Here is a 57671-nt window from a genome sequence, read left to right as displayed (position 1 = left end):
CAACCACCAGCATAAATACATTGGGTTTAAAGATCTTAAATAAACCAAAACCTAGCACCACCAACGCCATGTCTAGCGGCGATAGCACTGCACTGGTAAATATCGGGTTATAAAGCGCGGCTAACAAAAAGCCCACCACGCAAGCATTAACCCCTGCAATAGCTCCTGTGACCTTTGGTCTAGCACTGATTGCATGCCAACTTTTAAGTGCTACCAGCATCAATAAGAAGCCAGGTAAGAAGATAGCCAATGTCGCAACTAGCGCACCAACAAGCGGCTGTTGCACCCAGATCTCTGCACCAAGAAACGCCGCTAAGGCAAACATAGGTCCGGGCACAGCTTGCGCTAACGCATAGCCAGTTAAAAACTGATCATTACTTACGGCATCGCCAACACTTTGCTGCAGTAGCGGCAACACCACATGACCGCCACCAAATACCATGCTACCCACTTGGTAGAACTGGCTAAATAATTCAGTAAGGTTAGTTATTCCGGCTTGCTTTGATAATGCTATTGCAACTAAAGAAGCCAGTAATAGTCCGACAAATAGGCTGAGCCAAAAAAAGTTAAGCTTTACAGGCTGCACATGTTCATTAGATATTTCATCGTCTGCCTGACGAGACAGGTAGTGGCGTCCGACAATTGCAGCGGCAACCAATAAACCAAACTGCATTAGCATGGATGGTTGCAGTAAGATAATCACACAGCTAAGTACCATCAGTATTTTGGCTTGTTTAAGCTGACAAAACTGTTTGAACATAATCCAAATTGCATCGGCTACCACAACAACGGCTAACAATTTAAGACCATGAATAATGCCTTGTGTAAACGAATAATCAAGCCACTGGCTGCTAGTTACGGCCAGTAAAAATAACAAAATAAACGAGGGAAGCGTAAAGCCAATAAAGGCTGCTAAACCGCCTAATAAGCCACCGCGATGATAACCAATAGCAAAGCCCACTTGGCTAGAACCTGGGCCAGGCATAAACTGACTCAATGCAACTAAACTGCCGTAGTGTTTATCATCAAGCCATTTAAGTTCATCAACAAAAGTCTGTCTAAAATATCCTATGTGAGCAGCGGGACCGCCAAAGGAAACAAGACCAAGAGAAAAAAATCGTAGAAAAATTTGAAACATAGTTATCCATATTTAAGCGCCCGAAACAGCACTTCTTAGTTCAGTAATTGCAGCACAGTATGACATTTAAGTTACAGTTTAATGAAATGGCTTAGCCAGTAACAAACTCTCACATTTAATACTCCCAAACAGTTGCCACTAATCGCGATTATTCAAGTAATAACGTATCGAAATCTGCTAACGCTTGGCGCTCACCTATGCTTTGCTCCAACCAATCTAATACTTCGGTAGCTGTAGTTCTATAAGTGGTTAATTTCCCCCCGTACAAACTTAATAAGTTAGGGTGGCTTGGCTGGCTTTTTTGTAAGGTATCTCTTGGTCTGTCAAACGCATTCCCCGACTGTTTTGGTAATACTCGTACGCCGCAGAAGCTATCCACAACTCGAGCTCTCAATGCCTCAATATCTCCTAGGGCACTAAAGTAATGTTGGTAAATTCCGAGTAAATAATCGACTTCCTGCGAGGTTATTTGTGGTTTACCCGACAAGCTTTCGAGTACTGTCTCTGTGGTGCCTATTAATGTTTGACCGCTCCATGGCATCACAAAAATTACCCGCTTATCGAAACAAGACTCAAGATAAAGTATGCCGTCATTTGCTGGGATATCTAACAGTAGATGGCTACCTTGTACCCACTCAATGGGCTCGGTGGCAATAGGCGGCGAAACGCTCTCAAGGACTTCATTAACCCAAGGACCTGCGGCATTGACCACCGCAAGAGCTTCGACTTTTTGTGACTCATCAGCCACTTGATAATGCACCTTGCAGTGACTTTGCAAATGTTCAATCTTAGTACACTTTGCATGCTCAATAACATGAGCGCCGAGTGCGCGGGCATTTTTTATGACAGCCTCAGTTAACAGCTTATCGTCGGTTTGTGCATCCCAATACTGATAAAGTGCTTTTAGCCCTGTTAACTTTAAGCCTTTAATTTTTGACCAATGCACAGATGGCACCGATTTGAATTGCCCTAGCGCATCAAAGTCACTCAGCATGGCGTATAAACTTAACCCAGCACGAATCGCCCATGAACTTCGGCGGCTATTTTCGTATACAGGAATATAAAACGGAATAGGGTTCACTAATGAGGGGGCTAGTTGCAACAATGCCTTTCTTTCAGCTAGCGATTTTCTCACCAAGGGCAACTGGCCAGATTCTAAATACCGTAAACCGCCGTGAATGAGTTTGCTGGAATTGGCCGACGTCTGTCCTGCTACCGTGCCTTTTTCAAGCAGTAAAACACTATAACCCGCAGCCGAAGCGCACTGAGCAATACCCGCTCCATTGATACCACCACCAATAACCACTAGATCGACTGTTGTCATTTCAGCTCCTAGATGGGCTCTTATTCTTGAATACTTAAGGCTTTAGCTTGCGACTATTCGTTTTAAGAATAGCGACTGCAGGCGGTAAAACCACCTTCACTGTACTGCTATCAATAACAAACTCAGCTAAGTATTTATTCAGCCTTAATTGTCTCTGCTAAACGCCTTTGCTTTGATAATATTTACGCTTTAAAGCCAACAACAGATCTGTTTATATCTTGTTAGGCCTCAATGGCTATGACTCACGCCCTTTGAAAAACCGCACTATAAAGATAACTACAACTCGTGCTGCTTAGTATGTACAACAGCTATTAGGTATTAATACTTATCGATAAACAACATACTTGCGTTAATAATAAAAATCGAGACTAAATAGATTCTTAGCGCATATGAAAGCTCTCAGTAACCATTAACCGAGCTGTTTACTAACAGATTTACTCAGTCATTCCGTCCTATGTCATCAACTTTGAATACTTGCATTTATTCGCTGGCTGCAACCTATATAATAAAAGCGCAAGTTTACGCATATTCAAATAATTTCAATAAGGTTGTAAATGGTCATTTTTTTGTCGGCGATGACGTAAGCGCTTGCTAGTTCACATGTTTATTTCATGATACAGAAATCAATTGTAACTTTGTTATTTTCTTTCAATAAAGTAATGAATATAACGAACATTGCATTTTATTTATCAATGGATTAAGTTGCCCTCAATTAACCTAAAAGCCACTGTTTTTAAGACTGCAACTGACCAAGAAGATTGTGATGTTATCAAGGATGTATAAGATGAAATCAATCGCTATGATTTGCTTACTTTTCTCAGGAAGTGTGTTTGCACAATGCCATAATCAAAATCATATTTTTGATATTCCTTATGCTAAGAATAGCTCCTATTTTTCGGGACAATCTGCATCTAAGCTTGAAGATTTCAGCCAGACAGCACCAACAGAAAATGGTTATCTGTTACTCGAATTTAAAGTTAATTCCAATAAACTCACAGCTGAAGCGCAAAAGTACGATAAATGGTTAGCTGAACGACGCATCGAACGAATAAAAAGCTATCTAAACAAAGCGGCTTATCCAGCCCCTGTTATCACACGTATATTAACTGCGAGTACCAATGTTAACCGCAGCGTCTCCGTTGTTTGGTGCGCAGAAGAAACTGAGCAAAGTAAAGTTTTAGTCGCAACAAAGAAAGACTAAACCAGTTTAAAAGAGCACACCCGCCCAATCACTCGTTGCAACAAGTACTTGGGCTTAAATGGGGCATCTCTACCGTTTAAATTAGCACCCCCTTAATCATGCGTTATAAATATTTGAAAAAGTTTAATAATTTCACCTGAAGTTCGCTACAGTTCCCAAAAGTTAACAATCCGAGATTTATGTAGCAAAAATGATACATAAATTTATCAGCTAATCGGCTACGCAGTAGAATACTAACCAATGCAATTATTTCTTTCCTCATTTGCCTTGGAGTTCACATGGTCAGATCTGCGCTACTTTTCGTTGCTCTTTGTCTTGCAAGCCTTTCCTTTTCAAGCTTTGCTACTGATGCTTCAATCAAACAAAACGAGCTATGGCATTACACCAACGCCCAAGGCGAACTAAAGGTAAAACTTTATTTCTTTTGGTCTAAAACCTGCCCACATTGTGCTGAAGCCCACCCGTTTATTGATAGCCTGCCGGAGAGGTATTCTTGGTTAGAAGTTGAAGACCACATGATCACCGATCCAGGCACTATGGAGGTTTGGCAGCAAATAGCTAAAGCGACGGCTACTGAAGCACGCTCAGTCCCTTACTTTGCTAGCGGTGAAAAAGCCGTTGTCGGTTATAGTAGTCAAGCGGTAACCGGTGAGTTTTTAGTGCAGCGTTTAAAGTCCTATTACGTTTCATTAGGTGGCACACTTGCTCCTGAAGCAGAAGGCAATTACACGGTTGCAGCACCAGCTGCTGGCGGTTTATTTGCAACCTGTAGTGAAAGTGATAGTAAAGAAGGCGGCGACGGTACTTGTGATTTAGGCTTAGATACCAGCAGTGAGTTAGCAAGCTCTGATGTACAACCCGTTGAACTGCCGCTTGTGGGTGTTGTACACCCTGAACAGATGTCCCTGCCGTTATTAACCGTCGTTTTAGCCGGTGTTGACGCCTTTAACCCATGTGCTTTCTTCGTTTTATTATTTCTACTTTCTATCATGGTTAACGCTAAGAGTCGCACTCGCATGCTGATTGTTGGTGGCATCTTCGTGTTTTTCTCAGGCTTTATCTACTTCATCTTTATGAGTGCTTGGTTGAACATCTTCCAATTACTTGGCGCAGGTAGCGATGGCGGCTGGATTATTCTCGGTGCGGGTATGCTGGCGCTCGTTGCGGGAGCGGTAAACATCAAGGATTACTTCTTTACCAAAGGCGAAGTCACGCTTTCAATGTCTGCTGAAAACCGCACGGGCTTGATTAAACGCATGGGCAAGTTAACCAGTGCCAGCAGCATGACTGCTATGATTGCTGGTACTGTAGTACTATCAATTTTAGCCAATGCTTATGAGCTACTGTGCACCGCCGGCTTCCCGATGATCTACACCAGTGTGTTGTCTATGCATGACTTAGAGACTTTCGAGCGCTACATGTACCTTGTTATGTATAACGTGGTTTATGTCATTCCGCTTGCCGCTATCGTGATTGCTTTCAGTGTCTCCCTAGGTAAACGTAAGCTCACCGAAAAAGAAGGCCAAACTCTTAAGCTGATGTCGGGTATTATGATGATGGGCCTAGGTGGCATGTTAGCGCTTGATCCAACCGCACTGCAAAATGTCGCCTTAGCAATAGGTCTAATCTTTAGCTCAATTATACTGACAGTTATTATTACGCTAGTTCGAAAGGCAATCGATAAAGCTAAAAAAGCGTAAGGTAACAAACTAAGGCCTTAGTCCACGCTAAGGCCTTAGAGAGCAGCTAAACGGAGTAAAAGTGAGACAAATATTGAGTGAGTAAACAACTTAATTAGGGATGATATGCGGATACTTTCTTTTGTAGCAGTTACAGCTTTATTAACCGGGTGCGTTTCAAAACAAGAGTATCCAACTGAATGGACTCAAGTTTCCCCCTCTAATTTCGACTGTCCAATGATTTCAGGTACCTATTCAAGCATTGGCGAATTAAAAGATAATAGCTATTCCCCTTCCCTAAATACCATCCTCAATATTCACGGCTTAGCAGATAGTCTGGCTATTCACGCTGATGATAAAAAGCTCACCATTACCCCTTATAAAAATGCTCTCGAAATTAGCACTATTGAGATTGCTATCCCAAAGGAAAGCATCTATTGCGAAGATGGTTACTTAGTCTTTGAAGAGGAGCAAAGCTATAACCAAGGAGGGGCCTTGGCGCAGGAATGGCACACATATTACCTCACCACAAATGCTGAAGGTTTAGTAATAAAGCAAAAACAAAGCGCTTTAGGAATGCTATTTTTTGTACCTATAGCAAGTTCTGAAACAAGCTGGATATTGTTCAGGAACACCCTAAGCTCGCTGTAAAAGTACAGGACTCTGTTATCGATACATACTGTAACACGGCTTTATTCAAGTCATGGCTAGATGAGCCGATAACTGGTTAACATACAAATTTATTGAGCTAAATATGGCGATTACTATCTCAAGTGCGAACCTACAACCTAATATGAGTCATGGTGCTGTTGGTGTGAAAGTCGCGCAAATAGCCAAAGACCAGCAGAAGATTGAAGGAGATATTGCAATGCAGTTAATTAATGCTGCGGTGCCTGAAGCGCCTGTTGGTAACACTGGTCACAATATTAATACTACGGCTTAACTTGTTTAAACTTCAAAGCGATTCTCAGAGTAGAACCCTACTCTGAGAAATATTGGTTTCGACCTGAAGACTTTGCTTTATACAACATGCTATCAGCTCGCTCTAACAAATCGCTTGATTGCATGCCCTTGTGCCATAATGCAATGCCTTGAGACGCTGTAATATATCGAGAAACGCCTGAGCTTGGGTGCACTAATTCGGCATCCGCTAACATTCGTTGTATTTTTCCAGCGACAGATCTTGCTCCGTCTATATCAGTGTTAGGCAGTATAACGACAAATTCCTCACCGCCATATCGAGCGACTAAATCTCGAGGCCTCTCTAACGCACTATTTACGATTTCAGCAACTTGAATTAAATAACCATCACCCACTTGATGACCTAAACTATCATTCAATAATTTAAAGTAATCGATATCGAGCAAGATAACCGCTAACGGTTGTTCATTACGTGCAGATGACTTTATCTCTTGTAGTAGCACCTCATCAAAATGACGACGATTACTGATATTAGTAAGCCCATCAATTAGCGCCAAACGCTTGAACTGCCTTAATAGTTTCTTTTTTTCTATATTTCGGACAACCGCTTTAAAGAACCAACCGGAGATAATTTTCTGCCCTGACATAATAATGCCCAGAAAACACATGAACTTTGTCAGTGGATAAATCAAAACCTGTGAATATTGCATTGAATGATAAAGCGCACTAAATAACAAAAACGGCAAAATACCTAAAATCATCACATTGCGGTTTGGAAATAGAGCAAGCGCAAACACCAGAACTAATACATCTGACAGAGACTCAACCCCAGGCATATTTTGCGATGACAATTGAGTCAGCCCATACAGAACAAAACTCCAAGACAAAACAAGCAGGGCTAAATAGCTGTATATCTGTTTTGCATTAACTCTAAACAACCCATTAATCTTTGCGCAAACAAGCCCTACAGCAATAACACAAAGTAATGGTACAAGTTGAATAAGAAACATCTCAACATCGTGATAGTACTCATCAAAAAAATAAGTATTAAGTAGCACTACAAATAACAGAGCAGCACTTACATAAGTAGCCCATAAAATGCCACGCTTTAAAATAGTGAAAGTTTCACTTTTTAGTTGAGCTTGATATCGGTGTGAATTCAGAGCCATTTTAACCATTTCCATTATTGTCTTTGACTCGCCCAAAAAAAAGCCAGCATATTGCTGGCTTTATACTAACGATTTATTGCTTTAGGCTGCAACATTCTCACTACTTGACTCATCAACATTGTGACGAATTAAGTAATCGAACGCTCCTAACGAGGCGGTAGCACCGCTCCCCATCGCAATAATAATTTGTTTGTAAGCCGAATTAGTTACATCACCTGCTGCAAACACTCCAGGTAATGAGGTCCCACCTTTAGCATCTACTATGATTTCACCACGTGCCGTCATATCAATGGTGTCTTTTAGCCATTCAGAGTTAGGTACTAAACCAATTTGGACAAAGATACCTGCTAGCTCTACGTGATGACTCTCGCCTGTTGCTCTATTGGTATAATTTAGGCCGTTAACACGCTGACCATCGCCAGTAACCTCAGTGGTCATCGCTTGGGTAATAATCTCAATATTGCCCATAGATTTCGCTTTACGCTGCAAAACCTCATCGGCGCGCAGTGACTTATCAAACTCCAGTACAGTCACATGCTCAACGATATTGGCTAAATCGATTGCCGCTTCAATACCTGAGTTACCACCACCAATAACCGCAACGCGCTTACCTTTAAATAGTGGTCCATCGCAATGTGGGCAATACGCCACACCGCTGCCGCGATATTCTTGTTCACCCGGCACGTTCATTTCACGCCAGCGAGCACCTGTTGCTAGTAATACCGTTTTACTACGTAATAACGCTCCGCTTTCAAGCTCTAGCTCAAACAACTCACCCGACTTTAGGCTTAGTGCGCGTTGGTTATCCATAATGTCCACGTCATATTCATGAACGTGAGCTTCAAGGTTAGCCACCAGCTTTGGTCCTTCTGTCGCTTTCACTGAGATAAAGTTTTCAATACCTACCGTTTCAGCAACTTGACCACCAAATTTGTCGGCAACAATACCGGTGCGCAAACCTTTACGTGCAGCGTAGATTGCTGCAGATGCACCCGCAGGGCCGCCACCAACGACTAATACGTCAAAGGCTTCTTTTTGATTAAGCTGTTCTGCTTTTCTACCGGCAGCATTTACATCTAACTTATTTAAGATCTCAACCGTGCTGATAGCCCCCATAGAGAACTGCTCACCATTTAAGTAAACAGAAGGCACAGCCATAATGTTGCGTTCATTCACTTCATCTTGAAATAGTGAGCCATCAATCATTACGTTGGTGATGTTTGGATTAATTGCCGCCATCATATTCAGCGCTTGCACAACTTCCGGACATGTCTGACAGCTTAACGACACATAAGTTTCAAAACGATATTCACCAGGAAGCTGGCGAATTTGTTCAATCACATCGGCATCAAGTTTAATTGGGTGGCCGCCGCTATGCAGTAGTGCTAACACTAGTGATGTAAATTCGTGACCCATTGGCAAGCCTGCAAAAGTGATTTGCGAACCTAAAACGGGGTTTGTCACCGCCATAGAAGGTGTGCGCTTACCCACTTTCTCAGTAACAGAAATAAGTGAAGACAAGCTATCAATATCAGCAGCCAAAGACTTAAGCTCTTGGGCTTTTTGGCTGTCATCAGCAGATACAACCAGCTCAACTGGGTGCTTGAGATTCTGCAAATAAGTGTTCAGTTGATTCTTTACGTTTGCATCTAACATGATGACTCCTAAATATAAAAGCTAATCTGGTATCGGTGAGCAGCAGGCAGCATTAGCCACAAGCAAGTAAATACTCACTAAAAAAATAAAAAGTGGTCTTAAAAATAAAAGTGTATTGCGACTAGCGTTTTGCTTGTTAACCACAAGCTTTGTAAAAACTTGTCCAGCTTAGATTTCAGGGGGGACACTAAGCTGAACAACTGATGACTTGGTATGTCCAAGTCATGGAGAGTCTGGTGAAGATTTTAGTCTCGCTAACCTGTTGGGCAAGCTAGCGAGCCACTAACCTTACATGCAACTCAATCGAATCTTAGATTTTACCAACTAGGTCGATTGACGGTGCTAGTGTTGCTTCACCTGGCTGCCATGCAGCTGGGCAAACTTCGCCGTCGTGAGTTGCAACATATTGAGCAGCTTGAATTTTACGAACTAGCTCTGCTGCACTGCGGCCAATACCTAGGTCGTGTACTTCAGCAACTTTGATTTCACCCTCTGGGTTGATAACAAATGTGCCGCGTAGTGCTAGACCGTCTTCTTCAATCATCACACCGAAGTTGCGTGTGATAGTACCAGTTGGGTCACCAATCATTGGGTACTGGATTTTACCAATTGTGTCAGAGCTTGCATGCCATGCTTTGTGAGTGAAGTGAGTGTCAGTAGATACTGAGTAAACTTCAACGCCCATAGCCTGTAGCTTCTCGTAATGGTCTGCCATGTCGCCAAGCTCAGTTGGACATACAAACGTAAAGTCAGCTGGGTAGAAGAATACGACTGACCACTTACCTAATAAATCTTGCTCTGTTACTGGGTGGAAGTCACCGTTGTGAAAAGCAGTTGCTGAAAATGGCTTAATTGTAGAGTTGATAATTGACTGATGCATTTAATCTTCCATTTAGTAATTAAAAAAGTTGATGATGATTTTGTATTTAAATCAACAAACTGGATGAGTGATGATGAGTCTCTTAATGCCAGTTCGTTTTCGATGTAAGGATAGTAGCTGAGAAAAACAATTAGTGGTAACGAGTAAAAGCTATCATCCTAATCTAATTTTCCGAACAGGATTAACAACTCAAGCAAACAGGGACATAGAACAATAGATGCGGGGTGAAAGCAGCGGTATTGATTTAGCGTAAACCAGAGATAGCAGCAATAAGAGTGTGGAAAAGTGGCTCACCAATAAAAGGTTTATTAATGAGCCAAGCTTGATTACTGCCAGAGATCAAAGCGAGTTAATGAACGCGCCAATTGAAAATCAAGCTGTTGTGATAAAGATTGCGCCTTGGCTTTAAGTGCACTTGTGCTAATGTCGCGCTTAGCCTTACCTGCAAACACCACCCAGTTACCACTACCGGTTAAGCAGGCACGCACTTCAACAAAGTACATATTTAAATAAGCGAGCAGTTCGCGGTTTTGGCTATGCTCTTTCCAGCAATTCAGTACTAAGTAGCCATCCGCTTTAACTAAGGCGGCGCATTGGGCAATAAACACCTCTGAGACCTGCGCAGCATCGACGCCTTCAGCACTATAGATATCAGCAAACACCACATCAACTTTCTTATGATCTGCAGCCTCTAAAAACTGCTTAGCATCTTGATGGACAACTTTAAGCTTTTTACTCAGCGGTAATTGAAAATAGCGTTTAGCCAATTCAATCACATCTGCGCGCAGCTCTACCGCCGTTAGTTTAATACCTGCGTCAAAATGGCGTAAGGCATGAATAAGTCCACCACCACCTAATCCCAATACAATCGCACTTTTAGGTTGGCTATACAGCAACACTAACAGCATCGCTTGTACGTATGTATGCTGTGGAATATGCGGCGTAGCTTTAAGCAACTTACTTTGCTCATCGTTTTCGCCAAAAGCGAGGATCCGAGTTTCTTTATCCTCAAGGACAATCAATGGACCATATTCATCTTGGGTTTGATGTAAAACTTGATAATCTGACATGCGTGCTCCGACATTTGGGGCGCTATTATGCGTTAAATAATCCGCGAGTAAAATGGCGCACATTAAACCAGCTAAGCTTAATGATTTGTAGCAGCAAACAACAACCCCCTTGCATCAACTCAAAAAAACACACAGCTACACAGATCAAAAAACAAACCCCACAACTGCCACACAACTCACGCAGAAAACACCACAAACACAACAAACAACCAACCCAGAGTTGTGAGCTTTATCACATTTCATTTTTTGCCGATACATACAATCAGCGCCATTCTAAACTGAACAAAAATAGACTAATGAAAAAGACAATCTCGGCTATCGCACTAACGGCAGTGTTAAGTACTCAACTAACTGGCTGCATGGGCCAAATGGGCTTAAGTGCTATGGTAACTAAAGCTAACCTAAGCGCTGTTGATAACCGTTATGGCCGTGCAGGCCTATTTATGCTTATGAGCCCAATCTATGGCTTTGCAGCAACTGGCGATCTATTCATCCTTAACAGCATCGAATTCTGGACTGGTACTAACCCAATCACAGGTCGTTCACCTGCTGTTGTTGATATGCCAGTTGAAGCTATCTTCAAAGTTAACCAGCATATTGATGGCGACCTAACAACAGCCCCCCTAAAGAACGTTAAGTTAACTAGCGCTTCTATGGTTGCGACTGACGATAACACTTTAGCAATGACTTTAGTTTATGAAGACGGTAGCCAACAGGTTATGTCTGGTGTTAAACAAGGCGAACACGTTGACTTCTACCTAGACAACAGCTTTATTGCGCGTGTTAGCACAGCTGAATTGGCCGCTTACCAACAAGGTTAATACCTCATTGGCTGGTAAGCTGTTAGCTAAATAAAAAAGGGGCGAGTCAATAATGACTCGCCCCTTTTTTGGGTTTATCGATTTATTTTAATGTTCGCTGAAAAAACGCTACTGCTTGTAAATACATTTGCAACGCCAATGCGGCGTCATATCTATCCCCCTCATCTCGCATAAAGGCATGCTGGGCATTCACTTCAAGCCAGTTAAACTTGCGCTCTGTTGCCTCAAGCTTATTGTAGATAGCTTTACGCCCTTCGCTCGATACATGCGGGTCTTGCTTACCAAATACCAGTACCAGCTCCGCGGCAATCTCGCCCGTACGAGTCAAGGAGTCATTGCCCTCAGAACAAGGCAAAGTATTAGAATGAATATCTGTTGGGTATAAGCAAAATGCACCTTGAATATCAGGGTTTAATGCTGCTCGATAAGCTAGATGGCCACCAATGCATACGCCCATACTACCTACGCTACTAGTACAAAAACTTAAACTGCGAGCAAAATCCACTAAGGCTTCAGTATCACTATCATGGTGCTCTAGCGGCTTGGCAAATTTATCAGCATTGCCTTTATCTTTACCGACATCATCATATTCCAGCACAGTACCAATAGGGTTTAACTCGTGAAACACCTCAGGAACTAACACCACAAAGCCATGCCCAGCAAGTATTGATGCTGCGCGAGCAATAGGTGCGGTTTGCTGAAAAATCTCCGAGTAAAAGATAATAGTCGCAAATTGGCCGTCACAGTCCGGACGATATAGATAGGTGCGCATGGTTCCTGTTGCGGTCGAAATATCATGCACTTCTTGAGTAATGATCATCGGCTTTCCTTAGATAAGTCAGGTAAATAAATACGATTCATCGCCATAGATTAAAATAGCTGGTAAGTATTTGCGATAAAAAAAGCAGTAGTACTTAAGTGTTTAACACTAAAGAGACTACTGCTTATTTATAACCATTAACGCGATAAAAAATTAATACAGCTCATTAGGGCAATGTTCACCGGCGAGCAACTGCTTTACATTACTCAGTGTGGTGTGCGCTATTGCGCCAAGGGCCTCTTCAGTTAAAAACGCTTGGTGACCAGTAAAAATCACATTATGACAAGCTGATAAACGCCTAAACACATCATCTTGAATAATTTCACTCGATTTATCTTCAAAGAACAGCTCTTTCTCGTTCTCGTAAACGTCTAAACCTAATGAGCCTAAGTGACCGGTTTTTAACGCTTCCATTGCATCAAGTGCATTAAGCAAACCACCTCGGCTGGTATTAATGACCATTACACCAGGTTTCATCTTGGCAAAGCTACCAGCGCTAAGTAAATGGTGATTATCTTTGGTCAGCGGGCAATGCAAGCTAATCACATCACAAATTGGGTATAACTGCTCCAGCGATAAATACTCAACGCCGAGATCAATAACATCCTGATTGGGGTAAGGATCATGAGCTACAACTTTACAGCCAAACCCCTGCAATATTTTAATCGTCGCAAGACCAATTTTACCCGTGCCAATCACACCTACAGTGCGACCAAACATGTTAAAGCCCACTAGCCCCTCAAGTGAAAAGTTAGCATCACGAGTACGTTGATATGCTTTATGTATTTTACGGTTTAAGGTCAGCATCAATGCCACAGTGTGCTCGGCAACTGACTCAGGAGAATATGCCGGCACATTAACCACTTTCATGCCTAAACGTTCAGCAGCAGCCAGATCAACGTTATTAAATCCCGCGCAGCGCATAGCGATGACTTTTGTGCCGCCTTTGGCTAACTCTACGAGAACCTCTTCACACAAAGAATCATTTACAAAGGCACAAATGACCTCAAACCCTTCCGCTAACTTGACTGACTGCATACATAGACGGTAATCGAAATACTCTATGCTGGCACCAAATGCAGTATTGGTTCGATCGAAATGCTGCATATCATAGTGTTTGGCGCTAAAAAAGCCTATTTTCATGGGAGCTACCTTAACTAAATGAGGGAGAAAACTTGCACAGTGTATGTGATATTAGCAGGTTTGTCGTGAGGGCAATTGATCTATGCCTCATTGATAGCGATTGTTTTGCAGAAAGAAAAAGCGAGCTCCTGACAGCTCGCTTTCCAGCTTAATTCTGAACTTGTCTTATATAAGAAGGATACATTCTCAAGATAAATTCAAATCAACGTTGTACTTGGTTGAGCATAATTGACCAAGCACAGCAGGAGTAAGCTAATATCGAGTAACATACCACTATACATAAAGAGGTACAGATAACTGACTCACAAAATCAGCCTGAAACACCGATGAAAAGGCGATTTTGTCCCCAATTAGCCAAGCTTCAATCGTAAATATCTTTGCATGTTTAAGCTTGTGAGCTATCAGCGCTTTTCAAATAGGGATTTCCTGATAAAATTTGCTCACCGCTAATAGCACAAGACTCTTTATATATGGCTAGAAAAGAACTCACAGAAAAACAATTTATGCTGCAACGTTTTTCTAAGACTGCGCTGCGTGCTTTACATATATTAGGTATAACAGGTGCAGGCGGTGGCATTTTGTTGCATGTGCCGCAAGAAAAGTGGCTAACTTATTGGATTATGGCGATGGTGACGGGATCGGCCATGATGCTGTGGGAAATCGTCCGCGACTGGCGCTGGCTAATCCAATTAAAAGGAGTGCTTACAATTGCAAAATTAGGTCTACTGACTTTGTTTATTCCATTTGCCGCATATAAACCAGAATTGCTAATTTTTGTCGTGTTACTATCTGTCGTTGTATCTCATGGCCCAGCAGGGCTTAGACACTTCTCAGTAGTACACGGACGCAGAATAGATGGCAGAAAAGAAGTTAAAGGCTAGTCAGTGCAATAGCGCGCAACTCATATCCCAATTTGCACAACTCAATAATTATCTAACACCTCAAAGCAAGGTGTTAGATCTTGCTTGTGGTAGCGGCCGCAATGGCCAATGGTTTACCGATAAGGGCTTAGATGTCAGTTATCTCGATAGAGATCTCAGTGGCCTTGATGTTATAGCCGTAAATGAATCTACCAACATTGAGCGCCTAGAGTGGGATCTCGAAAATGGCAGCGCCCCTTCTCTACCTGAAAATCACTATGATGTTGTGTTGGTTTTTAACTACCTGCATCGTCCTTTGTTTGGCCAAATAGTCAAATCCGTCAAGCCGGGTGGGCTGATTATTTACGAGACCTTCACCGAACAACAAGCTGAAATCGGTCGACCACGTAATCCTGACTTTTTGTTGAAACAGGGTGAATTAAAGGCATTATTTGCTAACTGGCTCTGTCTCCATTACTCTGAAGATCTATTCGGAGAATTACCTAACGCTAGTTATAAAGCGCAAATCATTGCGCAAAAACCGTTGGGGTAAACAGGACTAAGTAGAGGCCAAGTATGTTTCCATACCCTGAGCAATATCGCGTCGCAATGCCACCGATAATCACTGGTTTTATGGTTGTGTGGGCCCTACTGAGCAGACTCATTTTCGGTGATGCTAGCGTACTAAGCCTCTACCCACTATTAGCACTATTTCCTATCGTCATCTTGCTGCATGGCCTACTCATTTGGGATGCCAGAAGCATGGGGCGTCTCGATCAGTCGTTTTACGCCTTAATCCACTCAGCGCTAGCTTTTGTGGTTTGGACCTTTGCCATTATGCATGTCAACGGTAATAGCTTTTCGTAAAACAGCTAGCCAAGCAAGGAATTTATAGCTTCAAAGGGAGATGCGATGAAATCTGCTTGCATGGACAACGACCTAAGAGGTATCTTTGCCGCGCAATTTTAATAAGGTTTCATAATGACTGATTTCGTCTACTCTCCTCCGACTACACCTTGGCTTGAAATACTCCATCAAGATAAAGATATTATGGTCGTCAATAAGCCATCAGGCCTATTGTCTGTACCGGGCAGAGATCCGGCGCACGCCGATAGTACCTATAGCCGAGTCCTCGCAGAGTTTCCCCATGCGAAAATTGTACATCGCTTAGATATGGCGACTTCAGGCGTAATCGTGGTGGCGTTAATACGCAGTGCCGAGTCAGAACTAAAACGCCAATTTAGAGATAGAGAAACCCAGAAAACCTACTATGCTCGCGTTGCTGGTCATGTAAAAGAGTCTCATGGTACGGTTAACTTGCCACTTATATGTGATTGGCCAAACCGTCCAAAACAAAAAGTCGACCATAAGATAGGTAAAGCCTCGCAAACTCATTATGAAGTGGTTAGCTATGGCAAACGTTCAACACTCGTTAAGCTGACCCCCATTACAGGTCGTTCTCACCAGTTAAGGGTACATATGATGGCATTAGGCCACCCTATTCTTGGTGATAATTTTTATGCGGATCCATTAGCTAAGCGGTTAGCACCACGCTTACTATTGCATGCCCAGTCGCTAACGATTACTCACCCTTACACTAAAGAGCCTATGACCTTTAGTTGTGATGTGCCATTTATACTTGCCGAAGGTGAGCAATAACACCCAAAGCACTAAAATCGAGCGCTAAAACCACAGGTGTAGACTAATTTAATTCGCCTCCACCTATGGTTTAACTAAAAGTACTCACTCCAGAAAGTGCACTAATGCTTTTCAACTATAAAACCTGCCTGCATTTACTACCTTTATACCAAACAAACCTTGCATAAATTTCATCCACACTCGGCTTTCAGTACTAAAACTCTATCAGCAATCATAGTGATATAAGCTTATTAACACCTAGTTATTATGAAAAAGCATAAAGATACTCACTAAATCAGTAGAACATTCCTCAAAAAATACGTAAATTACTTATCTAACCAATAAACAAATGACACATTTATTATGGAAGCTCCATTTCAAAGAGATTCACTCGATAACCAAATTCTATCTGCCTTAATGAAAGAAGCGAGAACACCTTTCGCTGAGCTCGCTAAACGTTTCGGTGTGAGTGCGGGGACAATTCATGTTCGCGTAGAAAAAATGAAGCAAGCAGGCATTATCACTGGCGCACAAATTACCGTTAACCCAAAAGCACTAGGCTATGACGTTTGTTGTTTCATCGGTATTAATTTAAAAAGCGCAGGGGATTATCCTGCAGCAATTTCGAAACTGAATGCTTTAGAAGAGGTGGTTGAAGCTTATTATACTACGGGCAACTACAGCGTTTTTGTAAAGGTAATGTGCCAATCTATTGATGGCTTGCAGCATGTTTTGATTAATCGCATTCAATCTATCGATGAAATTCAGTCCACAGAAACACTCATTAGTTTGCAGAACCCTATTGTACGTGCGGTCAAACCTTAAAACCAAAAAGAATATAAAATAACCAATAGTTATTCATTCCAGAAAGTATCGGAAAAAACTAAACATCTGCTTTTTTTTGATACTTTTGTTATCAATACACAACTTTTGTGTTACAACTTTGTCAACCGCCATAGTGTGGGAATAAAAGAATAGCAAGAAAATAACAAAGAATGACCTTAACCCAAGTAGGTTACGGCAAATTGACAAGGAATAAAGTTGTGAAAACAAAACTATCTATTGCCATTTCGGCAGCGCTAATTTCATCAACGGCCTATGCAGGGTCAATTGAAAAGTATAATACTACCAATCAAACAAACGATGAATATCAAGGCTTTAACGTTAGCCTGAACAAAGAAATGCAAGCTAAGACACCTGTAGCTTGGATGCTAAAACTAAATACTCAATCAATTTCAGAGCAAAGCCGCACTTTCGGTTTTAATCAATCATCTGCAGTAAGCGGCATTGCTAATTCACAAGAACGTGTACAAGCTAGCCTCAACTCAATGGATGCAAACGTTAACGTTTTAGCAACAACCTCAAATCTAGTTAACTCGATTATTGTTGAAGCAGACAAATATGCACTCGCTGCAATGCTAGCCAACCCAGATGTTGCCGACATTCTTCCTATTTACGATTACGAACTACATGTTGATGACAGCGCTGAATACATTAAAGCTAAAGCTGTGATTGAAGCCGGTGTAGCATCAGGTAAAGGCCAACGTGTTGCCGTATTAGATACAGGTGTTGATTACACTCATAAAGCACTAGGTGGTAGCGGCGATAAAGCTGATTACGATGCCGCAGTGGCAATGCAAGCTGAGGCACCAAACTGGCCTCAAGGTAAAATCATTGGTGGTTATGACTTTATCAATGACGATCCGAACCCAATCGATGTTAATACTAATCACGGTACTCATGTAAGTCACTCAGTGGTTGGTGTGGCTCCAGATGTAGAACTTTTTGTCTATTCAGTATGTAACTCAGGTTGTCCTGGGCTAGCTCAGTTATTAGCACTTGAAGCTTCAATGGATCCGAATGGCGATGGCGATATCAGCGATCGTGTAGATACAGTAAACATGTCACTAGGTGGTGATTTCGGTGATATTAAAGGTGGCGCTGTTCAAGAAATGCTAGATGAGATGGCAGAGCTTGGCGTTAACTTAGCTATTTCTGCGGGTAATGACGGCCCTACCCCGTTTGTTGTTGGCGGCCCAAGCACATCAAACAACGCGTTATCAGTTGGTGCTATGACTCACCCAACGACAAAAGCTGGTAAGCTTGATTCATCATTTGCTGGTGAAACTGTTGAAGCATTTGGCGCTGGTTTTAACACAACCAACGAGTTTATGTTTGACGATACTAAAGCGCCTCTCATTTACCCAACTGACAACCAAAATGGTTGTGACCCATTTGCAGATGGAACAGACTTTAAAGGTCAGGCCGTAATCATTGACCGTGGTGCTTGTAACTTCACATCTAAGGTTCTTCACGCCCAAGAAAAAGGCGCGGTGTTTGTCATTGTTGCAAACAACAAGCCTGATGACGGTGCGTTCAACATGGGTGGTTCAGATCCTGCTGTAACCATTCCATCGGTAATGATTTCAAAAGAAGACGGTGACGTAATTAAAGCCGGTCTAGTCGACGGTCCAGTTGCTTATAACGTAACTTCAGAAGAAGTAACAACAGCAGGCGCAATTGCTACCTTTACTTCTCGCGGCCCATCAATTGCGGGTACCTTGAAGCCAGAAATTACTGCTCCAGGTACAGCTATCTTAACGGCTTACCCAGGTGGTGGTGATGCACTATCTCCAATCAGTGGTACTTCATTCTCAAGCCCAATCACTGCGGGTGCAATGAGTATTGTTCGCGAAGCACTTCCAGAGCGTAATGCTATGGAAATCAAAGCAACAATGATGAACTCTGCAAACCTTGACGTTACTTTAGATCCAAAAGGTCTAAACCCAGACGCTGAACTAGCACCAATTAGCTACATTGGTTCAGGTCTAGTTGATGTTGAAAAAGCTGTGAGCCTTCCAGCTATCGCTTGGAATAAAGACACACAGCAAGCAGCATTGGCATTTGGTCTAGTCGCAACAGACCAAACTGTTTCAATGACTAAAACAGTAACAGTTAAGAACTTCTCTGCTGAAGAAAAGACTTACACACTAGCTGCTAAGCAACGTTTCGAAAACGATGAAACATCTGCAGCGGTAAGCTTTGAAATGCCTGAAACTGTGACAATTGCGGCAGGCCAAACAGCTGACTTCGATGTGACTGTAACGATTGACCCAACTAAGCTTCCAGAGTGGACACTAACGTCCTCTTATGAGCTAGATGGCACTGCAACTGAAGCATCAGAAGCATTAACGCTTTCTGAATACGACGGTGCAATTAAGTTTATGGAAGGCGAAGAAGTTGCTCTACATATGGTTTACCATATTCTTCCTAAAGCAACCGCTGCCGCATCAGTAATGACTGAAGTAACTGAAGATGGAATAGTTCGCACCTTAACAAACTCTGGTGCAGTTGCTATTTCAGATCCATTTACTGCTCCACTTACTGCATCAAGCCCTGTAGATAACTCACTACGTCACGACTTACTTAATGCTTCAAGTGAGCTATTAGGCAGCAGTTCTTGTGGTGAAGGTATTGCTATCTACAACACATTCCAAATGCGTGACCCTATCGTTCATACGTTCGTAGCAAGCTACAATGTTGATTTCGATACTAACAACGATGGCGTGTGGGACTACACAGCAACAACGGTTAACCTAAATTGGTTCAATGATGGCTATCCACGTGCACTATATGGTTTTGTTAAAACATATGGCACTGCTAGCGGTACACTTCAGCCAGCTTTCCACGTAACGGGTAATGACTTTGTTACTGTTAAAGCATGTTTTGAAGATATGAACCTAACTGCAGCGGATCTAGGCAGTGATGTGACTGTTCGTTACCGCGTAGAAGAAAGTGATTGGGCTCCAACATCAACAGGTACTGGTGATGAAGTTGTAGCAACACTGATGCTAGATGGTTCAGGTACAAGTGCAATCCTTGTTGATGAAGATGGCGTAGAAGTGACTGAGCTTGAGCCAGGCGAGAGTGCGACTCTGCAAGCTGAAGTTGGCGCTAACGCAAATGGTTACATCTTCCTATCTGACAACGGTTCAATGTCTATTACGGCAAACACTACCGATGAAGGTAACTCTGCACCGACTGTTGAAGATACTATGCTATCTGTAGATAAAGGCGCTGAAGCAGGCACTGAGCTTGGTATGCTAATGGCTACTGACCCAGATATGCTAACAAGCCCATTCTCTGAGTTTGTGGTAATCAGCAGCAACAACAACATGTTGGTAATCGAAAAAGACGGTACTGTTAAGCTAAGCGAAGATGCAGTTATTGATCAGCAAAGCGAGTCAATGGTTGCAGAAGTGGTAGCAATTGACACTATGGGTAACCGTTCTGAAGCTGCAACAGTTACTGTTGAGATTAACAACACTGTACCAACGGTTTCTCCATCAGGCATGACAAGTACTGAAGGCTTTGTAGTTACAGCAAAAGCTAACGGTAAAGACGCTGACGGTGATGAGCTAACTTACACTTGGACTCAAACATCAGGCCCAAGCGTTAGCTTCACTAATGGCGGTTCATCTATCGTATTTACAGCACCTGCAGGCACAAACGATTATGTGTTCTCAGTTGTTGCATCTGATGGCCGTGCAGAAAGTGAAGCGGGTAGCGCAACTATCGCTGTAACTGCTAAGGAAGAGAAATCTTCAGGTGGTGGTTCATTAGGATGGTTAGCACTAGTTCTTCTACCATTTGCAGGCTTACGTCGTCGCAATAAGTAAGTATAAATAAGCGTTAATTCGCAATAGAAAAAGGGAGCCTATGGCTCCCTTTTTTATTTGTTCGATTAAATCTGTAATATTATTTGGTACTTCTAAAGACTAAAGCTCAAAAAGGTTGGTCATTACCTTGTAAAGCTCGGTCCCTTGATAGACAGAAGCAGAGGCAAAATGAAGGATAGGCACACAGTCTTGAGCCAATGTCAGCTTGGTAAACTCTTCATCAGTTCCGTATCTATCTAGTCTTAGAATATTTGCTAACGGTTTGCCGGCATCAAGCATATGACCCAGCTTTGCTTGATACTCAACTAAGCCAGCCTTGGGTGCGTGATACTTTTTATAATCTTTTAGATAACAGCCATGTCTTGCCATCTTGGCAGGCTCGACCTTGTCAGCAATCACTCCTCTATGGCTTAGGTAGGCTAAGATCCCCATCGCATCACTCGCAGCATCATCCATATCAATTAATTCTTGACTGCCAAGCTCCAGGGTAAATGCAGCAACAGGTACCTTCAAGCTGCGCCCTTGAGTTTCGAGATAATCGGAAAGTTGCCACCATGGGCAAAAAGCTGCTTCATCCATCGCACCGCCAAAATCATTAGGGATCACCAATGAAAAAGGGATAGAGAAAAACGATGCAGAGGCCATATCATATTCTGGACAATACATATGTTTGCAAGATTTTGGGCCGGTATGCAGATCAATCACAATATCCGCTTTATGGGCTAATGATTGTAAAGTGACAGCTAAGCGCTTGCCTGTTGTCACTCCCCACTCATTAGCTAATGTCGTCTGACAAGACTCAATTAAATACAAACGATAGGCTTGTACTAATGCAGCGTCATCAAGATGGAGATGTAGTTGATACCAAGCCGCTATATTCACCTTATGATCAAGGTACTCACGGTTCCAATTAACTCCGGTTATCGGATCAAAACGGCCTAAAGTAAACTCACCACTCTTTTGGTTAATCCCCAACGGATTAGCTAAAGGCAGCAAAGTTACCTCACCTTTTACATCCATAGTTTCCAATCGTTTCATCAATTGAAAAATAACCGCATTACCTTGTACTTCAGCACCGTGAACATTCGCTTGAATAAACACCTTTGGCGCATTGTTGCATGTGGCTTCGATACGATAAACCGGAACAGTAAGTTCCTGCCCGGTTGCCAATTCACCCACCTTAAGGTGTGACTGGGTAAAGCTCATAAAATATCAACTTCCTCATCTGCTAGGCTCATGTAAACCTAGATTATGCATTACATATCAAGCTTCAAATAAGTTCTCATGAAGTGCTCGGATCACATTGCCCGCTTCCGATTCATCGACCAAAATACACAAGTTATGTGGGCTTGCTCCTTGGCAAATCATGCGCACATTGTAGGCTTCTAACACTTCAAAAACCCGGCGGCATACGCCAGCTGTAGAGGCAATATTGTTACCAATCACCGCAACTAGTGCTAAATTCTCTTCCACTCGTACTCGGCAATGTTGTGATAGCTCTTGTAACAGAGCCTCGCTCAGCAAGCCTTGGCCACTTGAGTCTGAGCCTGTTTTATCTAGAGTAAGTGCAACATTCACCTCTGATGTAGTGATCAAATCAACACTGATCTTATGCTTAGCTAAAGTGGCGAAAGTCTCAGCTAAGAAACCTTGGGCATGTAACATCTGTAAGCTATGAAGGTTTAGCAAAGTTTGGTCGCGTCGTAGTGCTACAGCGCGATATACAGGTTCGCTAGATACCTTGTGACGGATCCAAGTGCCACCTTGTTCTGGCGCCCAACTTGAGCCAACAAACACCTGAATCTTTTGTCTAACCGCCGGCAATATAGTTGCAGGGTGTAAAACCTTAGCGCCAAAAGTCGCCATCTCAGCCGCTTCATTGAAACTGATTTCAGCAATCGGCGTAGCGTTAGGTGCAAGTCTTGGGTCAGTGGTATAAATGCCTGCCACATCGGTCCAGATCTCAACTGCATTAGCCTGCAAGGCTTCTGCCAATAAAGCTGCAGAGTAATCACTACCTCCACGACCTAAAGTCGTGGTATTACCTTCGCTGTCGGCGCCAACAAAACCCTGCGTGACAATCACTTGTTCCGTAAGTAATGGCTGTAAATGTGCAGCTGTAAGCTCTGCTATCAGCTCAATTTGCGGTTCTGCACGCCCATGATGACTGTCTGTACGCAGTACTTGGCGAACATCAAATGCTGCAGAGCAGGCTCCTTTGTCTCTAAGGACCGCAGCAAAAAAGACTGATGAACACATCTCGCCTTGAGACAATAACTCATCCATCACCGCTTTGCTTCGCGTCAACTTAAGACGCTCGCTTAACGTAGCGATATGGCTAAGTACTTTATCAATTTGCGCAGCAACATCACTAGGATTGCCTAATCTATCGAGGATCTGATATTGAATTGAGGCAATACTTTTAATTAAAGCTTTCGACTGTTCCGAGCTGGTTTCTTCTTGGGTTAACGCTACTAACTTATTAGTGACACCGCTTGAAGCGCTTACCACCACCACTCGTGTTTGTGGGTTACTGATAATAATATCGGCACAGCGCTGCATAGCTTCATAATCGGCAACCGATGTACCACCAAATTTGGCAACTCGCAGTAAAGGAATATCTGCCAGTGCTTCTGTTGAACTGGCTGTAGAATTTGGAATTACAGACATAACGAGCCCCCCTCATTTGCTAACAAAAGGTAAGGCTGACACGGGTAAAAATGAGTGTTTTTTTGAACAACTAACATGAATAAGCTCCGAACTAACTTCGTTCGAAGAGCCTGGTGCTATGATATGCACCCCAAAAGATGGGAAACAGCGATCGTCACCAGAAGCTCTCCACCATAATAAATATCGGTGACAATCGCCAGGATTCAGCCTGCACGACCAACATTCAAGCACAACCAAATTTGCTATGAATATCTCGGCGCTAATCTCCCTCATAAGTTATCAACGGGTTTGGCCCCTAAAACTTACTACCTAGTTAGCGCTCCTCTTCTGCACTCATTTTTTATACTAGCTATGTTTGCTTTGTATACAAAAACAAGAATCTGAAAAATATCAAAATTTAACCAATCAAGTCAACGGAAATCTAATTTGATTTAGTTTTAAGCAATATCTGGCAGATCTAACACCCAATCCACCCTTGAAGAAAACGCACCGAGTGAGGTTTCCTCTCTCGACATTAGACATGGCACTAGCTGCAAAGTATCTGCTTCTATATAAAAGATAGCGTTCTGATTAAACAAACAACCTAGTCTGACTGCCGATGCTTTATCAGTCGAAACAGCCCAACTTTTTTCCATATGAGAACGATCTTGAGAAGCACCGATCATCGCGCGATAAGGTAGGCCTAATCTGTTTATTTCATGTTGCAACTTGCGATCTAACAGCCCATTTTGGCAAGGAGACAGCAACTCTCCTTTCGGGTTATAAGCGGTGATAATAGCGAAGGATAATTGCGTAGATAACATTTGAGTAAAGAGAAACTCTGTTTGTTGATAGTAATGCCAGAGGCTGTCGACTGAGTTATTCATTGCTAACAAATTCTCCGTTTTAGGTGCGATTATTATAGCAAACTCGTTAGCGCTTCCCAGTCCAGTGATATAGATCACAGAAAGAGATTTTACCAAAACTAATAAAATCAAATAGATAGTTTTGCAATAGTGATCTAAATCATATCGTCGAGGAATTTTGTTAACATTTCATTTGTTAACAAATGCCTAAAACGAGTACAATAAGGCTTGTTGATTAGCTCACTCTGATACATGTAACGAACACATTTTGTTACACATACCAGAAACAGACAGAAGAGTAATCCACACAGCTGTATCAAATGTGAACTATTGTTGATTTAACATTTAAACTTGATAAAAAACGGTAGCTAAGGAAACTTTTTCTACTATTGTTAATCAAAGTTTAAACAGTTCACGTTTTTCCATATGTGAGATACCCATACTTTGCTAGCGCATGCAGTGTGTTGCTGTTTCGAACCAAATTTGAAAGCACCTACGTGTATCAGTGAATTATCAGCATAACTAGATGGAGTATAACCTTTTTATACTCATGGTTAGAATTGACAGAAATTAGGTAATTAATATGCAAAACCCGCACATTCTGATTGTTGAAGATGAAGCAGTAACAAGAAACACACTTAGAAGTATTTTTGAAGCAGAAGGATATGTGGTAACTGAAGCCAATGACGGCGCTGAAATGCATAAGGCTATGCAAGACAACAAAGTTAACTTGGTAGTTATGGATATTAACTTACCAGGTAAAAACGGCCTTTTATTAGCTCGTGAACTTCGTGAAATTAATAACATCGGTCTAATCTTCCTAACTGGCCGTGATAACGAAGTTGATAAGATCTTGGGTCTTGAAATTGGTGCTGATGATTATATCACTAAGCCATTCAATCCACGTGAATTGACAATCCGTGCTCGTAACCTATTAACTCGCGTTAATAGCACTGGTACAGATTCAGAAGAGAAAAGTGCAGTTGAGTTCTACCGTTTCAACGGTTGGAGCCTTGAAATCAACAGTCGCTCTCTAGTAAGCCCACAAGGTGAGTCGTACAAGCTACCACGCAGCGAATTCCGCGCGATGCTTCACTTTGTAGAGAACCCAGGTAAGATCCTAAGCCGCGCAGACCTTCTAATGAAGATGACTGGCCGCGAGCTTAAGCCACATGACCGTACAGTTGACGTAACAATCCGTCGTATTCGTAAGCACTTCGAAAGCTTACCAGATACGCCAGAAATCATCGCAACTATTCACGGTGAAGGTTACCGTTTCTGTGGTAGCTTGGAAGATTAATTCCAAGTCCCACAACTTATACTATTTCTCAGTATAAACTGAAAAGCCAGTCGATTGACTGGCTTTTTTTATGGCTGATATTTATATTTCGGCAGCGATGCTGTTGTTATATTTGCAGCTACAATTGTTATTATCAGAGCTTGCTTAAACCTCAATAAGATTAATATTTGTTTAAGATAAACCTTAAATTAATATATACCTAAAAAGTAATAGTCCAATTTATTTAGCTTATTCAAAAGTACTATAAGTATTGGCTTAGCCATAATAGCTTAGCAGACCAATCCATAAGGCTCTTATAAAAAGCCTCTTTAAGCGAAATAACAAACTTAGCTTAGACGGTTAAGTAAAATTAATGATACCGTCTAGCCAAGTGTGCATTAAACTAATTTCGACAGCCAAGTAAACTAATAAACTGTCGACTAAGCCCTTTATATTAATAAAAAAACATTCAAATTAGTGCTTTAGATTTCGGTCTAAAAAGTCAGCTAACGAGCGATATAAGTGCACTCGCACCTTTTCACCACGCATCGAGTGCTTAGAGCCTGGATAATCGATCATCTGGAACAACTTGCCTTCATCCTGCAACGCCTTGTAAACCCGAGTACTGTTTTCAAATAATACGTTATCGTCAGCCATGCCATGGTACATCAGCAATCCTGACTCATAGCCACCAACATACGGCAGCACACTACTCGCCTCATAGCCTTTAGCATTGGTGTTAGGATTCCCCATATAACGCTCTGTGTAGTGAGTGTCATACAAAGACCAGTCAGATACCGGTGCACCAGAAATTGCCGCTTTAAAGTAGTCTGGCGCTTTAAATAGGCTCATTAATGCCATGTAGCCGCCATAGCTATGACCATAGATAGCAATGTTGTCACTATCAACGTAAGGCAGAGTACGCAGGTGATCCACGCCCACCTTTTGATCATTCACTTCTACTTCACCAAGCTGCTTGTAAATCACATATTCAAACTTGGTACCGCGATGAGCTGAGCCGCGGTTATCGAGCTGATAAACAATATAGCCTTGCTGCAATAAGTGTTGAGTAAAGTAGTCTTGATGACTCCAGCTATTGACTACCAGCTGTGCATGAGGGCCACCATATACGCGCACCACAACCGGATACTGCTTGTTAGCATCGAAGTTAGTGGGTTTGAACAGACGATACTGCAGCATTTGACCGTCTTCAGCTTTTAGCTCGCCAAACTCTGGTACTTGCCACAAACCAAAGTAATCATAAAGAGGATGTCCCTTCTTCACCTCATTTTGCTCTACCCAAGCGAGACGCTTGCCGCTTTGATCATGCAAGCTCACCTGTGGTGGCTGTGACAAACTACTGAAGTAATCAAGGTATACTGGTTTGTTGTCGGCAAATACCGTTGAATGCATGCCGCTACGCTGGCTAATGCTTTCAACCTTGCCACCAGCGAAAGCGACGCGGTAAAGCTGCTTCTCAGTAACTTTGGTTTTACGGCCAGTAAAGTAAACTTCACCGGCTTTTTCATCAATATACTCAACCGCATCAACCGCCCAATCACCGGAGGTTAGCTGACGGATCACTTTGCCGTCTAAGCCAATCAAATACAGATGGTTAAAACCATCACGTTCAGACGCCCAGATAAATGCCTTTTGCTGCTTCAAAAAGTGCAAGTCGTCATTAAGGTTGACCCAAGCCTCGCTGCGCTCTTTAACTAAGTCTTTATCATTTTTTATATCATCAATTGCTACAACGCGCAGATCGAGCGCTTGCTGATCGCGGCTCTGCCATTGATACGACAAATGTTTGCTATCAGGCAGCCACTTAACCCGTGGCAAGTAGATATCAGTGTCTTTACCTAAATCCACCCAAGCGACTTGTTTATCTTTAAGCGTCACTACGCCAAGCTCAACTTTGACGTTATTCTCGCCAGCATAGGGATAACGCTGCTCGGTCAGCTTAATTCCGTCGGCATAAATTTCATTGCGGGTAACCAATTCCACGCCCGACTCATCGATGCGAGTATAGGCAATCGCCGACTCATCCGGCGCCCACCAGTAGCCAGTCATTCTACCCATCTCTTCTTGGGCAACAAACTCAGCCATAGCGTTTTTAATCGCGCCGCCACCATCAGTGGTTAATGCAGTAATGTCCTGAGTTTTTAAGTCCAACACATACAAGTTTTGCTCACGCACAAATGACACGAAGTGCCCTTTAGGTGACAATCTCGCATCAGTAGCAAAGCCTTCACCCGTTGCCAGTAACTTGACCTTATTATCTGCCACCGAGTAGTAATACAACTGACCCGCAGCAGGGATTAGAATCGCCTCGCCATCTTTAGACCAAAAGTATTCCATGATCCCTTGACCATAAATACGCTGACGCTCACGGCGAGCTTTTTCTTCGTCAGACAGTTCACCGGCTTCAAGTTTATCCGCATCAATTAGCAGGCTTTGCTTACCACTTGCGACATCCATCTGCCACAAGTCATACAAATGTTGATTGTCTTTACGTCCAGCAAGATAGGTAACACGCTTGCCATCCGGTGATAGCTTGAGCCCTCTAGGGCTGCTACCAGCAAGCGCTGGGGAAGCGTACATACGCTCAATAGTGAGTGGCTCAGTGCCACCGGGGAGTGATGATGCTTGAGCTGCTGTAGAGCTAAGCACTAAAGGCAAAGAGGCTAACAGTAAACTCATCCAATTTTTTTTCATTATTATTCCCTGGATTAAACCCGAAGTCGTCTTTAGTTAAATTAGAATCAGTTAACTGACTGTTCGGCTGAAAATTCGCCTACATTGTGCCTTAATCAGTAGCAAAACAAAAATTGCTCAAATGACATCACTCTTAGCAGTTGAAAAGCCAATCTTTACAGCTGAAAAAACTAGCGTTCTCAGGTATCATCGCGTCAATAATAAAGAATACACTTTTGTCCTGACCTCAAACTCAATTTACTCACGTAAAATTGTATAGGAAACAAGATGCAAACTCTGGCTGAAAACCTGACATCACAAGCAATTTCCCCTACTCTTGAAAAACTTATTCTGACCTTAGCTAATACTTCTAAAGAGATTAGCCACGCTGTTCGTCACGGCGCACTAGCCGGCGTATTAGGCGCAACTGAACAAGAAAACGTTCAAGGTGAGACTCAGAAGAAACTCGATATCATCACCAATGATATGCTTAAAGATGCCCTAAAGGCTGACGGTACAGTACGTGGTATCGCCTCTGAAGAAGAAGACTATGTAGTTGAAGCCGATGCAAACGGCGAGTTCCTAGTGTGTTTTGACCCACTAGATGGCTCTTCAAACATCGATATCAACTCACTTGTGGGTACTATCTTTTCAGTATTGCCAGCGCCTGCAGGCGAGCTAACTGAAAACAGTTTCTTACAAGCAGGTCGCAACCAAGTTGCCGCAGGTTATGTGCTATACGGCCCATCAACCATGCTTGCACTTACTACAGGTCAAGGCGTACAGCTATTTACCCTAAACCCAGAAACTAACGAGTTTTTGCTAACTGATGGTGCGATGGCTATCAGCAAAGACACTGGCGAGTTTGCGATTAACATGTCAAACCAACGCTTCTGGGAAGCACCAATGCAGACTTACATCAGTGATTTATTGCTAGGTAAGATTGGCCCACGTGAAAAGTCATTCAACATGCGCTGGATTGCAGCCATGGTGGGCGACGTACACCGCGTACTTTGCCGCGGCGGTATCTTCACTTACCCAACAGATAACAAGAACCCAGAAAAGCCATACAAGCTACGTTTAATGTACGAAGCTAACCCAATGGCATTCTTGGTTGAGCAAGCAGGCGGTAAAGCGTCTACGGGTTATGAAACCATTATGGATATTCAGCCAACTGAGATTCACCAACGTGTAGCGGTTATTCTTGGCTCTGCCAATGAAGTGGATGCGTGTCTTGAGTATCATCAGGTGGATTATTCTGAAGAACCAGCTTTGTAAGTAACAAGATAGGTTCTAGGGGTTGAGATAGGCCCTAGATTCTAGATTCTAGGTCCTAGGTCCTAGGTCCTAGGAAAATCTAAAGAAAAGCACAATCCTATGTTAGTTAGGGTTGTGCTTTTTTTTGCACCTAGCTTTTTGGCGCAGGGAGCTTGCTGTTATCAGGCTGTGCCTGACCTTTAAGTTAGACTGCGTCTAACAACTTAATCAAGCTGCGCTTGATAAACGTCGTGGGATTCCATCCCACACCCGGGCAAGGAGTACTGCTCGTCCTTATCCTCCTTGCATCCACCATGACGCCCCCGACGAAGTTGTTGATCCTCACTCATTTTCGAAAATATCTATCGCCTCATATTCGCCGTCCATGGCTCACCTAAGGCTATCCCGGCATCCATGCCTCAATCACGATATTTATCTTCAATGACCTCGGCAACTCCGATGGGGAATAGGTGTTCTCTGTAAGCTAAACTGTAGACGTTAGATTCAGTATTTGAATGTTTACTCTGACCTCACACACCTAAGTCATTTGTCGCTGCAAACCAATCACTTATGGTAACATGCACAAGTTTATCGCATATTACTTGGTTTGTTACATGGCTGATTTAACCACACTAGAAAAGAAGAAATTAGAACGCTACTTCGGCATGGAAGGAGGCTACTTTAGTAATTTTTCGAATAACTCTCTAGAGCTATTCGTTGCCGAACACTTAAACATCGAGATCTATGACGAAAAGTACAGGCTTGGCTCAGGCTCAAAAGCAAATAGAGTAAGAGCCTTATGGCAATTAGAAAGCAACGATATCATTGCGAAATTTCTCATTGCAGCTATGGAGCAGGATGATTTTGAGAAAGAAAATTCTTATTCATACACGGGCAATACCAATGAGAGCTTGAAACGAGAGTGCTTAGACATTATTACTAGACTCCGAGGAGCTATACCGCAACCGCAACCGCAACCGCAACCGCAACCGCAACCGCAACCGCAACCGCAACCGCAAAAGTTAAGCACTGAACAAACCTCAGCACAAGCATTTAATTGGTCAACTCCTCCGATGAAAAAGAAAGTATTTATTGTTCATGGTCATGATGAACTAACTAAAGAAAAAGTAGCTAGATTTATTTCCCAAGTGGGCTTAGAGCCAATTATCTTGCATGAGCAAGTCAGTGGGAGCCAAACGATAATCGAAAAGATTGAACGTTACGCTGACCAAGTTTGCTTTGCTATCGTGCTTTATACACCATGTGATAGAGGTGCAAAAGCAAGCGAAAGAAAACCAAGGTTCCGAGCAAGACAAAATGTCGTTTTTGAGCATGGATATTTCATCGCAAAGTTAGGAAGAAGCAGAGTTACAGCTATAGTGAAAGGTAATATAGAGCTACCAAATGACTTTAGTGGTGTGGTTTACGTTCCAATCGATGAGAGTGAAGCATGGAAGCTATCACTAGCACGAGAAATGAAAGGAGCTGGATGCGAAATAGACCTTGCAGCCTTAGTTTAACAAACCTTAAGCCAGTGGAGTTAACTACTGGCTTATAACGCCCGCTTAAGTGGTGAGCAACGCAATACAGTGTTTCCGCACACCACCTAAATCACGAAAATCAACGCATGATGAAAATGCCACGCGTTGCGAATCCGTTTTAAAGCGTTTGTTAGGCAAATTCATTCAACGTTTATCTGAACTTAGACACTACCAGCCAACTAATACTAACTATTTAGAAACTCAATAGCTTTAGTAATATTTTGAATTAGACCTTTGTTATTCTCGGTAACAGCTTTATGCAATAAGCCAGATAACATTGCATCGCTTGTCTCTTTGGGAATAACACAAGGACTCAAAATACCTCTTGATTGAGGATATGTTCCCCAATGGACGCCTAAACTTTTCTGTCCACCATTGTACTCATGCTTATGATCGTACCACCCTACAATCAAAACCAAACCATCATCTTCGTGTATTTCTTCGATGTTTTTCCAATATGAAATCATCTTCATCGTAGTTGTTTCCTAGATTTGCCTAACATTTTAATATGACGCTCGCGCATTTCGCCGATGCTTGCTGAAAAAGCGCACAGACCATTATTCAATGAAAATCAAACAATAACAATACATTAAACGTCATCCTCAATAATTGTATCCAATACATCTTTGGTTAAAGTGCGTCACCCAGTTTGCTTACCTTCTATCTAGTGATTAATGAGCCACAACACTCACAGAAAACACCAAATCCCCATCGGAGTTGCCGAAGTACGTTGGAATAAATCGCGTGATGCCGACATGGATGTCGGCGTAGCTTTCGCGGGGCAGGATGCCCCATCGGAAGCGTTAGCGATTTATCCATAAGTACGAGGGAGACAACTTCGTCGGGGCGGCTGGGGAGATGCAAGAGGGGGAAGCTGTTGTCCCACTCTTGCCCGAGTGTGAGCTGGAAGCTCACGACCTTTATCAAACGAAGTTTGATTGCATTAAGCTCAGGCGCAGCCTGATAACCCCCTGTTTTCGGTTAGAAAACAAAAAGAGTTTACTGAGCCAAATATGCAATATATCAGCTCAAGTAAACTCTTTAATCTCAATCGAAAAGTTCGTTATTAGCGAAAATTAACGAGACTTCAACAACGATAAACCACGCTATCGCTAGCGAAACCTAGCGTGATTTTACGTAAGGTTTACCAATCGCCTTTGGTCCTACTGCGCGGCCAATAAAGCCTGCTAGTAACAAGACAGTCAGGATATAAGGTAATACCTCAATCGCTTGTACTGGGATTTCGCCAACTAACGGTAACTCAACACCTTGCAGACGAATTGCAATCGCGTCTAAGAAACCAAACAGTAAACAGCCAAACAATACTGGTACTGGCTTCCACTTACCAAAAATCAACGCCGCTAACGCGATAAAGCCTTTACCTGCACTCATGTTCGGTACAAAGCCGGCACTGTGTGCAGTCGATAAGTAAGCCCCTGCCATACCCGCTAATACACCGGCAATAATCAATGCTCGGTAGCGGATCCACGCAACTGAAATACCAGCGGTATCTACCGCATGTGGGTTTTCACCGGCTGCACGTAATCGCAGACCAAAACGGGTTTTATAAACGACCCAGTAAACGGCTGGTACAGCAAACAGCGACAGATACACTAAGAAGTTGTGCCCTGATATTAGCTGACTATAAACCATGCCAATAACTGGTACATCGGCTAATGCGTCTGCAAATGGTAAGGTGATAGCAGTAAAGCGTGAATCATCAGTTAGTGCTGGCGTTTGCCCACCTAAACCGAACCAGAAACGACCCAAGGTAACGGTTAAGCCTACAGCTAGCATGTTAATGGCTACACCAGATACGATTTGATCGCCGCGGTGGGTAATAGTCGCAAAACCATGTACCAACGACAGCATCACCGAAACACCTATGCCCGCAAGCAGACCAAGCCACACAGAGCCTGTGACTGTTGCGGTTGCCGCTGCGGCAAAGGCAGCAGAGAGCATCTTGCCCTCTAGGGCGATGTTAACGATACCTGAGCGCTCAGAGAAAAGTCCGGCCAGTGCAGCTAAGATAAGCGGCGCCGATACACGTAGCGTTGCATCTAAGATTAGAATGATATTCTCAAACATAATTTATGCCTCCGCCTTAACGCTGCCGATGGCTGCTTTCTTTTGATTAAGAAACACAAATAGCTTCTCAGTCGGTTTCACTAGCATTAATGCTAATGCGCCGCTAAACAGTACCACTAATGCTTGCACTACTTGGATCATTTCACGGTCGATATTCGGGTAATCAAATGACAACTCTGCGCCGCCTTGATACAACACGCCAAATAAAATACTCGCCAAAATAATCCCTATCGGATGACTACGGCCAATCAAACACACCGCAATACCAGTGAAGCCATAACCGGCAACGAAGTCGAGTTTAAGCTGCTGGCTGTACCCTTGTACTTCGTTCAAGCCCATCATGCCTGATAGCGCACCAGAGATAAGCATCACTACAATGATCAGCTTCTTGTAGCTAATGCCGCCGTATTCGGCTGCACTTGGGCTTGCGCCCATTGCACGAATGGCATAACCCCAGCGAGTGCGCCACAACAGTGCCCATACAAGTACACAGCAGATAAGCGCAATAAAGAAACTTAGGTTCATTGGAGATTGTGAGAACGAGAAACCAAACCATGCTGCGATCTCATGGAACATAGGTAAACCCGCGTTTTCATCAAATACGCGTGATACTGGCGCCATTTGTCCTTCAAGTTTAAGTACGTTTACCAGTAGGTAAACCATTAACGCTGAAGCAATAAAGTTAAACATGATGGTGGTGATAACGATATGGCTACCACGGTACGCCTGTAAGTATGCCGGGATCAGCGCAAACAGCGCACCAAACAACATACTGGCAAGCATAGTAATCGGCAGCAACGCCCAGAAAGGCAAGGTACTATCAAGCGCTAAACACGCCAGTCCGACACCTAAGCCGCCCATATAGGCTTGGCCTTCACCACCAATGTTAAATAGGCCGGCAGAGAATGCCATTGCTACAGCCAAACCGGTAAAGATAAAGTTAGTCGCGTAATAAAGTGTGTAACCAATGCCCTCTTGATAACCAAGTGCGCCTCGTACCATCACCCCAGCTGCTTCTATCGGGTTTACATCAACCGCAATAAAAATACCCGCAGCAAACGCAAACGCAAACATGATATTAATCAGAGGCAAAACAAAAATGTTTACCCAAGATGGGATTTTAGAGTCGTTCATAACTGACCTCCGTTATCCGCAGCTAGCTCATCAGGCAGAATATTTGCCATCATCATTCCTAAGGTTTTCTCATCAGCCTTGCTGGCATCAATCTCACCCACAATATGGCCGTCGAACATCACGATTATTCGGTCTGCAAGCGACATCACTTCATCTAGCTCAACAGATACCAGTAAGATCCCTTTACCCTGCTCTCTTAACTCAATAATGCGTTTATGAATAAACTCAATCGCACCGATATCAACACCACGGGTCGGCTGACCAATCAGCAAAATATCTGGGTCTTGATCTACTTCACGGGCAATAATCAGCTTCTGTTGGTTACCGCCAGAAAACAGTGAGCTTTTCAGCTTAGGATCACGCGGTCTAACGTCCCACTCATCCATTAAGCGCTTACATTCAGAGGTAATGAATTTTGGCTTATTAAATAAATGGCCGTTGTACTGCGACTGATTGTGATGGCCAAGAATGGCAGACTCTTCAGCACTGAAAGTCTTGATTAAGCCCATGACCAATCTATCTTCTGGTATGTGACCAACCTTTAATTGACGCATACCATCGGCGCAAGTTGGGTTATTGGCATCAATCACCTTATCGGCAATCTTAATTGAACCACGCGTTGGTGTGATAAGCCCAGCGAGTGCACTTAATAGCTCTGATTGACCATTACCAGAGACACCTGCAACGCCTACGACTTCACCAGCCTTAATTTCAATCGACACATCTTTAAGGCGATCAACACCCATTGAATCGGTATAGGTAAGGTTGTGGGTTGAAAGCAATACTTCAGTTGGATTAGCATCGCTTTTTTCAGCTTGTAGGCGAACCTTGCGGCCAACCATCAACTCAGCGAGTTCTTCTTTATTGGTGTGAGCAGTTTCTCTGTGAGCAACCATTTCACCTTGGCGCATTACTGACACATTGTCAGTCGCCGAGAGGATCTCTTTCAGCTTATGGGTGATAAGTAAAATAGTGACCCCTTGCGCTCGCAAGGCATCAAAAATATGGAATAGGTGTTCAGTTTCTTGTGGCGTCAGTACACCTGTTGGCTCGTCTAGAATCAGTATTTTTGCGCCGCGATATAGCGCTTTTAAGATCTCAACACGTTGTTGTAATCCAACCGAAAGCTCTTCAATTAGGCTATCGAGTGGCACATCAAGTTGATACTCTTTGGCTAAACGCTCAAGCTCTTTACGCGCTTTTCTAAGACTCGGCTTAAGTAAACCGCCCTCTTCAGCACCTAAAATAACGTTCTCAAGCACGGTGAAGTTATCAACCAACATAAAATGCTGGTGCACCATGCCGATGCCATAACTAATGGCCTCTTTAGAGTTCGCTAGCTTGCGCTCAACGCCATCAATTAGGATCTCACCTTTATCAGCGGTGTAGAAACCATAAATGATATTCATCAAGGTGGATTTACCTGCACCGTTCTCACCGATAATACCGTGAATGGTGCCAGCAGGAATTTTTAAGCAGATATCTTTGTTGGCGTGAACAGCGCCAAATCTTTTGTCGATACCACGAAGCTCAAGTGCTGTGGGACGTTCATCGGATTTTTCTTTTGCGTATGTAGACATGGTCATAATTATCTCAAATGCCTAAGCAGGCATTGATGACTAAACATTGATCAAATATTGAATTAATAGAAAATTAACTCTTAAAAATTACCACTTACAACAAAGCTCCCCAGTCATAAACTGGAGAGCTTTATCTATGTTAATACCGCTTAGTATTTACAGCTGTTGTCTTTCATGTAGTCATGAACAACAATTTCACCTGCAATAATTTTCTTAGTGATATCAGCAAGCTTTGCTTCCATCTCTGGAGTCACTAGTGCGCGGTTATGCTCATCAAGTGCCCAGTTAACACCATTTTCTTCTAGACCACGGCTATCAATACCAGCTACAAACTCGCCTTTCTGTGCATCTTTAAATACTTCAAATGTGGCAACACCAACCAGCTTAACCATAGAAGTTAGCATCACGCCTGGGTGGATATAGTTTTGGTTTGAATCAACACCAATCGCGTACTTACCTTCGTCTTTAGCTGCTTGGTAAACACCAACACCCGTACCACCCGCAGCTGCGAATACTACGTCAGCGCCTTTAGTGAACTGGCTCTTAGAAAGTTCAGCACCACGAGCAGGGTCATTCCATGCAGCAATAGTAGAACCCGTCATGTTTTGGAAGATTTCAGCATCTTGACTGATGAACTTAGCACCTTGCTCGTAACCACAAGCAAACTTACGAATTAGCGGAATATCCATGCCGCCAACAAAACCAATCTTGTTGGTTTCAGACTTCATCGCAGCAAGTGCACCTACAAGGAATGAACCTTCATGTTCTTTGAACACGAGTGATTTAACATTTGGCAGATCAACTACTGAGTCGATAATGACGAATTCAGTTTCAGGGTATTTCTTAGCCACTTTCTCAAGTGCTGAGCCATACATAAAGCCAACAACAACGATTGGGCTAAAGCCACGGCGCGCTAGACGCTCAAGACCCTGCTCACGCTGCGCGTCATTTGAAGGTACGAATTCACGCACTTCAATATCTGAGCTTTCGTTAAACTTCAATACACCATTTTGGTAAACGGCTTGGTTGAAAGATTTATCGAACTTACCCGTTGTATCAAAAGCAACAGCAGGCTTAAAGTCTGCAGCTGTAGCCGCAAACGAACACATTGCTAGAGTGACTGCAGCAGCAGTAGCGCTCAGGATTTTCATCATTCTCGTCCTTATAAGGTATAAGTATTATTTTTGGTATTATTGACAGTTCTAAGCAGTGAAAACCCCAAGCTAGAAGCCATCATTTAAGATCAAGAAACCAGAGCTTACAGCAGCTATGAATAGGATTACTAGTGCCCCTAAAGCCCATAAATCAACCAAAGATGCCAAGTAGCTATTTGTACTTTTAATACAAAAAATCGCCTTAAGTTGCGCAAAATCACACTTTAAATCACACAAAACCTCGAACAAATAACAGAACGCAAATACCACACACATTATCTTTCAAATAGAACAGCAACTAGAGGGTTTTAGAGGGGGTTTCCAATGAAATACAGGCAGATAAAATGAACCAAACGAATAAAAACAAAAAGCAGTAGTCACATTGTTCTATATTTTGAACAATATAGCTAATGAATAAAAGTTACTAAACTTAAAGTTAAAACAACTGTTTTTAGGCATCCCCATAGCCAACAGGTAATTTTTTTACACAAATAACAAGCGTTAAACCAATATTAAAAACAAAAAATATTTTTACTAATTTTTCGTTTGTTTGAGATACATCAGGATTTTCGTCGTCATGGTGGCGACTGAGCCACCTAATTTGATGGTCAGTTAGGTTAAGTCTAACTGTTACTTGAAACAATCAAGCTTCGCTTGATAAAGATCGTGGCTATGCCACATTGGTAACGCATCAGGCTACGCCTGACCAAAGTCGTGAGCTTCCAGCTCACACTCGGGAAAGAGGGGATCAACAGCAATCCCCTCTTTCATCTCCCCTGCCGCCCCCGACGAAGTTGTTGATCCTCATACTTCAATAAAAATCGCCTAACGGCTCAGATGGGACATCCATGTCCCGCTGAGCCTGAGCCATCATCCATGATGACTCCACGGCATTTTCATTTACGCATTTCGGCAACTTCGATGGGGAATGGGTGTTTTCTGTTAGTTAATTCGGGGACGTTAAGCTAGGTGTTTATATGTTTACTCTGACCCATTTATTTCTATGCGCAGTTCAGCACCACTGCAATTGCCTCTTAAGCTACAAATACAAAAAAAGCCTCCATCTGTAAGATGAAGGCTTCCTATTTAAAGGTTAACTTTAAGAGAAACTCTGAAGCTAACCTTTATCAAACTAACATTTAGAAAAGTTAGTTCTTTTTCGACTAGTTCTTCTTAGAGTAAGCCGCTGCGTTTTCACCAGCCATTCTACCGAAGGTGACGATATCAGAGATAGCGTTACCACCTAGACGGTTAGCACCGTGAACACCACCAGTTACTTCACCAGCGCCGTATAGGCCAGGGATAACTTGCTTCTTCGCGTCCATGATTTCAGCTTTAGAGTCAATCTTCACGCCGCCCATAGTGTGGTGAACACCTGGAGTCACTTCGATTGCGTAGTAATTACCTTCGTTAAGGGCACGAGGTAGGTTTGGACGACCAAAGTCAGTGTCCTTACCGCTCTTAAGTAGGCTGTTGTAGCGCGCAACAGCTTCAGTTAAGTTCTTACCATCAATACCAGTCATGTCTCCTAGTTTAACTAGCGAGTCAGCACTTGGAACAACACCTAGACCGATATACTTATCAATCTTACTTAGTGACTTACGTACAGAGTCATCAAAGATTAGGAACGCAGACTTGCCAGTTTGGTTCAAGATAGCTGCAGAAGCTTTGTCACGTGTCGTGATTTCGTTTACGAAACGCTTACCTTCACGGTTAACCAAGATTGCACCGTTACCACGAACCGCTTCAGTTACCATCACACCACCTTTAACAGATAATGTTGGGTGAGCCTGAATGTACTGTAGATCTGTCATCGCCGCGCCGGCATTGCTTGCAACGTCGATACCGTCACCAGTCGCACCAGGTTGGTTAGTAGAGATAAAGCCTTTTAGCTTAGGATCAAGCTTTGATACGCGCTCGTTGTTCTTAGCAAAACCACCTGTTGCTAGGATAACGGCGTCAGCTTTAATCCAGTAGTAACCTTTGTACATGCCTTTAACAAGTAGGCCTTTAACATTGCCTTTGTCGTCTTTAAGGATTTCAATACCACGCGTGTTCATGCGCATATCAACGTCACGCTTAACCGCGTTATCGTAAAGCACTTGGATTACGTGAGCACCAACACCAGCACCACCTGTTGGACGGTGTGAACGGTTAGCAGAAGCACCACCCATACGACCTACGTCATTAAGGTCTGCACCCATGCCAGTTAACCAATCAACTGAACCTTTAGAGTGTGAAGTCAATACTTCTACTAGCTCTGGCTCGTTTAGGTCACGACCACCTTTCATAGTGTCTTTGTACATAGACTCAACACTATCTTTGATACCTTTAGCTTTTTGCTGATCAGTCCAAGCTGCGTTCATACCACCGGCAGCAAGTTTAGCGTTACCACCAATCACTGGCTCTTTTTCAATTAGAATCACTTTAGCGCCGTGATCATGTGCAGATACTGCAGCAGAGAAACCTGCGCCACCAGAACCAACAACGACAACATCAACAGTGTCACGTGGTGCTTCAGCTAGCGCTGCTTGACGGTCTGACTGGTCTTTTAATAGTTCATCGATGCTTGGCTCATGACGTTCCCACTTCTTAGTGTAAGGCATGTCAAAGTCGAAGCTGTGGCAAGAATCACAGTAAACCATCGATTTTTCGTGAGCGCTGTGACAAGACGTACAAGACACATCGCCAGGGAAATGAGATTCGTGAGCGTTGTAGTGCTCATGTTTAGTTTCTTCAGCAACTTCAGCTAGTGTGCCGTGACAAGCTACACACTGTTCGTTTTCGTAAGTTAAGCTGTCGTTTGAAAGCTCGCCATCTGGCATGTGGCAGCTATCACACTCTTGGTTTTCACCATGGAATTCAGCTAGATTGTCAGCAGCCATCGCGTTAGACATAAAGCCTGCTGAACCTAGAAGTGTTGCGATGCACACTGCTTTTTTAAAGTTTTTCATCTCATTTCCTCGCCTTGTATTGCTGCCTGCAGCAGCGCAAAAGCTATCACGTTATATTCGACAGTCATTACGCTGTCTTAAATACTCAATTCGAGGTAATTGTCTGCCTATCGAGATAACCCAGCAACAGCATGTGTTGAATTGCGATTGAAACTGAACACTCGATCACAGCTTACAAAATGGCTCATGCAAACATGCATAATCTCATTAGCAGTTATGCAAAAATGCATAACCTTAGGTTAGCTTGATCACAAACTCTGCTCAGTGTTCTGCAATTAATGACTCAAATTGGAAAAGCCAGATAAACCAAGGGCTCAATACGATTAGTAGCCAACTTGAATTGCTTTAAAAGCGAGAAACCCCGCACAGTTATCTTGTATAAGCGCATGCTAAGATTCCTTTATGAAAATATTTGTTAACTTATTTTGCGCGCTTGGGCTATTCGCATTCGCCTTGGCCGCTCACGCTGAAGACCACCAGCAACAACAAAGCATTGTCTTTGGTGTTCATTCTAAAACGGCACCTTTAGAGTGGCGTAATAATGGTGTTGACCAAGGTTTTAACCTCGAACTTATGGACCGTATTGGTCAGCTTACAGGCAAACGTATTGTTATCCGCCGCAAAAGCTTTCAACAGCTACTCACTGACGTCCATAACCGTGACTCCTTGATTGATGTCATTGCCGTAGTGAGCCCAATTACCATTGACCGTACCTTAAGCCAGTCAGATCCTATTTATGCTACTCACGCCAAGGCCTATACCCTGCAAGGTAAATCCTTTATTAACGGCTGGGCTGATTTAGTCGGTAAGCGTGTCGCAATTAAGAAAGGCGCCTTTGTTGATGTGTATATCTCAGGTAAAGAGCAAGACTTTACTCGCGTTGATGTAGATTTATATGAAACCGGCTTTCAGTTGCTTATTAAAGGCGAAGTCGATGTGGTGATTGCCGAAAACTTTGTTGCTAGGCGATTAATGCCGCTGTATCCGTCAATTAGAAGCTCTAGTGATCCGCTGATTTACGGTGCGTTTAACTTTGTCAGTAACTATAAAAATGCCGAGCTGATGACGCAAATCAACGACGCACTTAGACAGCTAAAACTCTCTGGTGAGTATGATCGTTTAGTGAATAAATGGTTTGGTACTGGCCGTGAGAAAGTCGACTTAAACTCGGCTCAACGCAGAATGTTGTCGTTGGCGATTTTTGTCAGTTTAATGTCGGCCATTGGTATGTTACTCACGGGCTTTATTAGCTTGAGTCTACGTAAACGCTCTAAAGCATTAAAAGTAGAACTGGCTCAACGTAAAAAAGCTGAACTGGCAATTTCAAATATATCAAAACAGTTTCAGTCAGTACTCGACGGTATTCCCCATGGTGTAACACTTTACAACCAAGATGCTGAGTGTCTGTGGAGTAACGACAATAATAACGACCTTCTCAATAACCCGTTGTTTCATTATATAGATGGTCAAAGTTTTGATCTTAACCTCGCCTTAGCCGAGGCACTACAGGGACAAAAATCGCAAACTGCAGATATGCAGATTAACGACCAATACTGGCAGTTACAGTTACACCCTATCAGTGACAAACAAGTCGTCATTTTGCTTGAAGAGGCCACAGAGCAACATCGGCTGCGCCAAGCCAATGACGAGGCTAGCCGCTTGGCATCACTTGGTGAGCTTTCAGCGGGTGTCGCCCATGAGATTAATAACCCTACAGGGATCATTATTCACTCCGTTGCTTTTATTAACGATGCACTCAGAGATCTCAATGAGGCTAGTGACAGCTATCAAAGACAAAATCCATTTTGGACCATTGCCGGCATGACACCCGACAGTGCAATGGCCGAGCTCGATTTGAGCAGCCAATCTATTAATGAAGGCGCTGAACGTATAAGCCGTATCGTAAACGATTTAAAGCATTATGCACGACCTACGCTCAGCAATGATTATCAGCCTACTTGCCTTAATGAAGTGGTAAAAGTATCGCTACGCCTTACTGCTAACCAAACAAAAATATTGAATGTGGCTACTGACTTGCTCCATCCAAGCCCGATTGTGATTGGTGATGCTCAGCAGCTGCATCAAGTATTAATTAACCTGATCCAAAATGCCTGCCACGCTATTAAGCTAGACGCTGATAACTACGACAATGTCGAGCACATCAATATCAAAACGGCGGTGGAAGATAATCATATTTGCCTGATAGTGAGTGACAAAGGCGCAGGCATGGACCGAGCGACCTTGCAAAGAATTACCGAACCGTTTTTCACCACTCGCCGCTCAAGTGGTGGCACGGGACTAGGGTTATCTGTATGCAGTCGCATTATTAAAGAACATAAAGCCGATATGCAGATCTCCTCACGTCTTGGCCAAGGAACAGTGATTAAAATTCGCTTTCCGTTGGAGTATTAATACTGTGACTAACAAGCAAAGCGGAAACGACTCATTATTGCGCCTTAAATTAACAAGCTTGAAAGGCTCGAACACATATTTAATAGGATTGCTATCAACATGAAACTTGCTAGAAATATTCTCCTTGTTGACGATGAAGCATCGTGGCTACGTACGCTATCAATTACACTTAACCGCCTAGTACCGGAAGCTAAAATAGATACTTGTGTTGATAGCCGCCAAGTGATGAGCCGCCTACAAACCGGTGACTACGCCTTAGTCTTGCTTGACTTAACCATGCCGTTTCACTCTGGCGAAGACTTGCTAGAAATGATCCGCAGTGAGTTTCCTAAGACTCGGGTATTAATTGTCACTGGCGTAAACGAAGTCGACACCGCAGTGCGCTGCATTAAAAACGGCGCGTATGACTACTTTATTAAAACCGATAAAGTCGAGGATCTTGCCCGCACCGTGCGTCGCGCCATAGAAGTTGTCGGGCTTGAGCGCAACTACTTGCGCATTAAAGAAAGTTTTTTAAGTCGCACACTCAATCGACCAGAAGTGTTTAATAACATCCTTACCTGTGAACCAGCTCTACTAGACCAATTTAGATACTTAGAAGCGGTGGCATTAAGCCCAGAGCCTATTTTGATCCAAGGAGAAAGCGGCACAGGTAAAGATGAATTCGCGAAATCTTGCCATCAACTGATTTGCCCTGACGCGCCATTTATCAATGTTAACCTTGCAGGTATTAGCACTTCAGCGTTTGAGTTGCAGCTATTTGGTCAGCTACACACAGATGATGACGGTAAAGTCAGTGCTCAGGCGGGTGTACTGCATCAAGTACAGTCAGGCTTGCTATATCTTAATGAAATTGGCGACTTACCGATTGAGGCGCAGGCCAAACTTGTCGATGTGATTGAGCATAAACAGTATTACCCGCTCGGTAGTGATAGAGCCTACCCTGTGCTGTGTAAAATTATCACCTCGACCCAGCATGACTTATTAGCATTGAATCAAGCAGCAAAGTTTAGAAGTGATCTCCTGTATCGCTTGCGCTCGCACACCATAAAGCTACCACCACTTAGGCAGCGTAAGCTCGATTTGTCGATGCTGATTAATCATTTTATTACGCTTGCAGCCAAAGAGATGGGTCTATCGGAGCCACAGCAACCCACTTCTCTTGCGCAGCAGTTATCTGAATATGACTTTCCGGGTAACTTACATGAGCTAAAAGGCATGGTGTTTGACGCGGTAAGCCGCAGTGATGGCATCGCGCTGAATATCACTCCTTTTATGGAAGCGATAAACCTCAGCAAGTCGAATGTTAGCAGCGACAGCGACCAGATTATTTTCCCCAAGAACCTACCAACACTGGCGCAAATGAGTGATGCACTGATCCAAGAGGCAATGAACCGCACCGCCAATAGCCAAACCGCTGCAGCGCAGATGCTAGGTATTAGCCAAAGTGCACTCAGCCGCCGCATCACTAAAGAGAAATAAGCTCTGGGGCAACAAACAAAAATGCCAGCATAATGCTGGCATTTTTAATCAGTCACTTAAACAATTTAAGCTTCAGCGGTTGCGAGTTTTGCGTCGCTTGACTTTTCTGTTTCATCAACAATCGTCAATACTGCGGTGTCACCCACTACGTTACATGAAGTCAGTACCATATCGATTAGACGATCCAGTGCCGCCACAATCGCAAATGCTTCAACAGGTAAGCCCATCTGATGGATCAGCACGCCAATCATCACCATGCCGCCACCCGGTACGCCACCTGCGCCAACTGATAGTAAGAAGATACTGAACATTAAGGCCGGTAGCTGCTCCATAGTAATAGGAGCACCAAACGCGTTCGCCACAAAGAAGATTGCGATAGTGATGTAAATCGATACACCGCCCATGTTCATGGTAGCACCGAGTGGCACGCCAAAACCTGCAACGGAACGATTAACCCCAAGCTTCTCGGTTAAGGTGCGCATCGTCACTGGAATGGTTGCATTTGAGCTAGCAGTCGATAGCGAAAACAGGATTTGCTCACGGGTCTTAGCACGAAACTCTTTCGCCGATACCTGAGTAAACACGCCTACTGCAAATGGATACACAACGAAAATCCAAAGTAATAATAAACCTAGGATTAGCACTAGGTATTCCACCACGCTGCCAAAGATTGCCGCTTCTAATGTAGCACCTAACTTAAGCATAAGTGCGAATACACCAATAGGCGCAAGCTGCATAACAACGCTAATCAGCTTCATCATAATCTTGTTGGCAACTTGGAATCCGTTAACTGCGCTTTGTGCTGTCTCACCCAGTGACTTGATAACGCCACCCAATAGTAATGCCATAAAGATAACTTGTAACATGTTACCCGAGCTAAACGCTGCAATCGGGTTGCTTGGCACTATGCTCACCACTAGTTCTACTAAGTTAGGCAACTCAGTGGCTACGATATCTACGCCGCCATTACTTGACATATCAACGCCTTTACCCGGTGCCAGCAGTAACGCCACGCCTAATGCTGCGAAAATAGCGACTAAGGTATTGATAATGTAGAAGCCGAATGTCTTGCCGCCTAAGCGACCAAAGCTGTTGAGATCTTTCAGTTCGCACACGCCGCAGACGATACTGACGAAAACTAACGGCACTACCAGCATCATGATCATATTAACGAACATGGTGCCTGCGCCTGAGGCTAAGTCAACGATGGTGCCAGAAAATAAGCTGATGTCAGCGAGGAAGTATTGAATGATTGAGCCGAAAATAAGCCCAGAGAACAGACCAATAAAGATCCGTGTCGAAAGTGATTTTTTCATTTGCTTGCCTTATTAGACATGTCTTAGCGCATGCCTTTTATTGCCTTCAATGTTGATAGAAACTTGATTTCTATCTCGTTGTGGCAGGGATAGTGAAACATGCTGGCAAAAATTACAATGCAAAAGCTGAAATTAGTTTTTGAAACAGCTGTGTAACCAAGCTTTTAGCATTAAAATAAATCAAACAAAAACAATGAGATAAGCAAAACAACAACAAACTACACTTAGGCACAACTTTTACAACAGCAACAAAATGGCAGCATTTTAACCACAGAAACTTAAAAATCAGATAGTTTAAAACACCAAAATGATGAGAACTTTAAAAACTTAACACTACACAACTACTGTGAAAGTTAGATTAAACGCTGCCACAGCTTAAAACCACCGATTAATGCTCATAAAAAAAGCACCTTTAAATAGGTGCTTTTTTAGTCACACTTTCTAGTCACATTAGCGGGACTATGCCAGCCATAGCTCGACATCTTTGATGATGAAGTTACCGGTATAGACTGGATCTGGCTCACCGATATGTTCGAGCTCAAAGTAGCTCCGGTGCTCCTCAGGAAGCCCCTCATAGCCACAAATCACTTGATACAACCATGACTCTCTATCCCAAGGTAGCTCATGTTCATCCAGGTAATCCAGCGCTGACTGACTCTTACCTGAGTCAATCACCGCACAGAAATAACCATCTACCGCTAGCTTTAGTGGGTTATCTGGAATATCAAAGTCTTCAGCTTGTGTGAGATCGACCGATACGTCTTGCTCGCGCACCGTACTCACATCATGTAAACGGTCGATACGTTTGATATTAGAGACAATCTCAAACAGCTCAGGCTCTAAACTATGGTTGCTTACATCCACTGCCGCAGGCGCCAACAAGGGCTCGGCAATATTAAACAGTGCAGGTAACTGCTTATGGCTAACGTGATCGGCAGGCTTATAATCTGGATGCAAGTCGGTGTATAGCAGCCAACCTTTTAGCAAACGGGTACGGCCACGTATTTGACGGAAACGACCCAGTAGCTCAAGTAAGCGCGCCTGTACCACACTGAGTTCTTGAGTACAGTCACTCAAGGTTTCTTGCAGTGTTGTCACCAGTAACTTACGTAGCTCACGGGTATCGCCGGCAATTTCACCGAGTTCACTAAACTGGAACATCTCTAAACCGTTTAGCAGCTCTGACACTTGGCTCTGAGCTAACTCGTTTTCACGAATTTTAGCGTTGATGCTACCCACATAACCAAACTCGTTGTTAATCCGGCTCCACAACACTCGAATCGAATAACGCAGGCCATCGGCAAAGCTATAAACATGCTCGCTTAAATCGGCAAGGTAAGCTTCTGATGCACTAAAATCGACGTTGTGACGCGCCTCTTTATAGTGATCTGCCAAGGTCTTAATCGTCGCCAGTGATGAGCCCACATTAGAGTCAATTTGACGATTACGCTCATCGCTTAACGCTTCTTCCAGCAAAGCACGCACTGAACGCTTAAGGCGCAGCTCCTGCTCTGGCTCTGGTCGCCACAGAATATCGCTCTTTTGCAGCTTATCGATGGCTTGAGCATTAGTCTCATCGATAGAAACTGAGCCGGACAAATACACGTCCATCACCAGCTCAGCATGACGCCCTAACTGCTTGAGCAGCTTAACGCCTGCTTGATGCAAGTTACTGCTCATATTAGATCAAATCCCTTTGGGTAGCGGTTTCTGCTTGGGCTTCAAGGCTCAGACCTTCCGTTTCATCAATAAAGCGGATCACTTCGTACAAGTAATCGAGCTTACCGGTAGCGATATAGATCTGCTTTTCGCTGTTAGGGCGGGTTAAATACCCCAGCTCGACTAGGCGCTTAAACACCAACTTAATTTGCGCATCAACATTGGTACTGGTTGAGCCAAATAAGCGGTAATGGCTGATTTTAGCTAGCTGCTCACGAAACGCTGGCGTGTCTTCAATACGGGTTTGCAGCTCAGTTAAGCGTACCGCAACCCCTTCAGACAACGGCGCATCTTGGCCGCTGCCCTCTTGCACTAACACTAACCATTCCACCAGCGGGATAAGCGCATTACAGATATCTTTAAACTGCGATGAAATGACCTTGCGCTCGCTGTCGCCTAACTGCTGGTAGCCACAGAAAAACACTTCGCCTTCACCGGCAGAGCCAATGGTGCGATTGATCTGATTTAAGTACTGCTCAACATGCTCACGGGTCGATGGGCTTTTCAGTGCGCGCCAACCGTCTTCATCAGTCGTGCGGCAGATAAACTGCCCTTTCAACAGACGCTCAATGAGTGCACTAGTCCCTACAATGGCGGTTTCGGTTACTTGGCTCATTACAAGGCCTCCTGAGTACGACGCTGATTAAGTTTATCGGCGATAGGATTAACTTGAGGCTTAACTACCTGTAGTTTCTTCGTTTGTTTGTTGATGATGTAACGGTTAGCAAACAAGTTTAGTACCTCAGATTCAGGATTCGGGAACGCGCCCAGTACTGAGATATTGTTGTTTTCACAGGCATCAAAAATCTTCTTCACGTTACCGTGATGTAAGGTGCCTAGCTCATCAATCGGCCAGTGAATGGTGACGTCAGCGCGGCCACGCAGTAAACGGGTGAACGCCAGTAGGAACTTACATAAAATCAGGTAAGCCATACCGTGGCTCGATGATTCGTTTAACTGTCTGTCGGTGCGAATAATTAAGTCACTGTTACCTTCTTTGAGGCGCAACTCAATCTCCAGCAGTTTGGCAATACCACCAGACAATGCTGCGCGGCCGATAATATCTAATGCACGGCGCATGCTGTTGGTGTAATCCTCACCCGGCAAGTCGTTAAAGCCGTCGGCTTTCCAACGCTTAAAGGCTTTAACAAACTGCTCAAGCTCAGGCCAGAATTCAAGCTCACTAATGCGCGAGCGGATTTTAACTGCTGACTCAGAGACACCATCAAGGAACAACTCTTCACCCACTTCACGGGTAATGCGCGCACTTTGCGAGGCGATACGGCGATCGATATCCGCCAGTACATCGTAGAATGCCGTTAAGTCGACACCGAAAATACGTCCCTGCTCACGCAGTGCCATAATCGATTGCGGCACCATCACGTTGAGCAGCTGCTCAAGTTGTGGCACTAGCTTACGGTAATCGAGAATGCGGATGCCTTTGTCGTTTACAAAGCTTGATTCTTCACGGGCACGCTCCCAGGTTTCAGACAGACCTGAACCTGATTTACTGGCAATGACTGAGTCGAAATGCTCAACATATTGCTTTACTGAGCCCATCATTGAATCACGCTTTAATAACTGGTCTTCACCTTGACGCAAACGCTCTGACAAACTGCCCTGCGCATCATCATTATTCGGTGGTAGCTTAAGCTCACTCAGTTTACGCATCACGCTGCGTAGCTTGGTTAAGTTCTCAGACGCTTCAATTTGCACCGCATCAGATTGCTTACGCTCACCATCAAGCTCGTTACGCTGAGCTTTAACTTCGTTAGCTTTACTCTTAAGTTGCTGCTCTAAATCAAGACTTGCGTGTTTAACCTTGCTGAGTTCAGATTGCAGCTTAGGCTTACGCTTAAGCCAAGTATGCTGATACCAGTCTTCATAACGTAGCACTTCGCTGCGGCGCTGCTCAGCCTTGCTGATATTACTCTCTAACGTGCGAATATCGGCTTTAAGGGCAACGATTTTCGCTTCGTCGACACCGCGAGACTTAAGCTCATTCTTGTACCACTGCTCACAGGCTTTTTGCTCGCTTGCGGCGTGGTCACGGCGGTTTTGAATATTGGCTTTGACTTGTCCAAGTTGATTGTCTAACGCGCCAACCACTTCTTGCCAGTAAGCATTTTTCTCCATGCGCGCTTCTAGCGCTTGCTCTCTTTGCTCTTCAAGCCACTCTTGCTGCTGCGCTTGTAGTTGCTTGATATCGCTATCAATGCGCGCCAGTTGCTTTTGCGATGCTGCTTTGCGCTCATTCAGCGCTTGGTTGATCTTTTCTTGCTCAGCGCGCTTGTCATCAAATAAGCGGCGCAGATCGTCACGGCTATTCTTGTAAGCGGTGCGGGCAAAGGTCAGCTCACGCAGTAAGTTATCTAGCTCAGTATTGCTAGCAACTAGGATATCTTCCGCTTCGCCTTGTAGCTCTTTGGCGCTAGACAGTGCCTCTTCAGCGGCAGCATGTTTAACTCTTAGCTCTTGCTCAGAGGCGGCATACTCAGGGGCATCGATGGCTTTTAGGTCCAGTGCGATACCGTATAAGGCCTCGATGTTTTCACTGCTAATGCTTGGGTGCAGATCACTACGGTGCAGCAGTTCTGAGTTAATCACCTTGCCTAAGGTATTTTCCCAGCCGTTAGCTTCTTTACGTAAAAACTCCAGTAACGTATGCGACTGCGGGAACAAGATATGTTGTAGCTCTTCAAGCTCACTTTGGCGCTCAGTTACGCGAATCCCAGCAACACGCAGACTCTCATTTGCTTGGTCGCGCTTAGCTCTAAGCTTGCGCTCTTCGCTGGTTAAGCGATCCACCTTGGCGTTACAAGCTTCTTGGTCTTCATCAGCACGAGAAATACGCTCGTCGAACACAGCCAGTGACAGCTTTTCTTCTTCAGAGTAAGTCACGCTATCAATACGCACTTTTAGCTCGGCGGCATTCACTTTTAGCTGATAGGCTTGCTCGCTAAACTGAGCTTGACCTTTTTCAGTCGATTCACGCCACTCTTGCTCAAGTTCAGCCAGCTCACTGCGGCCGACTTCTCTTTGCTTATCGCGAGACTCACGCAGGCTATCTTGCTCTTGATGCAAGTTTTCTAGCTCACGGTTTAGGCCTTCGCCAATCTTGCTGCGGCGGGCATTATAAGCCGCCTCAATATCTTGATGCTTTTCAGTTTGCAGCTTATGGCGCTCGCTTAGGTTTTCTAGGCTGCCACGCCAGCTCGGTAGCTGCTCTAAATCTAATTTGGCTTGCTCAATATCAGCATCTTGAAAGTTAGCATGCTGATCTTCAATCGAGTCCAGCTCATGCTCGCACTTAGCCACGTCACCTTTAGCAGCAGATAAATCAAGGTTAAGCTCGTCGCGCTGCTCTTTCCACTCTTCATCGAGTTGACGCAGCTTGGCGTTTAGCGCTTTAGACAAATCTTGGTGATGCTCTTGACGCTCAATTTCGGTGGTTTCATCTTTACTGTAACCACGGCGCAAACTGGCCAAGCGCTGCTCGGTGCTAAGTAGTTGATTAAACTCTTGCTCAAGCTTTTCAAACTCAGGACGAATTTGCTCAAAGCCTTGGATTAACTGGCTTTCACGGATCCATGCTTCAACGCGCTGAGGATTTAAACGTGAGCTTGGCGGGTTCACTCCGTCCTCTTCTAAGATGGCGGCGATCATCGATTTGATGGTTTCCATCTTGCCCTCTTTCGAGTGCACCGCTTTAGCTAGCTTTTCGATGTGGCGCAGTGAGTGCTCAGACTCACACAAAGAGAACTGGCGCGCATAGTTACGCAGCTCTGTACGGTTACTGCCTGTGCTTAATAATGCGCGATCGTTCTGGATAATCGCTCTAAATTCACGGGTGTTTAGCAGGTTAGTTACCGCCACACCAGCGCGTTTCATCTCACGGCCAAGCTCTGCCATGGTGAAACACTGAATGCTGTCGCCCTGCTTGGTCTTAATGTAATCATCAAGCTCAAAGCCTTTGGCGATAAAGCGATAATTTACGCCTTTGCCGTCTCCCGCTGAGGCCAATACCGCCTGATACGCTAGCCCGTCTGCCTTAATATACTCATAGATGATAAAGCTTGAATCATGCGGCAAGTACCAGCGCTCAAAACTATCACGGGTTGAAGGCACCACTCGGCTTGGATATTCACCATAGAAAACCGGTACCAAACGCTGCAATGTGGTTTTACCCGACGCGTTAGTACCACAAATATTGGTGTGGCCATCCAGAGCCAGCTCTACCACTCCCGGTAGATGGGTATCGATAAGTATGATGCGATTTAAGCTTGGCATTGCATTCCTTAATCCAAACAGAGCCTTAATGTAATCCCTGTGGGCTTACATTAAGCTAAAAATGTTAGGTCTAATTTTAGGTCTAGTGTTAGATCTATAATATATGGTGATGGTCACTAAATTAAAGGAAAGCGTGGCGCTTGGCAATTGCGCCAATGGCGTCAAGACAGCTATTTAAGTGACCAAATTACAGAAGCGAGATGATACGCGATTTTGAGGCATTTTAATGCTCAATCAATCGGCAGTTAACAAGCGACAGCTTGTAGCAATAACTTTAAAGCCTCTCAAAATAAAAGCCCACCTCACGGTTAATGAGGCGGGCTTATTATTAGCCTTGCGAATTTAAATACACACAGTGACTAACTTTTTTGAGTTAACACACTTTGTGCAGCAATCGCTTGCTGTTTAGCAAAATATTTACGAGTCTCTTTTAAAATCACATGACGTAAACCAATCAGCGCGATCAGGTTAGGAATGGCCATTAAACCATTTACCGTATCCGCTAGCATCCAAATCAAATCGAGGTGAATAAATGCGCCACCGGCAATTAGACCTAAAAAGGTAAACTGATAGATTTTAATGCCGTTATCACCAAGGCGACTACCCGTTAAGTAATACCAGCAGCGTTCACCGTAATAATGCCAACCTAAAATGGTGGTAAAGGCAAAACACACTAGTGCAATGGTCACCACATATTGACCAATCACTTCTGAGCCACTGGCTGCAAACGCGGCGCTGGTCATAGCAGCACCTGCGGTATCACCACTCCAAACACCAGTAATAATCAGTACTAAACCTGTCATGGTACAAATTAAAATCGTATCAAAGAAGGTACCCGTCATGCTGACTAGCCCCTGCTCTACCGGTTCGTTTGTCTTAGCCGCTGCTGCGGCAATTGGCGCGCTACCTAGACCTGATTCATTAGAGAATACGCCGCGCGCAATACCTATTTGTAATGCTTGAGCAACGGTTGCCCCTAAGAAGCCACCCGCTGCAGAGATTGGGGTAAAGGCTGAGTGCAGGACTAACTCAAATGCTGGCAAGATTTGATCAGAGAAGGTAAACAATACCCACATACAGGCCAGTACATAACCCAGCGCCATGGTTGGCACTAGCTTTTGCGCCACATTAGCAATACGCTTAACGCCACCTAATGTGACTGCCGCGACCATTAAGGTCAGAACCACCGCTGTCACCCAAGATGGGATTTCAAAGGCAATAGTCATAGCATCACTAATGGCATTAACCTGCGCAAAAGTACCAATACCGAAAAACGCCACACCTACACCGAAAATAGCAAAGATTTTAGCTAGCCATTTAAGCCCGAGTCCGCGCTCAATGTAATACATTGGGCCACCAGCAATATTACCTTTAGCGTCGGTGGTGCGATATTTTACCGCCAGCATACATTCGGCATACTTGGTCGCCATGCCAAAAAAGGCCGCTAGCCACATCCAAAATAGTGCACCCGGACCACCGATTTTAATGGCGGTTGCCACACCAACGATGTTACCAGTACCAATGGTGGCAGACAGCGCAGTACAAAGCGCCGCAAAAGATGATAAGTCGCCCTTACCGCTTGCGGGTTTAAACAGTAAACCCAGTGCCATAGGCAGCTTAAAGACTTGAATAAGTTTGAGTCGAACAGTGAGATATAAACCGGTTCCTACCAAAAGGCATAGGGTGATTGGTCCCCAGACAATGGCGTTGATATCGGCTAAAAGCGCGTGAAAATTCATGGTATTCCTCGAGTATTAAACAACAAAACTCTGTAATTAGAGTTATTAATAATCGGAGGAGGAAAAGAAATGGCTGTTGCTAATCACTTACGAATGCAACTAGCGAATGAGTCGACCTAAGCTAACAAAAGTTAACCTATAGTAGAAAAGGCGCAGCGACAAACGACAGTGACCTTATGTAGTTACGATAAATAACTAACACAGTCATCCTCTCCTCTGTCCTTTTGCCTGAGCGTTTCGCGTAATCTCATAGCTGGGTTTAATAGCTGAGTTTACACTTTCGCCTTCGGCGCTGTGTGACGATTAAGCAAACGAACACTTAATTGCTCACAGTCTCTCCAGAGGCTCGTCCAGTAACAGTCCTCACCACTAAGTGGCACCTGAAAGAGTGCTTTGTTTGGCTTAAAGCCTTACAAAGTTGCCTCGTCGGTGTGGGGTTACTCCCCACTCTCCTGCTACCTTCATCCGAACGGATCCCCAATCCTTGGCTAACCATTAGGGTTAGTCAGTGGTAGGGACGAGTAGCATGCGCGATCTCACACTTTGGCTCAAGTGGTGGAAGTCACATTTTGTCGTTAAATATGAGCAAAACAGAATCAATTGCGCAGTTTTAAATCAGTAAGAGTCAATTTTAAGCGAGTGTAGTTTGATAAACAAAAAAGCCGCTTAAGCAGACGCTCAAACGGCTTTTCTAGAATACTCACAGCAATTGATTAACTAAATGCGACTCTACGACCTTCGTAGGCATCACACATTTGCTGGGCAGACTCTTGTTCGTATGGGCGTAAGCCGCTCATCACTAGGGTTTTAACCCCGGTTCCCACTACCGTGTCGCCGCTGAGTAACTCAAAGGTGAGGGTCACATCGCCGCGCTTGCCTTCTATTTGTAAGTCTTGCTCAACTAACTTCAAGCTCACTTCGGTAAAATCTAAGGTAGTTAAATCAAATGACATGCTCTCGTAGATCACTAACGGGCGAGCTGGGTTAATCATCATCTGATGCTGCTTCATCATAGGCACTAAAATGTGCATAAAGTTAAGCCCAGAAAACGCCACGTACTTACGGATAAACGACTCGATTTGCGTTTCACAGTAACGAACATCGCCGCTACGGTGCACTTCTAGATAGCATTTATCTTTATTATCACTAATAGCAAAATCTTCAGCGACATCATCTGGAAGTTGTAACTGCACACCATCGCCAACCATGCCAGCGAAGTTAAACGTCATTTTCTGGCTTAAGCCATACTGGTTAAGGACTAAGGCAAACAACAGATCCCCGGGTACACAAAAACGCTTAGCACCTACATCGTGAATGGGATTGAAGTCTTGAGCAATGCTTTTAGCAAAATCACTCGCCTGAGCCGGAGTGATAGTGACTGATTGATTTTCTTTTTTAAAATAAGTACTTAAAAACATATTTACTCAAATATTTAATTAGTCATTAAAAATAGTGGGTCAGTGTATACCAAGATTGGATTTTGACTCACCCGATGAGCTGACGCTCAGTGGCAGCAAGGGTCTTAAAGCAAAGTTAAGATGGACTGACCTTGCGCCATAATTGCAGCAAACGTTGCTGAATGCGGCGATAGATCTGCACAAATGGGTCACTGTAAATACCCCATAAGCTATTGTGGCCAGTAAACTTACCAACCCCTAAGGTCAGTTTTCTGACGCTACTCGCCATAATCAAACAGCCAAGGGCGCGATCCCAAATGGCTAACGCTGAACCTAAGTTAGTGTCGCGATGTTCGATGGCAGCGCTATGGTGAACTTGGTGCTGCGCCGGACTAATAAACCACTTCTCTAACTTATCGCCCCAACTTAGCCAAATATGACTGTGACGCAAATTAGCGCCAAGTACATTGAAAGCAAACACAAATACGTTAGCGCCGAGCACGTCATACATTTTCAATGTTGGGCCAAATAGGGCATAACCTATACCTACAGCAAGGCCTTGCGACAACGCCATACGGCAGCCATAAAGGTAACTTTCTACTGGGTGGGTGCGGTAAATAGTAAAGGGTGTAAGCACTGTGGCTGAATGATGCACTTTATGGAACTGCCACAACCAAGGCACTTTATGCAGAATGTAATGCAGTAAAAAACGAGTAAAATCATCAAGAATGAACAGCAGTATGGTGAACAAACTCATCACCAACCACGGCGAAGCATCAAGCATTAATGCGCCACCGAATAGTGACTCTAATGCGGATGATACGCTCAGCGCCACGGGCACCATTGTTAGCATTAACGGCGCAAACAGCGCCGCTTTAATTAACTTATTAAGGACTAATAATTGATAGTCGAGTTTTGCAGAAGGGGCTAAAAATACCTGCTTGGGCAGTAAAAAAGACACAAAACCGGATACTGATGCCGGTGCAGCTTGGGCCACTTTTTGGCTGGCAAAATACACAGGCAGTGCAAGTACCACCGAGCCTAACAGGTAACCGATGAAAATACGTTTGCTGCTATCAAACGGGTAGTTAAGCAAATCGCCTAAATTGGTATTAAAAAACGCAATAATCGTGTCGATACAATACTCCAATAACGACTAACAACCTTACAGTAGCAAACTTGAGTAACAAACTTGAGTAACAAACTTGAGCAGCAAACTTGAGTAACAAGTTCTAATAGCAAAATAGCGGTGGCTTATAAAGCCACCGCCCACAACTTAAAAGCGGTATTGATAACCGATTTGAAATTGCTGTGGCTTGCTCGGTCTTGCGCCATAAGGGCGGCGACTTACAATCTCTTGCGTATCAAACAAGTTATCGGCTTTAACATACACGAGTCCGTATTGGTTAAAGTCATAACTCGCCGACATGTCTACCACAGTCAGTGCTTCGGTAGTACTGCCTGAAAGTACAACGCCTTCGCCTGCAGCCTCTTTCATCTCGCCAATGTAACGAACGATCATATTAACGTCCCACTGGTCGCTGACTAAGCCAAGATTCACCGCAAGTTGGTTCTCAGGCAGGTATGGCAGTTCATCACCTGCGGTAATATCGCCCCACATATCAAAGCCTGACTCAAAACTGGTTTTAAATTCAGACTCTGTGTAGGTATATGACAGTGATATTGGTAAATCAATATCATCGGTTAAAGTAATGCTATAACCAGAGGTTAGCTCAAGACCCAACACATCGACTTCACCACCATTAAACTCGGTATCATCATCGCTACCACAACTTGAGAACTGACAACCTTCTTTCAGATTACTAATATCGTTGAAGAAACCAATAAGTTCTAAGTTAAAGTTGCCATCGTTATAACGACCACCTAACTCATAGTTAATACTGCTTTCAACATCGATGCTTGGATCTTGCTTAGGGCTGGTTGGCAAAAAGCCTTCATGCACGCCAAACAACAAACCGGCATTATCCGATAAGGTGTAAAACGCACTAAAGCTTGGTAGCCATATGCGAGTAGTTTTATTGAGGTAGTCTTGCTCGCTGCCTGGCGCGCGGTTTTGATAATGTGCGTCAATATACTCACCACGAACACCCGCCGTGATATCTAACGCGCTAATGCTAATCGTGTCTTGCAAATAAACAGACCAAGCGTCGGTCTTTTCACGATCTGTAGTCGCCGCTTGGGTGTCACTGCCATCACTAACAAGGTTAGCCTGAGTCATTAGGTAAGTATCGGTGGTGTGGTTACGCTCAATTTGGTCTTGATGAAAACGTACACCGCTTGCAAATTGGTGCTGCATACCAAATAGTTCGAGCTGCAAATTCAAGTCAGACTGGATCCCTTGTGAGTAGTAAGTACGGTCATTATTACCTAGGACCAACTTTTCATACTCGGCAACAGAGTCCTGGCTACCGGTCAGAATGTTGTAGAAGCGGCTATTGACTTCATCTTTATCGGGATCCGCCAAGATCTCTTGTAAGCTGCGATTAACTAAGCCACCTTTAAAACCATTGATTTTGTACCAAGCACGCTCAAAGTCGTTACGATAAACACGGGTGGTCACATCAAAGTTATCACCAGTAATGAAATGGTTAAACTGCACCTGAGAGTGAGTCCAATCCATGTTATCAAGTTGGCTAGCGACATAACGGCGATTCGGATTAGCGGCAAAGTCTGCATCCGTGAGGCCAAGATAAGTTTCATTTGAGTTCTCATCGGCATAAGCCAGTTTTAGCTCAAACACTTGGTCAAAAGCGTCACCCGCTAAGTCATAACGCAGCTTGGCCATGATATCGTTTTTCTCAAAACCGGTATCACCACCACCGTCGAGTTCTTTAAAACCGTCAGCACGCATATGCACACCTTCAATCAAAAAACCAAAATTGTCGATGGTATCACCGTAATAGGCATGCGCTTTGGCGAAACCGTCACTGCCGCCCGAGACATCGACTAGGCCTTCGCTGCTTTGCGGTACAGCACGGGTCACCATATTTAATGAGCCAGCGACAGTATTAGGGCCGTACTTAATCGCTGCTGGGCCTTTAAAAACTTCAATCGCCGTCATTTTAGAAGTCATCGGAAAATAATAAGCCGACGCCGCCGA

At 43.8% G+C, this 57671-nt stretch carries 42 protein-coding genes and 2 riboswitches (2 of these 44 only partly in view); of the genes, 16 read left to right on the top strand and 26 right to left on the bottom strand.

Translation table 11 applies throughout. The annotated features are described in order from the left end of the window. Together chrA and L2747_RS06575 are read right to left on the bottom strand one after the other, a co-directional pair. On the bottom strand, nucleotides 1–1138 hold the 5' portion of the coding sequence (gene chrA / locus L2747_RS06580; RefSeq protein WP_248998280.1) for a chromate efflux transporter. Its footprint begins 44 nt before the window's first position; only the first 1138 of its 1182 coding nucleotides appear in the window; the start codon lies at nucleotides 1136–1138; its stop codon lies off the left edge, out of view. A 148-nt stretch (nucleotides 1139–1286) separates the two neighbouring features. Further along, nucleotides 1287–2462: a glycerol-3-phosphate dehydrogenase/oxidase gene (locus tag L2747_RS06575; protein WP_248998279.1), complete on the bottom strand. Its 1176-nt coding sequence runs from the start codon at nucleotides 2460–2462 to the stop codon at nucleotides 1287–1289. Between the two features lie 784 nt (nucleotides 2463–3246). On the opposite strand from L2747_RS06575, the gene L2747_RS06570 reads away from it, so the two are divergent. The 4 genes from L2747_RS06570 (at nucleotide 3247) to L2747_RS06555 (ending at nucleotide 6285) form a co-directional block, all read left to right on the top strand. Continuing rightward, nucleotides 3247–3663, top strand: coding sequence for a hypothetical protein (locus L2747_RS06570; protein ID WP_248998278.1), 417 nt, complete (start codon nucleotides 3247–3249; stop codon nucleotides 3661–3663). A gap of 278 nt (nucleotides 3664–3941) precedes the next feature. Then, entirely contained in the window at nucleotides 3942–5363 is a 1422-nt protein-coding gene (locus L2747_RS06565; protein ID WP_248998277.1) for a TlpA family protein disulfide reductase, read from the top strand. A 105-nt stretch (nucleotides 5364–5468) separates the two neighbouring features. Continuing rightward, nucleotides 5469–5993 (top strand): hypothetical protein, encoded by a 525-nt coding sequence (locus L2747_RS06560; RefSeq protein ID WP_248998276.1) that lies wholly within the window; start codon nucleotides 5469–5471, stop codon nucleotides 5991–5993. 103 nt (nucleotides 5994–6096) lie between these two features. Then, nucleotides 6097–6285, top strand: coding sequence for a cytoplasmic protein (locus L2747_RS06555; RefSeq protein ID WP_248998275.1), 189 nt, complete (start codon nucleotides 6097–6099; stop codon nucleotides 6283–6285). A 37-nt stretch (nucleotides 6286–6322) separates the two neighbouring features. On the opposite strand, the gene L2747_RS06550 is transcribed toward L2747_RS06555, so the two are convergent. The 4 genes from L2747_RS06550 to L2747_RS06535 all read right to left on the bottom strand — a co-directional run bounded on the left by L2747_RS06550 (nucleotide 6323) and on the right by L2747_RS06535 (nucleotide 11038). Continuing rightward, a complete protein-coding gene (locus tag L2747_RS06550) occupies nucleotides 6323–7432 on the bottom strand; it encodes a GGDEF domain-containing protein (protein ID WP_248998274.1) in 1110 nt (369 codons plus the stop codon). A gap of 81 nt (nucleotides 7433–7513) precedes the next feature. Next, on the bottom strand, nucleotides 7514–9088 hold the full coding sequence (ahpF, locus tag L2747_RS06545; protein ID WP_248998273.1) for an alkyl hydroperoxide reductase subunit F: 1575 nt from the start codon (nucleotides 9086–9088) through the stop codon (nucleotides 7514–7516). Nucleotides 9089–9398: 310 nt separating this feature from the next. Continuing rightward, nucleotides 9399–9968 (bottom strand): alkyl hydroperoxide reductase subunit C, encoded by a 570-nt coding sequence (gene ahpC / locus L2747_RS06540; protein ID WP_248998272.1) that lies wholly within the window; start codon nucleotides 9966–9968, stop codon nucleotides 9399–9401. A gap of 326 nt (nucleotides 9969–10294) precedes the next feature. Next, a complete protein-coding gene (locus L2747_RS06535) occupies nucleotides 10295–11038 on the bottom strand; it encodes a spermidine synthase (protein ID WP_248998271.1) in 744 nt (247 codons plus the stop codon). A 296-nt stretch (nucleotides 11039–11334) separates the two neighbouring features. Here L2747_RS06535 and L2747_RS06530 point away from each other — a divergent pair, with 296 nt between their 5' ends. Beyond that, nucleotides 11335–11859, top strand: coding sequence for a DUF3332 domain-containing protein (locus L2747_RS06530; RefSeq protein WP_248998270.1), 525 nt, complete (start codon nucleotides 11335–11337; stop codon nucleotides 11857–11859). Between the two features lie 82 nt (nucleotides 11860–11941). Here the strand turns inward: L2747_RS06530 and L2747_RS06525 are convergent, their stop codons facing one another. Both L2747_RS06525 and L2747_RS06520 read right to left on the bottom strand, forming a co-directional pair. Next, nucleotides 11942–12679, bottom strand: coding sequence for a dienelactone hydrolase family protein (locus tag L2747_RS06525; protein ID WP_248998269.1), 738 nt, complete (start codon nucleotides 12677–12679; stop codon nucleotides 11942–11944). 153 nt (nucleotides 12680–12832) lie between these two features. After that, on the bottom strand, nucleotides 12833–13822 hold the full coding sequence (locus tag L2747_RS06520; RefSeq protein WP_248998268.1) for a 2-hydroxyacid dehydrogenase: 990 nt from the start codon (nucleotides 13820–13822) through the stop codon (nucleotides 12833–12835). A 470-nt stretch (nucleotides 13823–14292) separates the two neighbouring features. Here L2747_RS06520 and L2747_RS06515 point away from each other — a divergent pair, with 470 nt between their 5' ends. From L2747_RS06515 to L2747_RS06490, 6 genes are all read left to right on the top strand, one after another. Beyond that, on the top strand, nucleotides 14293–14703 hold the full coding sequence (locus tag L2747_RS06515) for a hypothetical protein (protein ID WP_248998267.1): 411 nt from the start codon (nucleotides 14293–14295) through the stop codon (nucleotides 14701–14703). Then, the gene (locus L2747_RS06510; RefSeq protein ID WP_248998266.1) at nucleotides 14678–15235 is read left to right on the top strand and encodes a methyltransferase domain-containing protein; all 558 of its coding nucleotides are present in this window, start codon (nucleotides 14678–14680) and stop codon (nucleotides 15233–15235) included. Before L2747_RS06515 ends, L2747_RS06510 begins: the two co-directional genes overlap by 26 nt. Before the next feature lie 23 nt (nucleotides 15236–15258). Continuing rightward, nucleotides 15259–15549, top strand: coding sequence for a hypothetical protein (locus L2747_RS06505; protein WP_248998265.1), 291 nt, complete (start codon nucleotides 15259–15261; stop codon nucleotides 15547–15549). 114 nt (nucleotides 15550–15663) lie between these two features. Continuing rightward, nucleotides 15664–16341: a bifunctional tRNA pseudouridine(32) synthase/23S rRNA pseudouridine(746) synthase RluA gene (gene rluA, locus L2747_RS06500; RefSeq protein WP_248998264.1), complete on the top strand. Its 678-nt coding sequence runs from the start codon at nucleotides 15664–15666 to the stop codon at nucleotides 16339–16341. 342 nt (nucleotides 16342–16683) lie between these two features. Continuing rightward, the gene (gene asnC, locus L2747_RS06495; RefSeq protein ID WP_012275918.1) at nucleotides 16684–17145 is read left to right on the top strand and encodes a transcriptional regulator AsnC; all 462 of its coding nucleotides are present in this window, start codon (nucleotides 16684–16686) and stop codon (nucleotides 17143–17145) included. A 218-nt stretch (nucleotides 17146–17363) separates the two neighbouring features. Further along, nucleotides 17364–20999: a S8 family serine peptidase gene (locus L2747_RS06490; protein ID WP_248998263.1), complete on the top strand. Its 3636-nt coding sequence runs from the start codon at nucleotides 17364–17366 to the stop codon at nucleotides 20997–20999. A gap of 99 nt (nucleotides 21000–21098) precedes the next feature. On the opposite strand, the gene L2747_RS06485 is transcribed toward L2747_RS06490, so the two are convergent. The 3 genes from L2747_RS06485 to L2747_RS06475 all read right to left on the bottom strand — a co-directional run bounded on the left by L2747_RS06485 (nucleotide 21099) and on the right by L2747_RS06475 (nucleotide 24535). Further along, nucleotides 21099–22205, bottom strand: coding sequence for a succinylglutamate desuccinylase/aspartoacylase family protein (locus L2747_RS06485; protein ID WP_248998262.1), 1107 nt, complete (start codon nucleotides 22203–22205; stop codon nucleotides 21099–21101). Nucleotides 22206–22262: 57 nt separating this feature from the next. Further along, nucleotides 22263–23669, bottom strand: coding sequence for a lysine-sensitive aspartokinase 3 (gene lysC, locus L2747_RS06480; protein ID WP_248998261.1), 1407 nt, complete (start codon nucleotides 23667–23669; stop codon nucleotides 22263–22265). A 153-nt stretch (nucleotides 23670–23822) separates the two neighbouring features. Then, nucleotides 23823–24004, bottom strand: a riboswitch (Lysine riboswitch). A 102-nt stretch (nucleotides 24005–24106) separates the two neighbouring features. Then, nucleotides 24107–24535, bottom strand: a complete 429-nt coding sequence (locus L2747_RS06475; protein WP_248998260.1) for a DUF3293 domain-containing protein — start codon at nucleotides 24533–24535, stop codon at nucleotides 24107–24109. Between the two features lie 562 nt (nucleotides 24536–25097). Between L2747_RS06475 and arcA the strand changes: the two genes are divergently transcribed. Next, the gene (arcA, locus tag L2747_RS06470; RefSeq protein ID WP_012153996.1) at nucleotides 25098–25814 is read left to right on the top strand and encodes a two-component system response regulator ArcA; all 717 of its coding nucleotides are present in this window, start codon (nucleotides 25098–25100) and stop codon (nucleotides 25812–25814) included. A gap of 453 nt (nucleotides 25815–26267) precedes the next feature. Here arcA and L2747_RS06465 read toward each other — a convergent pair whose 3' ends face one another. Beyond that, on the bottom strand, nucleotides 26268–28508 hold the full coding sequence (locus L2747_RS06465) for a S9 family peptidase (protein ID WP_248998259.1): 2241 nt from the start codon (nucleotides 28506–28508) through the stop codon (nucleotides 26268–26270). A gap of 267 nt (nucleotides 28509–28775) precedes the next feature. On the opposite strand from L2747_RS06465, the gene L2747_RS06460 reads away from it, so the two are divergent. Then, nucleotides 28776–29765, top strand: a complete 990-nt coding sequence (locus L2747_RS06460; RefSeq protein WP_248998258.1) for a class 1 fructose-bisphosphatase — start codon at nucleotides 28776–28778, stop codon at nucleotides 29763–29765. Nucleotides 29766–30358: 593 nt separating this feature from the next. Beyond that, nucleotides 30359–31264: a TIR domain-containing protein gene (locus L2747_RS06455; protein ID WP_248998257.1), complete on the top strand. Its 906-nt coding sequence runs from the start codon at nucleotides 30359–30361 to the stop codon at nucleotides 31262–31264. 206 nt (nucleotides 31265–31470) lie between these two features. Here L2747_RS06455 and L2747_RS06450 read toward each other — a convergent pair whose 3' ends face one another. The 6 genes from L2747_RS06450 to L2747_RS06425 all read right to left on the bottom strand — a co-directional run bounded on the left by L2747_RS06450 (nucleotide 31471) and on the right by L2747_RS06425 (nucleotide 40195). After that, nucleotides 31471–31758: a hypothetical protein gene (locus L2747_RS06450; protein ID WP_069535322.1), complete on the bottom strand. Its 288-nt coding sequence runs from the start codon at nucleotides 31756–31758 to the stop codon at nucleotides 31471–31473. A gap of 649 nt (nucleotides 31759–32407) precedes the next feature. Further along, complete coding sequence (locus L2747_RS06445; protein ID WP_248998256.1) at nucleotides 32408–33373, bottom strand: ABC transporter permease; 966 nt, start codon at nucleotides 33371–33373, stop codon at nucleotides 32408–32410. Between the two features lie 3 nt (nucleotides 33374–33376). Then, entirely contained in the window at nucleotides 33377–34507 is a 1131-nt protein-coding gene (locus L2747_RS06440; protein ID WP_220759097.1) for an ABC transporter permease, read from the bottom strand. Beyond that, nucleotides 34504–36093 (bottom strand): ABC transporter ATP-binding protein, encoded by a 1590-nt coding sequence (locus L2747_RS06435; RefSeq protein WP_220780283.1) that lies wholly within the window; start codon nucleotides 36091–36093, stop codon nucleotides 34504–34506. The genes L2747_RS06440 and L2747_RS06435 overlap by 4 nt, the downstream gene beginning before the upstream one ends. Nucleotides 36094–36236: 143 nt before the next feature. Further along, nucleotides 36237–37241, bottom strand: coding sequence for a BMP family lipoprotein (locus L2747_RS06430; RefSeq protein WP_248998255.1), 1005 nt, complete (start codon nucleotides 37239–37241; stop codon nucleotides 36237–36239). A gap of 1163 nt (nucleotides 37242–38404) precedes the next feature. Further along, complete coding sequence (locus L2747_RS06425) at nucleotides 38405–40195, bottom strand: flavocytochrome c (protein ID WP_283107208.1); 1791 nt, start codon at nucleotides 40193–40195, stop codon at nucleotides 38405–38407. A gap of 402 nt (nucleotides 40196–40597) precedes the next feature. On the opposite strand from L2747_RS06425, the gene L2747_RS06420 reads away from it, so the two are divergent. Next, nucleotides 40598–42607, top strand: coding sequence for an ATP-binding protein (locus L2747_RS06420; protein ID WP_248998254.1), 2010 nt, complete (start codon nucleotides 40598–40600; stop codon nucleotides 42605–42607). 99 nt (nucleotides 42608–42706) lie between these two features. Beyond that, nucleotides 42707–44089, top strand: coding sequence for a sigma-54-dependent transcriptional regulator (locus L2747_RS06415; protein ID WP_248998253.1), 1383 nt, complete (start codon nucleotides 42707–42709; stop codon nucleotides 44087–44089). Nucleotides 44090–44154: 65 nt separating this feature from the next. Here the strand turns inward: L2747_RS06415 and L2747_RS06410 are convergent, their stop codons facing one another. The 8 genes from L2747_RS06410 to L2747_RS06375 all read right to left on the bottom strand — a co-directional run. Beyond that, entirely contained in the window at nucleotides 44155–45405 is a 1251-nt protein-coding gene (locus L2747_RS06410) for a dicarboxylate/amino acid:cation symporter (protein ID WP_248998252.1), read from the bottom strand. Between the two features lie 459 nt (nucleotides 45406–45864). Beyond that, nucleotides 45865–47085 carry a phosphoenolpyruvate carboxylase gene (locus L2747_RS06405; protein ID WP_248998251.1) on the bottom strand — a complete coding sequence of 407 codons (1221 nt, stop codon included), beginning with the start codon at nucleotides 47083–47085 and terminating at the stop codon, nucleotides 45865–45867. 1 nt (nucleotide 47086) lies between these two features. Beyond that, nucleotides 47087–47740, bottom strand: a complete 654-nt coding sequence (locus L2747_RS06400) for a condensin complex protein MksE (protein ID WP_220782437.1) — start codon at nucleotides 47738–47740, stop codon at nucleotides 47087–47089. Then, the gene (locus L2747_RS06395; protein ID WP_248998250.1) at nucleotides 47740–51414 is read right to left on the bottom strand and encodes an ATP-binding protein; all 3675 of its coding nucleotides are present in this window, start codon (nucleotides 51412–51414) and stop codon (nucleotides 47740–47742) included. The genes L2747_RS06400 and L2747_RS06395 overlap by 1 nt, the downstream gene beginning before the upstream one ends. A gap of 359 nt (nucleotides 51415–51773) precedes the next feature. After that, the gene (locus tag L2747_RS06390) at nucleotides 51774–53153 is read right to left on the bottom strand and encodes an alanine/glycine:cation symporter family protein (protein WP_248998249.1); all 1380 of its coding nucleotides are present in this window, start codon (nucleotides 53151–53153) and stop codon (nucleotides 51774–51776) included. Nucleotides 53154–53359: 206 nt separating this feature from the next. Next, a riboswitch (glycine riboswitch) is annotated at nucleotides 53360–53505 on the bottom strand. 361 nt (nucleotides 53506–53866) lie between these two features. Further along, the gene (locus tag L2747_RS06385; protein ID WP_248998248.1) at nucleotides 53867–54571 is read right to left on the bottom strand and encodes a DUF3581 domain-containing protein; all 705 of its coding nucleotides are present in this window, start codon (nucleotides 54569–54571) and stop codon (nucleotides 53867–53869) included. A 115-nt stretch (nucleotides 54572–54686) separates the two neighbouring features. Then, nucleotides 54687–55700, bottom strand: coding sequence for a sterol desaturase family protein (locus L2747_RS06380; RefSeq protein WP_283107207.1), 1014 nt, complete (start codon nucleotides 55698–55700; stop codon nucleotides 54687–54689). A 126-nt stretch (nucleotides 55701–55826) separates the two neighbouring features. Beyond that, nucleotides 55827–57671: the 3' portion of a TonB-dependent receptor family protein gene (locus L2747_RS06375; protein ID WP_248998247.1), read on the bottom strand. It continues 399 nt past the right edge of the window; 1845 of the gene's 2244 nt are visible here — the last part of the coding sequence; the start codon falls outside the window, past its right edge; its stop codon occupies nucleotides 55827–55829.

Source organism: Shewanella marinintestina, from assembly GCF_023283845.1.
Taxonomy (GTDB): domain Bacteria; phylum Pseudomonadota; class Gammaproteobacteria; order Enterobacterales; family Shewanellaceae; genus Shewanella; species Shewanella marinintestina.
The sequence above is the reverse complement of the archived record's forward strand: the minus strand, read 5'-3'. Positions and strand labels throughout refer to the sequence as shown.

Coding starts and splice junctions, on each gene's coding strand:
- L2747_RS06530 (WP_248998270.1), top strand. CDS start 11,335: ATGAAAAAGACAATCTCGGCTATCGCACTAACGGCAGTGTTAAGTACT.
- L2747_RS06385 (WP_248998248.1), bottom strand. CDS start 54,571: ATGTTTTTAAGTACTTATTTTAAAAAAGAAAATCAATCAGTCACTATC.
- L2747_RS06420 (WP_248998254.1), top strand. CDS start 40,598: ATGAAAATATTTGTTAACTTATTTTGCGCGCTTGGGCTATTCGCATTC.
- L2747_RS06535 (WP_248998271.1), bottom strand. CDS start 11,038: ATGTCAGATTATCAAGTTTTACATCAAACCCAAGATGAATATGGTCCA.
- L2747_RS06435 (WP_220780283.1), bottom strand. CDS start 36,093: ATGACCATGTCTACATACGCAAAAGAAAAATCCGATGAACGTCCCACA.
- L2747_RS06410 (WP_248998252.1), bottom strand. CDS start 45,405: ATGAAAAAATCACTTTCGACACGGATCTTTATTGGTCTGTTCTCTGGG.
- L2747_RS06455 (WP_248998257.1), top strand. CDS start 30,359: ATGGCTGATTTAACCACACTAGAAAAGAAGAAATTAGAACGCTACTTC.
- L2747_RS06550 (WP_248998274.1), bottom strand. CDS start 7,432: ATGGCTCTGAATTCACACCGATATCAAGCTCAACTAAAAAGTGAAACT.
- L2747_RS06485 (WP_248998262.1), bottom strand. CDS start 22,205: ATGAGCTTTACCCAGTCACACCTTAAGGTGGGTGAATTGGCAACCGGG.
- L2747_RS06415 (WP_248998253.1), top strand. CDS start 42,707: ATGAAACTTGCTAGAAATATTCTCCTTGTTGACGATGAAGCATCGTGG.
- L2747_RS06510 (WP_248998266.1), top strand. CDS start 14,678: ATGGCAGAAAAGAAGTTAAAGGCTAGTCAGTGCAATAGCGCGCAACTC.
- L2747_RS06390 (WP_248998249.1), bottom strand. CDS start 53,153: ATGAATTTTCACGCGCTTTTAGCCGATATCAACGCCATTGTCTGGGGA.
- L2747_RS06405 (WP_248998251.1), bottom strand. CDS start 47,085: ATGAGCAGTAACTTGCATCAAGCAGGCGTTAAGCTGCTCAAGCAGTTA.
- lysC (WP_248998261.1), bottom strand. CDS start 23,669: ATGTCTGTAATTCCAAATTCTACAGCCAGTTCAACAGAAGCACTGGCA.
- L2747_RS06515 (WP_248998267.1), top strand. CDS start 14,293: ATGGCTAGAAAAGAACTCACAGAAAAACAATTTATGCTGCAACGTTTT.
- L2747_RS06445 (WP_248998256.1), bottom strand. CDS start 33,373: ATGTTTGAGAATATCATTCTAATCTTAGATGCAACGCTACGTGTATCG.
- L2747_RS06430 (WP_248998255.1), bottom strand. CDS start 37,241: ATGATGAAAATCCTGAGCGCTACTGCTGCTGCAGTCACTCTAGCAATG.
- L2747_RS06395 (WP_248998250.1), bottom strand. CDS start 51,414: ATGCCAAGCTTAAATCGCATCATACTTATCGATACCCATCTACCGGGA.
- L2747_RS06425 (WP_283107208.1), bottom strand. CDS start 40,195: ATGAAAAACTTTAAAAAAGCAGTGTGCATCGCAACACTTCTAGGTTCA.
- L2747_RS06560 (WP_248998276.1), top strand. CDS start 5,469: ATGCGGATACTTTCTTTTGTAGCAGTTACAGCTTTATTAACCGGGTGC.
- L2747_RS06565 (WP_248998277.1), top strand. CDS start 3,942: ATGGTCAGATCTGCGCTACTTTTCGTTGCTCTTTGTCTTGCAAGCCTT.
- ahpF (WP_248998273.1), bottom strand. CDS start 9,088: ATGTTAGATGCAAACGTAAAGAATCAACTGAACACTTATTTGCAGAAT.
- L2747_RS06475 (WP_248998260.1), bottom strand. CDS start 24,535: ATGAATAACTCAGTCGACAGCCTCTGGCATTACTATCAACAAACAGAG.
- L2747_RS06555 (WP_248998275.1), top strand. CDS start 6,097: ATGGCGATTACTATCTCAAGTGCGAACCTACAACCTAATATGAGTCAT.
- L2747_RS06450 (WP_069535322.1), bottom strand. CDS start 31,758: ATGAAGATGATTTCATATTGGAAAAACATCGAAGAAATACACGAAGAT.
- L2747_RS06505 (WP_248998265.1), top strand. CDS start 15,259: ATGTTTCCATACCCTGAGCAATATCGCGTCGCAATGCCACCGATAATC.
- L2747_RS06460 (WP_248998258.1), top strand. CDS start 28,776: ATGCAAACTCTGGCTGAAAACCTGACATCACAAGCAATTTCCCCTACT.
- arcA (WP_012153996.1), top strand. CDS start 25,098: ATGCAAAACCCGCACATTCTGATTGTTGAAGATGAAGCAGTAACAAGA.
- L2747_RS06525 (WP_248998269.1), bottom strand. CDS start 12,679: ATGATCATTACTCAAGAAGTGCATGATATTTCGACCGCAACAGGAACC.
- ahpC (WP_248998272.1), bottom strand. CDS start 9,968: ATGCATCAGTCAATTATCAACTCTACAATTAAGCCATTTTCAGCAACT.
- asnC (WP_012275918.1), top strand. CDS start 16,684: ATGGAAGCTCCATTTCAAAGAGATTCACTCGATAACCAAATTCTATCT.
- L2747_RS06575 (WP_248998279.1), bottom strand. CDS start 2,462: ATGACAACAGTCGATCTAGTGGTTATTGGTGGTGGTATCAATGGAGCG.
- L2747_RS06400 (WP_220782437.1), bottom strand. CDS start 47,740: ATGAGCCAAGTAACCGAAACCGCCATTGTAGGGACTAGTGCACTCATT.
- L2747_RS06440 (WP_220759097.1), bottom strand. CDS start 34,507: ATGAACGACTCTAAAATCCCATCTTGGGTAAACATTTTTGTTTTGCCT.
- rluA (WP_248998264.1), top strand. CDS start 15,664: ATGACTGATTTCGTCTACTCTCCTCCGACTACACCTTGGCTTGAAATA.
- L2747_RS06465 (WP_248998259.1), bottom strand. CDS start 28,508: ATGAAAAAAAATTGGATGAGTTTACTGTTAGCCTCTTTGCCTTTAGTG.
- L2747_RS06570 (WP_248998278.1), top strand. CDS start 3,247: ATGAAATCAATCGCTATGATTTGCTTACTTTTCTCAGGAAGTGTGTTT.
- L2747_RS06520 (WP_248998268.1), bottom strand. CDS start 13,822: ATGAAAATAGGCTTTTTTAGCGCCAAACACTATGATATGCAGCATTTC.